The sequence below is a fragment of the Paenibacillus amylolyticus genome, assembly GCF_003719335.1.
Lineage (GTDB): Bacteria > Bacillota > Bacilli > Paenibacillales > Paenibacillaceae > Paenibacillus > Paenibacillus amylolyticus_D.
Genome location: NZ_RIAS01000002.1, coordinates 115,344 through 173,014 on the forward strand (window position 1 = coordinate 115,344; position 57,671 = coordinate 173,014).

Annotated in this window: 54 protein-coding genes and 1 pseudogene (1 of these 55 only partly in view); 45 read left to right on the plus strand and 10 right to left on the minus strand. The window is 42.8% G+C overall.

Features of this window, described 5'->3' with window-relative positions; translation table 11 throughout:
* From EC604_RS04315 to EC604_RS04340, 5 genes are all read left to right on the plus strand, one after another.
* A protein-coding gene (locus tag EC604_RS04315) for an IucA/IucC family protein (RefSeq protein WP_240036654.1) crosses the window boundary here: on the plus strand, nt 1-1,432 show its 3' portion. 599 nt of this gene lie to the left of the window's left edge; only the last 1,432 of its 2,031 coding nucleotides appear in the window; its start codon lies off the left edge, out of view; the stop codon is at nt 1,430-1,432.
* Nucleotides 1,429-2,202: an HpcH/HpaI aldolase family protein gene (locus EC604_RS04320; protein WP_123062969.1), complete on the plus strand. Its 774-nt coding sequence runs from the start codon at nt 1,429-1,431 to the stop codon at nt 2,200-2,202. The genes EC604_RS04315 and EC604_RS04320 overlap by 4 nt, the downstream gene beginning before the upstream one ends.
* Nucleotides 2,202-3,563 carry a type III PLP-dependent enzyme gene (locus EC604_RS04325; RefSeq protein ID WP_123062970.1) on the plus strand — a complete coding sequence of 454 codons (1,362 nt, stop codon included), beginning with the start codon at nt 2,202-2,204 and terminating at the stop codon, nt 3,561-3,563. The genes EC604_RS04320 and EC604_RS04325 overlap by 1 nt, the downstream gene beginning before the upstream one ends.
* Nucleotides 3,523-5,589: an IucA/IucC family protein gene (locus tag EC604_RS04330; RefSeq protein WP_240036655.1), complete on the plus strand. Its 2,067-nt coding sequence runs from the start codon at nt 3,523-3,525 to the stop codon at nt 5,587-5,589. Before EC604_RS04325 ends, EC604_RS04330 begins: the two co-directional genes overlap by 41 nt.
* A 645-nt stretch (nt 5,590-6,234) precedes the next feature.
* Nucleotides 6,235-10,017: a glycoside hydrolase family 2 TIM barrel-domain containing protein gene (locus tag EC604_RS04340; RefSeq protein WP_240036656.1), complete on the plus strand. Its 3,783-nt coding sequence runs from the start codon at nt 6,235-6,237 to the stop codon at nt 10,015-10,017.
* Between the two features lie 244 nt (nt 10,018-10,261).
* Here EC604_RS04340 and EC604_RS04345 read toward each other — a convergent pair whose 3' ends face one another.
* On the minus strand, nt 10,262-11,881 hold the full coding sequence (locus EC604_RS04345; RefSeq protein WP_123062971.1) for a stalk domain-containing protein: 1,620 nt from the start codon (nt 11,879-11,881) through the stop codon (nt 10,262-10,264).
* A gap of 207 nt (nt 11,882-12,088) precedes the next feature.
* On the opposite strand from EC604_RS04345, the gene EC604_RS04350 reads away from it, so the two are divergent.
* The 8 genes from EC604_RS04350 to EC604_RS04390 all read left to right on the plus strand — a co-directional run bounded on the left by EC604_RS04350 (nt 12,089) and on the right by EC604_RS04390 (nt 19,478).
* Nucleotides 12,089-12,565, plus strand: coding sequence for a DUF4362 domain-containing protein (locus EC604_RS04350; RefSeq protein ID WP_123062972.1), 477 nt, complete (start codon nt 12,089-12,091; stop codon nt 12,563-12,565).
* Between the two features lie 186 nt (nt 12,566-12,751).
* A complete protein-coding gene (locus EC604_RS04355; RefSeq protein ID WP_123062973.1) occupies nt 12,752-14,230 on the plus strand; it encodes a DUF2207 family protein in 1,479 nt (492 codons plus the stop codon).
* Between the two features lie 238 nt (nt 14,231-14,468).
* The gene (locus tag EC604_RS04360) at nt 14,469-15,656 is read left to right on the plus strand and encodes a WXG100 family type VII secretion target (protein WP_161556853.1); all 1,188 of its coding nucleotides are present in this window, start codon (nt 14,469-14,471) and stop codon (nt 15,654-15,656) included.
* Nucleotides 15,657-15,671: 15 nt separating this feature from the next.
* Nucleotides 15,672-16,157: a hypothetical protein gene (locus EC604_RS04365; protein WP_123062975.1), complete on the plus strand. Its 486-nt coding sequence runs from the start codon at nt 15,672-15,674 to the stop codon at nt 16,155-16,157.
* A gap of 575 nt (nt 16,158-16,732) precedes the next feature.
* Complete coding sequence (locus EC604_RS04375) at nt 16,733-17,203, plus strand: hypothetical protein (RefSeq protein ID WP_123062977.1); 471 nt, start codon at nt 16,733-16,735, stop codon at nt 17,201-17,203.
* Between the two features lie 98 nt (nt 17,204-17,301).
* A complete protein-coding gene (locus tag EC604_RS04380; RefSeq protein ID WP_123062978.1) occupies nt 17,302-17,961 on the plus strand; it encodes a hypothetical protein in 660 nt (219 codons plus the stop codon).
* A 325-nt stretch (nt 17,962-18,286) separates the two neighbouring features.
* Nucleotides 18,287-19,111: a DUF4183 domain-containing protein gene (locus EC604_RS04385; protein ID WP_240036657.1), complete on the plus strand. Its 825-nt coding sequence runs from the start codon at nt 18,287-18,289 to the stop codon at nt 19,109-19,111.
* Nucleotides 19,112-19,193: 82 nt separating this feature from the next.
* The gene (locus EC604_RS04390; RefSeq protein WP_090917548.1) at nt 19,194-19,478 is read left to right on the plus strand and encodes a DUF4183 domain-containing protein; all 285 of its coding nucleotides are present in this window, start codon (nt 19,194-19,196) and stop codon (nt 19,476-19,478) included.
* A 196-nt stretch (nt 19,479-19,674) separates the two neighbouring features.
* Here EC604_RS04390 and EC604_RS04395 read toward each other — a convergent pair whose 3' ends face one another.
* Together EC604_RS04395 and EC604_RS04400 are read right to left on the minus strand one after the other, a co-directional pair.
* On the minus strand, nt 19,675-20,139 hold the full coding sequence (locus EC604_RS04395; RefSeq protein WP_123062980.1) for a DUF4179 domain-containing protein: 465 nt from the start codon (nt 20,137-20,139) through the stop codon (nt 19,675-19,677).
* Between the two features lie 78 nt (nt 20,140-20,217).
* Nucleotides 20,218-21,210, minus strand: coding sequence for a hypothetical protein (locus EC604_RS04400; RefSeq protein ID WP_123062981.1), 993 nt, complete (start codon nt 21,208-21,210; stop codon nt 20,218-20,220).
* A gap of 311 nt (nt 21,211-21,521) precedes the next feature.
* Between EC604_RS04400 and EC604_RS04405 the strand changes: the two are divergent.
* The 5 genes and pseudogenes from EC604_RS04405 to EC604_RS04425 form a co-directional block, all read left to right on the plus strand.
* Nucleotides 21,522-22,514: pseudogene (locus EC604_RS04405) on the plus strand (phospholipase D-like domain-containing protein); the annotation flags it as partial.
* A gap of 164 nt (nt 22,515-22,678) precedes the next feature.
* Complete coding sequence (locus EC604_RS04410; protein WP_161556854.1) at nt 22,679-23,626, plus strand: restriction endonuclease PLD domain-containing protein; 948 nt, start codon at nt 22,679-22,681, stop codon at nt 23,624-23,626.
* Between the two features lie 2 nt (nt 23,627-23,628).
* Nucleotides 23,629-25,593 (plus strand): Z1 domain-containing protein, encoded by a 1,965-nt coding sequence (locus EC604_RS04415; protein ID WP_123062983.1) that lies wholly within the window; start codon nt 23,629-23,631, stop codon nt 25,591-25,593.
* A 45-nt stretch (nt 25,594-25,638) separates the two neighbouring features.
* Nucleotides 25,639-26,367, plus strand: coding sequence for a hypothetical protein (locus EC604_RS04420; protein ID WP_123062984.1), 729 nt, complete (start codon nt 25,639-25,641; stop codon nt 26,365-26,367).
* Between the two features lie 141 nt (nt 26,368-26,508).
* A complete protein-coding gene (locus EC604_RS04425; RefSeq protein ID WP_123062985.1) occupies nt 26,509-27,606 on the plus strand; it encodes a DNA cytosine methyltransferase in 1,098 nt (365 codons plus the stop codon).
* 82 nt (nt 27,607-27,688) lie between these two features.
* Here EC604_RS04425 and EC604_RS04430 read toward each other — a convergent pair whose 3' ends face one another.
* Nucleotides 27,689-28,060, minus strand: coding sequence for a very short patch repair endonuclease (locus EC604_RS04430; RefSeq protein ID WP_123062986.1), 372 nt, complete (start codon nt 28,058-28,060; stop codon nt 27,689-27,691).
* Between the two features lie 546 nt (nt 28,061-28,606).
* Nucleotides 28,607-28,966 carry a helix-turn-helix domain-containing protein gene (locus EC604_RS04435; RefSeq protein WP_123062987.1) on the minus strand — a complete coding sequence of 120 codons (360 nt, stop codon included), beginning with the start codon at nt 28,964-28,966 and terminating at the stop codon, nt 28,607-28,609.
* Between the two features lie 449 nt (nt 28,967-29,415).
* Here EC604_RS04435 and EC604_RS29690 point away from each other — a divergent pair, with 449 nt between their 5' ends.
* The 10 genes from EC604_RS29690 to EC604_RS04485 all read left to right on the plus strand — a co-directional run bounded on the left by EC604_RS29690 (nt 29,416) and on the right by EC604_RS04485 (nt 35,054).
* The gene (locus EC604_RS29690) at nt 29,416-29,628 is read left to right on the plus strand and encodes a hypothetical protein (RefSeq protein WP_151458043.1); all 213 of its coding nucleotides are present in this window, start codon (nt 29,416-29,418) and stop codon (nt 29,626-29,628) included.
* A gap of 174 nt (nt 29,629-29,802) precedes the next feature.
* A complete protein-coding gene (locus tag EC604_RS04445; RefSeq protein ID WP_123062989.1) occupies nt 29,803-30,840 on the plus strand; it encodes a WXG100 family type VII secretion target in 1,038 nt (345 codons plus the stop codon).
* Between the two features lie 14 nt (nt 30,841-30,854).
* Nucleotides 30,855-31,355 carry a hypothetical protein gene (locus EC604_RS04450; protein ID WP_192895058.1) on the plus strand — a complete coding sequence of 167 codons (501 nt, stop codon included), beginning with the start codon at nt 30,855-30,857 and terminating at the stop codon, nt 31,353-31,355.
* Between the two features lie 488 nt (nt 31,356-31,843).
* Nucleotides 31,844-32,020: a hypothetical protein gene (locus EC604_RS04455; RefSeq protein WP_161556856.1), complete on the plus strand. Its 177-nt coding sequence runs from the start codon at nt 31,844-31,846 to the stop codon at nt 32,018-32,020.
* Nucleotides 32,021-32,037: 17 nt separating this feature from the next.
* Nucleotides 32,038-32,673: a hypothetical protein gene (locus EC604_RS04460; RefSeq protein WP_123062992.1), complete on the plus strand. Its 636-nt coding sequence runs from the start codon at nt 32,038-32,040 to the stop codon at nt 32,671-32,673.
* 161 nt (nt 32,674-32,834) lie between these two features.
* Complete coding sequence (locus EC604_RS04465; protein ID WP_151458045.1) at nt 32,835-33,197, plus strand: hypothetical protein; 363 nt, start codon at nt 32,835-32,837, stop codon at nt 33,195-33,197.
* 19 nt (nt 33,198-33,216) lie between these two features.
* Nucleotides 33,217-33,546 (plus strand): hypothetical protein, encoded by a 330-nt coding sequence (locus tag EC604_RS04470; protein ID WP_123062994.1) that lies wholly within the window; start codon nt 33,217-33,219, stop codon nt 33,544-33,546.
* A gap of 103 nt (nt 33,547-33,649) precedes the next feature.
* Nucleotides 33,650-34,027 carry a hypothetical protein gene (locus EC604_RS04475; RefSeq protein WP_123062995.1) on the plus strand — a complete coding sequence of 126 codons (378 nt, stop codon included), beginning with the start codon at nt 33,650-33,652 and terminating at the stop codon, nt 34,025-34,027.
* A 73-nt stretch (nt 34,028-34,100) separates the two neighbouring features.
* On the plus strand, nt 34,101-34,586 hold the full coding sequence (locus tag EC604_RS04480; RefSeq protein ID WP_123062996.1) for a hypothetical protein: 486 nt from the start codon (nt 34,101-34,103) through the stop codon (nt 34,584-34,586).
* 108 nt (nt 34,587-34,694) lie between these two features.
* Nucleotides 34,695-35,054, plus strand: a complete 360-nt coding sequence (locus tag EC604_RS04485; RefSeq protein WP_123062997.1) for a hypothetical protein — start codon at nt 34,695-34,697, stop codon at nt 35,052-35,054.
* Between the two features lie 271 nt (nt 35,055-35,325).
* Here EC604_RS04485 and EC604_RS04490 read toward each other — a convergent pair whose 3' ends face one another.
* The 4 genes from EC604_RS04490 to EC604_RS04505 form a co-directional block, all read right to left on the minus strand.
* Complete coding sequence (locus tag EC604_RS04490) at nt 35,326-36,300, minus strand: DUF4367 domain-containing protein (protein WP_123062998.1); 975 nt, start codon at nt 36,298-36,300, stop codon at nt 35,326-35,328.
* Nucleotides 36,248-36,847 carry an RNA polymerase sigma factor gene (locus EC604_RS04495; protein ID WP_240036659.1) on the minus strand — a complete coding sequence of 200 codons (600 nt, stop codon included), beginning with the start codon at nt 36,845-36,847 and terminating at the stop codon, nt 36,248-36,250. The genes EC604_RS04490 and EC604_RS04495 overlap by 53 nt, the downstream gene beginning before the upstream one ends.
* A 224-nt stretch (nt 36,848-37,071) precedes the next feature.
* Complete coding sequence (locus tag EC604_RS04500; RefSeq protein ID WP_151458046.1) at nt 37,072-37,878, minus strand: hypothetical protein; 807 nt, start codon at nt 37,876-37,878, stop codon at nt 37,072-37,074.
* Nucleotides 37,879-38,009: 131 nt separating this feature from the next.
* Nucleotides 38,010-39,404 (minus strand): cell wall hydrolase, encoded by a 1,395-nt coding sequence (locus tag EC604_RS04505; protein WP_123063001.1) that lies wholly within the window; start codon nt 39,402-39,404, stop codon nt 38,010-38,012.
* 364 nt (nt 39,405-39,768) lie between these two features.
* Here EC604_RS04505 and EC604_RS04510 point away from each other — a divergent pair, with 364 nt between their 5' ends.
* Together EC604_RS04510 and EC604_RS04515 are read left to right on the plus strand one after the other, a co-directional pair.
* The gene (locus tag EC604_RS04510; protein WP_123063002.1) at nt 39,769-40,257 is read left to right on the plus strand and encodes a copper amine oxidase N-terminal domain-containing protein; all 489 of its coding nucleotides are present in this window, start codon (nt 39,769-39,771) and stop codon (nt 40,255-40,257) included.
* 501 nt (nt 40,258-40,758) lie between these two features.
* Entirely contained in the window at nt 40,759-42,048 is a 1,290-nt protein-coding gene (locus EC604_RS04515) for a galactokinase (protein WP_123063003.1), read from the plus strand.
* A 190-nt stretch (nt 42,049-42,238) separates the two neighbouring features.
* On the opposite strand, the gene EC604_RS04520 is transcribed toward EC604_RS04515, so the two are convergent.
* Entirely contained in the window at nt 42,239-43,528 is a 1,290-nt protein-coding gene (locus EC604_RS04520) for an MFS transporter (RefSeq protein ID WP_123063004.1), read from the minus strand.
* Nucleotides 43,529-43,919: 391 nt separating this feature from the next.
* Here EC604_RS04520 and EC604_RS04525 point away from each other — a divergent pair, with 391 nt between their 5' ends.
* The 15 genes from EC604_RS04525 (at nt 43,920) to EC604_RS04595 (ending at nt 57,526) form a co-directional block, all read left to right on the plus strand.
* Nucleotides 43,920-44,366 carry a tellurite resistance TerB family protein gene (locus EC604_RS04525; protein ID WP_123063005.1) on the plus strand — a complete coding sequence of 149 codons (447 nt, stop codon included), beginning with the start codon at nt 43,920-43,922 and terminating at the stop codon, nt 44,364-44,366.
* Nucleotides 44,367-44,405: 39 nt separating this feature from the next.
* Complete coding sequence (locus tag EC604_RS04530) at nt 44,406-44,999, plus strand: TerD family protein (RefSeq protein ID WP_123063006.1); 594 nt, start codon at nt 44,406-44,408, stop codon at nt 44,997-44,999.
* Nucleotides 45,000-45,064: 65 nt separating this feature from the next.
* Nucleotides 45,065-45,640: a TerD family protein gene (locus tag EC604_RS04535; protein WP_123063007.1), complete on the plus strand. Its 576-nt coding sequence runs from the start codon at nt 45,065-45,067 to the stop codon at nt 45,638-45,640.
* A 110-nt stretch (nt 45,641-45,750) separates the two neighbouring features.
* Nucleotides 45,751-46,332: a TerD family protein gene (locus tag EC604_RS04540; protein WP_123063008.1), complete on the plus strand. Its 582-nt coding sequence runs from the start codon at nt 45,751-45,753 to the stop codon at nt 46,330-46,332.
* A 22-nt stretch (nt 46,333-46,354) separates the two neighbouring features.
* Entirely contained in the window at nt 46,355-47,599 is a 1,245-nt protein-coding gene (locus tag EC604_RS04545) for a TerD family protein (protein ID WP_123063009.1), read from the plus strand.
* A gap of 29 nt (nt 47,600-47,628) precedes the next feature.
* The gene (locus tag EC604_RS04550; RefSeq protein ID WP_123063010.1) at nt 47,629-48,363 is read left to right on the plus strand and encodes a TerC family protein; all 735 of its coding nucleotides are present in this window, start codon (nt 47,629-47,631) and stop codon (nt 48,361-48,363) included.
* A 145-nt stretch (nt 48,364-48,508) separates the two neighbouring features.
* Complete coding sequence (locus EC604_RS04555; protein WP_123063011.1) at nt 48,509-49,705, plus strand: HpcH/HpaI aldolase/citrate lyase family protein; 1,197 nt, start codon at nt 48,509-48,511, stop codon at nt 49,703-49,705.
* Nucleotides 49,641-51,041, plus strand: a complete 1,401-nt coding sequence (locus EC604_RS04560; protein ID WP_123063012.1) for a phosphoribosyltransferase family protein — start codon at nt 49,641-49,643, stop codon at nt 51,039-51,041. The genes EC604_RS04555 and EC604_RS04560 overlap by 65 nt, the downstream gene beginning before the upstream one ends.
* 11 nt (nt 51,042-51,052) lie before the next feature.
* Nucleotides 51,053-52,204, plus strand: a complete 1,152-nt coding sequence (locus EC604_RS04565; protein ID WP_123063013.1) for a cysteine protease StiP family protein — start codon at nt 51,053-51,055, stop codon at nt 52,202-52,204.
* Nucleotides 52,201-53,028, plus strand: a complete 828-nt coding sequence (locus EC604_RS04570) for an HAD family hydrolase (RefSeq protein WP_123063014.1) — start codon at nt 52,201-52,203, stop codon at nt 53,026-53,028. Before EC604_RS04565 ends, EC604_RS04570 begins: the two co-directional genes overlap by 4 nt.
* Complete coding sequence (locus EC604_RS04575; RefSeq protein WP_123063015.1) at nt 53,025-54,065, plus strand: ATP-grasp domain-containing protein; 1,041 nt, start codon at nt 53,025-53,027, stop codon at nt 54,063-54,065. The genes EC604_RS04570 and EC604_RS04575 overlap by 4 nt, the downstream gene beginning before the upstream one ends.
* Before the next feature lie 154 nt (nt 54,066-54,219).
* Nucleotides 54,220-54,948, plus strand: a complete 729-nt coding sequence (locus tag EC604_RS04580) for a hypothetical protein (RefSeq protein ID WP_123063016.1) — start codon at nt 54,220-54,222, stop codon at nt 54,946-54,948.
* Nucleotides 54,949-54,962: 14 nt separating this feature from the next.
* The gene (locus EC604_RS04585) at nt 54,963-56,066 is read left to right on the plus strand and encodes a toxic anion resistance protein (protein ID WP_123063017.1); all 1,104 of its coding nucleotides are present in this window, start codon (nt 54,963-54,965) and stop codon (nt 56,064-56,066) included.
* Nucleotides 56,067-56,466: 400 nt separating this feature from the next.
* Nucleotides 56,467-57,033, plus strand: coding sequence for a hypothetical protein (locus EC604_RS04590; RefSeq protein ID WP_123063018.1), 567 nt, complete (start codon nt 56,467-56,469; stop codon nt 57,031-57,033).
* A gap of 205 nt (nt 57,034-57,238) precedes the next feature.
* The gene (locus EC604_RS04595; protein WP_123063019.1) at nt 57,239-57,526 is read left to right on the plus strand and encodes a hypothetical protein; all 288 of its coding nucleotides are present in this window, start codon (nt 57,239-57,241) and stop codon (nt 57,524-57,526) included.
* Nucleotides 57,527-57,671: the final 145 nt, after the last annotated feature.

The following is a 57,671-nucleotide window of genomic DNA, read 5'->3' on the forward strand; positions in this document are numbered from 1 at the left end:
TCACTACGATGCGCTGGAAAGTCATATGACTGACGGTCATCTGTATCATCCGAGCTACAAGTCCAGGTTAGGATTCTCGCTGAAAGACAATCTCGCCTACGGCCCTGAGTTTAATGCCGCTGTTCCGCTCATTTGGGTTGCGGTGAGAAAAGAATTGGCTCAAACGGCTACATCCGATGGATATGATCAGGCAGCACTGCTGGAACAGCATCTAACCAAGGAAGATTTGCAGCTATTCCGTCAGGTGATTTTAGACAAAACGGCTTCGTTACATAGGGATGCCTACGTATTCATTCCGATTCATCCGTGGCAGTGGGAGCACGCGGTGGAATCTATATTTGCCAAACAACTCATGGATGGAGACATCATTTATCTGGGGGCTTCGGCCTCGGCCTATCGTGCGCAGCAATCCATTCGTTCCCTCTCGAATCGTGAAAATCCAGAAGCACCTTATATCAAGCTGGCTTTGAGTATAACGAATACATCTAGCACACGTATTCTCGCAGAGCATACGACGCAAAACGCACCCCTGATTAGTGACTGGCTGAATCGACTGGTGCGCGAGGATGAGGTGTTACAACGGGAGCAGTTTGCCATTTTAAAAGAAATCATGGGTCTGTCGTTCCGTTACGAACAATTACCTGTTACGCAGTACGGCCGCGCTTACGGCACCCTGGGTGCGATCTGGCGGGAAAATGTATCTGTTCACCTAAATGCGGGCGAGACGGCTTGGCCACTGAATGCTCTTATGCTGGTGCAACGAAACGGCGTTCCTTTTATCCAGGAGGCGATCGAGCGACATGGGGTTCAACCATGGGCAGAGGCCTTGGTGCGTACACTCACATTGCCTGTCATTCATCTTTTGTATGCGCACGGAATTGCGTTTGAATGCCATGCACAGAATATCATTTTGGTGCTGGAAAATGAGTTGCCGAAACGCATCATCCTGAAAGATTTACATGATGGCGTTCGTTATGTCCCGGATCAGCTGCTGCACCCGGAACGTGCACCGAAACTGCATCCTGAACCGGAAACTCATCGCAAATTCAATCGATATTCGTTCATCTATGCCGGAGATGTGTCGGAGGTACGCGACTATACGTACGATGCGTTCTTTTTTATCTGCATGACGGATATTGCGCTGTCGCTGGAGCCGTATGGTTTGTCCGAAGAAGCCTTTTGGCAGCTGTGTACTGGTGTAATTCTGGATTATCAGCGGCAACATCCCGAGTATGCCGAGCGGTTTGACATGTTTGACCTTTTGGCAGAGGATGCCCTGATTGAAGAGATGACGAAGCGGCGTTTGTATGGGGATGGAGAGTTGTATTTCCGCAAAACAAACAATCCTCTCCGGCTAGCAAAGGATATGCTTGAACAGAAGGAAGAACTCACACAGAAGGATGAAGACGAACAGAAGGCAGCAAACCGATGAGGAAGAATATACTTCAGGAAAAGATTGCTCGCAAGCAGCAGGTATTTGGTCTATTTGTATCTATTCCACATCCGATCATCATCGAGATGATTGGCCATGCCAATTATGATTTTGTCATCATTGATCTGGAGCATACGTCAACGTCGATGGAGTCGGTCGAAGAGTTGATTCGTGCAGCCGAATTGGTTGGTATTACACCGCTTGTACGTATTGCTAAGGTCGAGCGCACAGAGATTCTGAAGGTACTGGACTGCGGGGCACAGGGGATCGTGATTCCCCATGTGGAGACGCTCTCGCAAGTGAAGGATGCCGCACATCATGCATATTACCATCCATTGGGTATGCGCAGTCTTAACAGTGGACGTCCAGGTGTGTTCGGTAAATTCCCGCTAACGGAATACATTACGGAAGCCAACTCGCAGGTGATGATCGTGCCGATGATTGAAAGTGTGAAAGGGGTGCGTCAAAGCGCGGAGATTTTATCTCATCCGCAGGTGAGCTTTGTGCTGGAAGGTGCAGCGGACTTATCACAATCGCTTGGTGTGCCTTGGCAGACCGATCACCCGGATGTAAGAGAAGCAATAGGCGTATTGCACGAGAACGCGCAACAATTCGGCGTACCTTATGCAACAGTCACAAGAGGCATCGAAGATATGGCGGTATGGCGTGAGCGTGGTGTGCACATCTATGTGCTTGGAGATGATCGGAACACGGCATTTCGGGCCTACGCCCAAAAGCGGAATGACTACGGAAGCGCAGGTGGACAGTGATGAAAACCAGTGTACAGCAAGCGTTATATGCGATTCAACGCGAAATGCATGAGCCGATCTGCGCGTACATTTACGATCTGGCAGGTATGCAGGAGCAGGTACGCAGCATGTTGCAAACGATGCCATGGAATACGAAGTTATTTTATGCTATCAAAGCCAATCCCGATCCACGTATTATTGAAGCGTTACTTCCAGTGGTGAAGGGTTTTGAGGTGGCGTCCATTGGCGAGCTGCTCAAGGTTCGGGCGGTGAGCCGTGAAGTTCCGATTCTGTTTGGCGGCCCGGGCAAGAAGGAAAGTGAGTTGAAGCTGGCGATCGAGCATAACGTGAGTTATATCCATGTAGAGAGCCTGCTGGAGCTGCGCCGCATTATTGCGATTGCCAAAGAGAGAGAGCAAGGAAAAGTGCAAGGAAAAGAAATCAGGCAAGGTGGAGAGGAACAGGAGCAAGCGCAAGCGAAATCGCAAGCGAAACAGGGGCAAGAGCAGTCAAGAGAAGCAAAGCCCGAGGTGCGTGTGCTGCTCCGTATCAACTTGCGAAGTAACACTTTGCCACAAACCAAAATTGTGATGGGCGGTGGCCCCAGTCCGTTTGGTATCGATGAAGAGGCAGTGGAGGAAGCGATTGAGCTGATTCGTGTGGAAGGTACGGGTGCGGTTCGGTTATGCGGATTCCATTTCCATTCCCTGTCCAACAATATGGACGCAAGGCTGCATGCCGAGATGATTGAGCTATATTTGCAAAAGGTGGAGCACTGGCAACAGCAATATAACTTGCAGGTGGACGTGGTCAATGCAGGCGGAGGCTTTGGTGTGACGTATGACGGGAGTCCGGGCTTTGACTGGTCTTTGTTTACCACGCTTTTGCAGCAGAGTGAAGCTAGAAATCGTCTGGCTATCCGAGGGGGAGAATTGTTTTTTGAATCAGGTCGCTTGTTAGTGGCGGATCACGGTTATTATGCAACCGAGGTGACGGATATTAAACGTTCGCACGGACAGATGTTTGTCATTTTAAGGGGAGGGACACATCATCATCGGCTGCCTGCGTCCTGGGGACATAATCATCCTTTTCACATTGTATATACTGATCGATGGAAGCACGAGTTTACAAGACCCGAGGTGCGAGGAGAGCGAGCCCATATTGTAGGTGAATTATGTACGCCGAAGGATCGTATGCACTCCGATGCAGAGATTGACCGTTTAAGAGTCGGCGATGTGATTGTGTTTGAGAAATCCGGTGCGTACGCCTGGACAATCTCGCATCATGATTTCCTGGGGCATCCGCACCCGGCATTCCACTATTTGATGGAGGGTGATGAACATGTCAACGTTAATGCAACGTTCCAGTCGGCAAACTGCTGAACAGCAGGTGATGTCCGATCTGATGAATAGTCTGCTCGCTGAGCAGTTACTTCCGCTACAAGGTCATCGCTTTGTTGATTTTGCTACTGCACCTGCACAGTTTCGACAGTTATATCAGGGGATTGAAGCGGATTGGGAAAAGAACCATGAGAAAAAACGTACAACTCATCAAGTATCTGATATGCAGAACTATATTGACTATAACTTAAGTGAGTTCAACTCCAGTGAGCATAACTCTATGGAGAATCACTCCAATGAGAATAACTTCATTGCGAGCAATTACAGTGGCAATAACTTCAACAACAATAACTCAAATAATAACAACTTCAATAAGGTTGACTCTGCTCGGGATACATCCGCAGTTACGCTGCCTTACAGTCTGGGTTTGCATACCGAAGGCGTACTTTGTCTGGTTGCAAATGGTGTAAGGCAAGGCATTCAGTGGGTTCAGGGATCACCGATCTATCAGCAAAATTCAGACGGTAGCTGGACGATGCTTGATACTCCGGCGGCCGTTGGGCGTGCGGTGTTGCAACGGGCATTATCCAAAGATGCATACGGGCAACCAGGTGTGGCAGACTTTCTGGCAAGTTTGGACCTGGCTGTAGAGCAGTATGAACTTGGCTGGGATCAGGTAGAGACGTTGTCTGCTTACCATCCGAAGTCTGCGTATGAATGGTTTGTGAAAAGTGAGCGCATTGCTGCGCTCCGGGATCGCCCGTTCCATCCGACTTCCAAAGCGAAGGTTGGATTCAGCGCCGAAGATGTTAAGGCATACGCAGCCGAGTTCGGTAAGGCGATTCGATTGCGCTGGGTGGCAATCAAACGGGATGCTGTGCAGCAAGGATGTGAGGACGGCTTGTCCATTCTCGATATGCTGTATGATGCCCAGCGGGAGGAAGTTCAGGAGGAATGCTCCCGCAGAGGCTTATCGATGGACGAGTACTTGCCTATGCCCGTGCATCCTTGGCAGCTGGAACACGTCATTTTGCCGCGTTTTACGAAAGAAATCGTAGAAGGAAGCATTGTGGTGTTGGATGTGCAGATTGGAGATGTATTCGCTACGTCATCTCTACGGTCGATGGCTCAAACTGCTGAGTCTGCACTCATGCTCAAGTTGCCGGTTAGTGTGCTGTCACTCGGTGCCGCGCGATATCTCCCGGTTGTTAAGTTGCTGAACGGACTTGTGGGAGAAAAGATGTTAAGGCAGGCAGTGGCTTGTGACGAGACATTGAAAGAGAAAGTGTACATGTGCGAGGAGCAGAACTGGTGGGGCTTCATGCCGGAGTCCATGGGATTGTTCGACGATCACCCGCGGCATCTGGCGGCACAGATTCGTGTCTATCCCGCAGAGTTACTGGACGATGCTTACAAAATTGTTCCGATGGCTGCACTTGGCGTAAATCTGGATGGGCATCATCTGCTCACCGAGATAATGGGCAGGAATCTGAGTGCAGGGGATGTCTTGGAGTTCTACAATCAGATTGCGGCTACATTCTATGATATCGTGATGCGTTTGTTCCAAGTGGGTGTTGTACCGGAGATTCATGGTCAGAACTGCTGTCTGGTGTTAGAGCATAATGAGGTGAAGGGACTATTATTCCGGGATCATGACTCTGTGCGTTTGCATCAACCATATTTGGACAAGCATGGGATTGCCGATCCGGGATATCATATTCGTCCGGGGTATTCGAACAGTCTCTATAATGAGACGATCCAGAAGCTGATTTTTTATGTGCAATCCCTTGGAACGCAGGTGAATCTAGCTGCGATCATGGAGGCGATGAGCGAAGTGTACGACATCCCGGAAACGAAGTTCTGGGAAATCACGGAGCAGGCCTGGCGGGAAGCGCTGCACCAGGTGCAGCTTCCCGAGACGGATCGGGCCACGCTGGAGCGCGTGATCTTCGAGAGCGAGGCGTGGCCTGTGAAGTTAGTTGTCCGTCCGCTGCTGGAGGCGGACGGTGTGCCAGGCGCGATGCCATCGGGCAAAGGCCAAGGGTGGAACCCTTTTTACAAGGCATAGGATTGGGTGGGGAGTGTTCTTCCGATACCTTAAAAACGCTAACGATCTCAGATGAGCTTATTTGAGTGATATAGGGTTCTCTGGAACTCTAACGTTCACCAGGAAGCTTATTTCGCAAAAAACACAGGAATATCACCTATTTTTGCTTCGTTCTTCCAAATTAAGCTTGCCTGTGATCGTTAGAAAATAAAACGGTGTGATTTCGCCCAAATAGCGTCTCTGGTGATCGTTAGAAAAAGTGACAGGTGGATAGGGGAGGGGCTGAAGTTAGTGAGGCTTAATTAGAGAGGTAAATACGTTGAGCTTAAAGACAGAATTTTAACTGGTATCAGCCATTAAGAGGTGGCCCGTGCGCGGGTTGCCTTCTTTTTTTGCCTTTTTTTGATGTTGGTTTCGTCGTAGATCGTGAGATCAGATTTAGGCAGCATGCGATAAAAGATGAATGTTATGCATGAAAACGTTCACTTTTTTGTTTGGATCTTTAGATTAAATTACGTTACAAATATGAGACAAATGATATAATTATTGTATTGTTAACTAGCGAGAAGTATCTTACTTTTAATTTTCGAAAAGGTTTTCGATTAAAAGTAAAATAGGGCTGTTTTAACGTAATAACTATTCAACCAGAAGAGAGTGAGAAATGACATGAATGTGAAGAGACTTTTTAATGATGGATGGCAATTTGCCAAAAGTGACTTGAGCGTTACAAAGCTGACGGAGCCTAATACAGGTACTGTTCTTACTGAAGATGCGGATGTTACTGAGCAAACGAATCTCACTGAGCGAACGAGTCGTATTGACCCTATTAATGCTAGCGATTCTAATGAAGCTATTGATGCTACTGATGCTACTGATGCCGCTGATGCTACTGAACTTACTAACTTTACCGATCTTCCCAATCCTACTGACCTTACTGCTGCTACTGTTGTTACGAATGCTACTGAACTTACCAAACTTATTGATTTTAATAAGCTTTCCTTCGAGGCGGTTGAGCTCCCTCACGATTGGCTGATCTACAATACGCTGGATTTATATGAGAACAGTATGGGGTGGTATCGCAAGACGTTCGAATATACGAAGGATGAGCAGCAGGTGATTCTGTGTTTCGACGGGGTGTATATGGATTCATCCGTTTATGTGAATGGGCAGTTTGTTGGTGAGTGGAAATATGGTTACTCTGCGTTTGAGCACGAAATTACGAATGCATTGTTGGACGGGGTTAACGAAATTTTGGTCAAAGTTGTGCATCAGAGCCCAAACAGCAGATGGTATTCCGGGGCTGGGATTTATCGTAATGTGTGGCTGAAAACGAGGAATCGCAACCACATCGTAACGGATGGCATCTATGTCTCCATGCGGCAGCAACCGGAGGGTTGGCAGGTGGAGGTCGATACAGAGCTGTGTCTGAAACAAAATCAGCGTGCCCAGTTGATGCATACGATTTTGTACAACGGTGAGGTCATTGCATCCTCTCAGGCGGAGATTGTGGAGAGCGCTACAGATGGACGCACTGAAGCACATGAATATCCAATACAGTTTACAAACGGCCAGCAACTTAATGTCCTCAATCCAATGCTATGGAGCCCGGATGTTCCCCATTTATATGATCTCGTAACAGAGTTGCGTCTGATCTCGGAGGATCAACCTGAGGAGGTTATCGAGTCTGTCCCACAGCGAATCGGGTTCAAACAGGTCAGACTGGATGCCAGCGAAGGCTTCTATCTCAACGGTGTCAAAATGAAATTGAACGGTGTCTGCGAACACCATGATCTCGGGGCATTAGGATCTGCGTTTAATGTGACAGCGCTGAGAAGAAGGTTTGTTTTACTGAAAAAGATGGGAGTTAACGCGATTCGAACCGCGCATAACATGCCGGCGAAAGAGTTCATGGAACTTGCCGATGAGATGGGCATGCTGGTGGTGTCCGAAGCCTTTGATATGTGGGAACGGGCGAAGACGCCGTATGACTATGCCAGGTTTTTCACCGAGTGGGCGTATGCCGACGTACGAAGTTGGGTGAGACGTGATCGGAATCACGTCAGTCTGATCATGTGGAGTATCGGGAACGAAATCTATGATACCCATGCGGATGAGCGCGGCCAGGAAGTGACACGCATGCTGATGGAGTATGTACAGGAATTTGATCCGAAAGGTAACGCACGTGTGACGATTGGTTCGAACTACATGCCTTGGGAGAATGCTCAGAAATGTGCGGATATCGTGAAGCTGGCAGGCTACAACTACGCTGAAAAATATTATGACCAGCATCATGCCGAACACCCGGACTGGATTATCTATGGCAGTGAGACCTCTTCGGTCGTGCAAAGCCGGGGCATTTATCACTTCCCGTATGAACAACCCGTTCTGGACGATGATGACGAGCAGTGCTCGGCACTCGGAAACAGCACGACCAGTTGGGGAGCGAAATCGCCGGAATATTGCATCATCGCTGAGCGCGATCATCCGTTTTCGTTGGGGCAATTCCTTTGGACTGGATTTGACTATATCGGCGAACCGACTCCGTATCATACGAAGAATTCATATTTTGGGCAGCTGGACACGGCTACGTTCCCGAAAGACTCCTATTACATCTATCAAGCCGCCTGGACGGATTATAAAAAAAGTCCAATGGTGCATATATTCCCTTACTGGGATTTTAGCCCGGGTCAGATCATTGATGTTCGTGTGTGCAGCAACGCGCCCAAAATTGAATTGCAGCTCAATGGCGAAACCATCGGCACGTATGATATCGACCATGCCCATGGAACCCAGTTGTCCGGTTGGTGGAAAGTACCGTTTGAAGAAGGTGAGCTGAAAGCCATTGCTTATGATGAGCATGGTGCGGTAATTGCTACCGATATACAGCGCTCTTTTACCGATGCGAAGAAGGTTCTTTTGCATGCTGATCGGCAGGAGCTGAAGGCGAGCGGGAAAGACCTTATTTTTGTGGAAATTACGACTGAAGATGAATCAGGTCATCCAGTACACAATGCCAATAACCGTGTGCAGGTGAAGGTGTCCGGTGCGGGGCGGTTGCTCGGTCTGGATAACGGGGATAGCACGGACTATGACCCGTATAAAGGGCTAAGCAGAAGATTGTTCAGTGGCAAATTGATGGCGATTATTGGATCGACGAATGAGGCAGGAACGATCCAGATCGAGGTGTCTTCGGAAGGATTAGAAGGAGCAACAGCAACATTCGAATCTACAGTAGCGGATGAGGGGCGAGAATTCATAACATTGGATGCGAAACCTGTCTTCATGAAAAATGAAGAACTTCCGGTACTGACGGGCAACGCTCAGGAGATTCCTTTGCGGAAAATTGAAATCATCAGTGAATCAGGACAGATTCTTGATGCCTCTAACCCGGAAGTGATGGTTACAGCCAAACTGTACCCGGAGAGTACTTCCTATCGGGATTTGGAATGGTCTGTTGTAAATGATGCCGGCATCGTGTCCAATATTGCCAAGGTGGAAGTGATCACTTCTGGAATGGGTGACGAGCCAGGTTCACAGAGTGTAGACGTAGACGAGAAAAGCCAAGTGGTCAGAGTATCAGCTATGGGCGACGGGGCGTTCCGCCTGCGTGCAACCAGCAAAAATGGTACAGACAAACCCAAACTCATCTCCCAACTGGAGTTCAAAGCAGAAGGTTTGGGTACAGCCTATAAAGATCCGTATGGATTTATCTCAGGTGGTCTGTATGACTATACCCAAGGTGATGTGGGCAACGGTAATGAACGTGGCGTAGCTACCAGCAGAGACAGCGAAACTCATGTGGGCTTCCGCAATATCGACTTCGGCCCATACGGCTCGGATACGATCACGATTCCCATTTTTGCGCTGTCGAGTGAACATTACTTTATTCAGATCTGGGAAGGCATGCCAGGTGAAGAGGGCAGTACGATGATTGCCGATGTCGTATACGACAAGGAATCGATATGGAATGTATACCAGGAGGAGACGTACCGTCTATCCAAACGACTCAGCGGCATTACATCGATCTGCTTTGTGCTGAAACAGAAGATTCATATTAAAGGTTTTTCGTTTGAACGCCAAAGCAGGGCTTTTGAAACCAATGCAGCTGCATCTTGCGATCATCTGTACGGTGATACGTTCACGATTGAGGACGGCCGTGTGGCAGGCATCGGAAATAACGTTTCGCTGGAGTTTGAACAGATGAATTTCACAAGTGAAGGCACGTCAAAACTAGTGATCTATGGCGCTTCAGCGATAGACAAAAACACGATTCATATTCGCTTCTCGGGTGCGGACGGGCAGAGCAACCAACTGGTGGAGTTTACTCAATCCGAAGGGTACGAGGAGCGGACATTTCAATTAGAGCCGGTATACGGGGAGCAAAAAGTAACCTTTATTTTTCTGCCCGGAAGTCAGTTTGACTTTGGCTGGTTCCGGTTCGAGAAGTAATAAGGAAGAGCACATATACACAAGTACACATGCACAAGTATACGTACGAAATATACGAGCATATAAATAATAAAAAACACCTCTAGCGACAATAAATAAATAAATAAATCCTCCTGAGATCTTAGATGCTGGTTCTTAACAGCCAATGATTTCAGGAGGATTTTTTCAGTTCGTGTGTATGCTTAGCTCTCTAAGCCTTCTACAAGTGTTAATTAATTTGTCCATGTGCGGGTATTATCTTCCGCTATTTGACTTCATCAATCGTTACTTTGGCGGTGTTGCTGTCCCAGGTTACGTTCAGCCCAAGCCCCTGTAACATGTCATACGGTGCTGTGGTAGCCCCTGAATAGATGCCAATGGGTTCACGTAGTGATATGACTTGTTCTTCTTGCGGGTCAAGCTTATTCAAGCTAGATGCTGTGTATTGGAGTTCATTCGGTTTAATCGTAATGATCCGATCGTTATATTTTAAGGTATAGTGACTTATTAATCCTTCTGCGGTGTGCACCTCAAATGTTGCTCCAAGTGCTAACGCAATCGTTTTGATCGGAAGTTGGAGCGTTTCGCTCGTTTCTACCGCAGGATATATGGATTGCAGCAGTCTGCCGTTCACATAGATATCTGTGCCTAGCTTAGCTTGAACAGGGGTGTACACCATGCCTCCCGAAGATGTGGCCGGCGCACCTGCCTCCTGATATTTGTCACCACCCCATCCCCAGACGTTTCCATCGGAGGAAAGTGCAAGACTATGGTAGTAACCAGCAGACACATTGGTGATATCCGACAACTGCTTTATTTTCCCTTGTTTGCCCGTTACGGTGTTCCCGAAGCTGTATACCTCGCCTTTTGTAGTCACCAGAAGTACATAATTGGAGCTTGCATCCAACGTTTTCACTTTAAGTTCGTGGTGATATGGAATCCGTTTTCCGTGCACATCCATTCTCCAGACTCTACCTTTCGAATCGAGCGCCATCAGTTGCCCGCCTTTACTCGTGATGAACGTGATATTGGTCAGGCCTTTGACTGGCTTTGCTTTGGACGGGGGACTGTCCGCGTTATCCGCTTCTTTCCATGTCCAGACAGAACCGTCTTTTTTCAACGCATATCCATCGTAACCAGAAAGCGTGGTTTGCACGACATTTTTCAAACCGCTGATTCGGTGCAGGGTGGGCTTGTTCCCAGCATCCTTATTCATCGTGTTAGGAAGCTTCTGAGGCGGGGTCTGCCAGGATTGAATGGTCCCATCCCGAAGGAGGGCTACACTCATGAAAGATCCTGCAGTAACATGTCTAGCATCGGTAATGCCAGGAACTTGACTGGGGGTTCTGCCATCTCCCCACTGCCACACGGTTCCGTCTGCTTGAACAGCTAAACTGTATCCCCCACCGGAGTTAGAGATTGCTGTGACAGTGGATAACTGCGGAATACGGACAGGGCTGAATGTATGGCGATACCTCACCGTGTCGCTGATTCCAAGCTCTCCTAACAGGTTTCGTCCCCATGTCCAGACAGAACCGTCACTTCTTAACGCCACCGTGTAATAGTACCCCCCTGCTACTTGAGTGTAGTGGAGCTCCTGAGCTGTATTGGAAGTTTGAGAGGATTTAGGGGAGAAGCCCGAAGAGAAAGCCGAGACTGCTCGATCCGGAACGCTCCCTGCAAAAGCTTGCTTGTCATTGGCTGCATACGTAGTAGACACCGAAGAGAGCGTAGCTATGAGCAGACTAGATACAACACCAGCTGAAAACATGATTTTACTGAAGCGGCGAAGGGATGTACTTTGTTGCTTGCACGCCGGTTTGACCAGTGAGGAAGAGGGTGCTTTTTCTGTTGTTACATGACTAACTTGATTATCGGAACACATAAGATCGCCTCTTTTGGAAGGATAATGGTAAAAATGGCTGTACTGTTAAATAAACGTAGGAACTAGGATGAAGGTTACACCACATAGAGAGATTTTTTTACTTGTTTGACTTGGAAAGTTTCAGGGCTAAGTTGTACATACAGACATCCATTTTCAAAAATGTAACCTATCCAGTCTTGGTCACGTTGTACATATGAGGTGATTGCAATGGGAAAATATTTTATTATGTTGTGTTTGGCAGCTGTACTCGCAACAGGCTGTAGTCCGAATGATCCACAGCAGACTGCCGATCCGGTAGAGAAAAGAAGCCCTTTTCCTGCCATAGTTGAGCCGCATAAAGCGGAGCAAGCAGAAGAAAGTGGAGATGTCGTCTTTATTTTGGGGGAGATGCGAAACCGAGATAAGTGGGAGTCTTTTATGCAAAAAGTGAAAAAGAATCAACCGGATCACGTCCGGGTCACCATGTATACGATTGAAGGCGATCCCATCATCCATGAGCTAATCTATGACGGTACTCTGTTTCAATCCACCTATGATGCCACAAGAGATAAGTATGGCTCCAGAGAAGAGATTACGACGAATACTTGCAAGGGATTGGAACTGACCAAAGTCGAGCGAGGAGAATCAGTGTACGTTTTAACCGATTGTGAAAAGCAAAATGGTTTCTACATTCCGAACATGTAGAAGGAAGAAAAGACTTACGAATGATGAATCATGGATGTGGATGGATGGACTCTGAGAGGATGAAAATTGAAAGGCGCATCGATGAAAAAGAGGCGCTTGGTTGGATTCTTTTGGGATATGAACAGGTTTATATAGAGTAGGGTAGATCACTGGAATTTTATTTTCACCTATGAAAGGGGTCATCACATGAGATATGTACTAACAGATGGACATGCTTCATCTCAGTTCTATCATTCGGTTCTTGTCCAGAGACAGCTGGCCCCGATCTTGCAGGAGGCATGGTTGAAGCAGCTTATGGAACTGATCATTTGGGTGCTTCTGGGCATCATTGTTGTTCAATTGCTGTTATGGGTGAGGGGTCGCTTGAACAAGGGGCCGTTCAGAGACGAAGAGGTGGAGCAAGCAGATCCATTGTTTCTCGCCTATTTGCGGAGCAAGGGCAGGCTGAAGTTGAAGGACACTCAGGCGACCATGTTCCAGTTAATTCGTAAAGGCATATTGTCCATGACAATTGTGAAAATCAAGGGGCGATACCGGAATGATCCGGGGGAAAGCAATCCTCAACTTAGACCCAAAACAACACTGGAGTACAGTGTACAATCCTCTGCTGTTAACGGTACGCCGGATGAACAGGGTCTGCTAGATTGGTTGTTCTCTACCTATGGTTTCGGTAAACAAAGGCTGAGGCTCGATGCTTTGGCTGGACCAAGTAACGGGGAAAGTAAGCGGAGAGAGGCCATGAAATACTACCAGCTTAAAGAAAAGGCGCTGAGCAAAGGCGTTCAGTCGTGGAAGGAACAAGTCGTAGAGACGAGAGACTGGGGACAGCTGATTCGAACGCCGATGCTTTTGCGATTGCTTGTCTATGTTATGTTTCCTATTCTGATGCTTCTGACAGGTATCGTATGCTTTGCAGAACGTGTGTCTGTGCCAGGTGTGATGGGTCTGGCAGTTACAGTGGTGATCTGGTTCTTGGTTATTCGGAAAATTCATGTGCGTTTGCTCTATCAGGCGGCTTGTGTAGGATTAATGATCAGCCTCACCGTGGCGATCGACGGCAATTCAACGTTTACTTCATCGCTGTACGGTATTATTTTTCTGTCCATTTTTGTTCGTCTGTTCTTGCCTGCAAGAGAAGTGGCTCCGTCTGCGAGAGATTGGGAGGCATCGATGCGTCACTGGCGTAAACGATACAAAAAGGGCATTCCAGTCGAGCGCCTGAGGGAGTCGGCAGAAGTGCTGGAACAGATTATTCAGACTGCTCTGGTGCTGGGTATTGGATCACGATGTGTGCGCAAAACGGATTGGTCCGTACTACAGCAACACCACGATCCAGAGCTCAGACGCCTTGCAGATCGTAAACCTGCATCAGATAACAGTGTACCTGGATCAACAATATTAAAACATGCACCTCTACTGGTGCTAGCTTTGCATCTGCGAGGCATGTTCAAGCCGATGTCAGCGGCGGAGTTTCCATTTGATCGCACGAATTATGTCTTCGCCACGATATTCCCTGAATCGGGTGGAAGCGGAGGTCATGCGCCGGTATATACGGATAGCTATAGCGGGGGCAGTCGCGAGCATTCACATGATCATCATGATAGTTCTTCTGGCGGTCATCATCACGGATCAGACAGCGGGGATTCCGGCAGAGGCGGGGACTAATGTATCATGGGTTGGAATGATCCCTCCGCGGGATGCCTGATCTTTGTTTGGAAGAGAGAGAATAAAACAACAATTCAATATGATGTGCGTACATGTGCAAGCTTCGCTGACTAGAGTAGTTACCTAATTACCGAATCGTTGAAGGAGAAAATGATCCTTCTGTTCAATTCCTATGATTATTTTCGTTTGTTAAAATTTAGGTATAACGACTATGATCAGGTTTGGTGGTGAAGATGGCATGTTGCGTATTCAGGTGCACCCGGATGAATTGGATGCCAAAGCACGCTTGGTTCAGCAATGTAAATTGGATTTGGACCGAATGGTTCGTGAACTGGATAAATCTCTTAATATGCTGCAATCCGAATGGTCTGGGGTTACACAAGAAAAGTTCTTCTGGGATTTTATGGAGGTCAAGCATGTTTTCCCGACAACACTCGGGATGCTCGATGATATCCAGAAGGAGTTTACCTTCATTGCAAAGAATTTCAGGACGATCGACGGCACAGGCGAGGTAGCCTTGTACATACCCAATGAGTTGAAGCCCGGTTTTTTCACTGGAGCAGTGGACAAAGCCATTGGTGACACAGTTACAGGTCTGGGCGAGACAGCCGAAGCACTCATCTATAATCCGCTAAGCACATTAGGCAGTTTGGCTTACGCGATGACTATAGGTAAGGTAGTTGACGCTGGACGTGGACTCTCATTTGCTTGGGATGCGGCCTGGGGCACAGGAACGGCAAGGTCTGATATCGAGCAATTTGTCGATGAAAAGAAGAAACAACTCGATGAAGACGAGTCAGGTTATGTTAAAGGTGCGATGGTCGGCCAGGCTCTCTCTTATTTTATCTTTGGCAAAGCCTTACACTCGAAGGATCAGCATGGGTCGGGTGGAGGAGGGGGAGGTAAGAAGGAAAATGGTGAGGGTAGAGGGGAGTCAGAGCGAGCGAATAAAACCCATGTTTTAGGGGCTGTAAATAAGTTTGAAGATCAAATTCGAAAAAAACCAGTTGAACACGGCCAATTTTTTGATATGGATGGGAAGTCTGTAGGAGAGACAGTTGTGGGAACTGAGAAATCAATAAATATAATGAATCAGAAAGATACGGCGAAAGATACAATATTTACACATAATCATCCAACAAATGGACCTTTTAGTCTTGAAGATATAGCTACTGCAGTGGACTTTGATATGGCTGAAATAAGGGCTGTATCACCAAATGGTACAAATTTGAGTATGAAACGAGGAGTAGAAGGCTGGAAAGAAAGCTCGGATAATATAGGTAATATCTTTGCTAATGTTCAAAAAGAATTAAGGAGTGATCCAAAAGCGCAGGAATTCTTTAAAGCGGGAAACAAAGATGCAGTCTGGGATATGCTATTTACTAGAGTTGCTGAAAAAATAGGTGGAGAATACACAAAAAATTAAAAGGCAGGTAATAAAATGAATAGAGAGTTTCTTTATACGAGACCATATACTCCAGGTAAAATAGACGACACTCCAGTTGATCTGGATTCTTGGTTTCTGGACGATTCTAGAGAGAAGCTAGAGGACGAATTAAGAAAAAGTTCGTTAAGTAGCCTCATTACCGAATTAATTGAGATATTCCAAGATGATGAACCCAATTATCAGGTTCTTTTGGGGTTATTGGGAGATAAAATTATTAAAGAAGTTCGAGAAGATAAGATCCTATATTGTTTAGAAGAAATTCTGCGTACTGACAAGGACATCAATAAAATTGAAATTGAAGTTGATGATCAGACATTACACATAAAAACAATGAATATTTTTGTAACAGAATCCTCATATTTGAATGTCAAGAATGAGATTAGTAACCCAGATGGTAAACTTTTTATTGAAGGTGACAACGATAGCATGTCTATCTTGATCAGAGATAAATATATTGTTTTATACGTGGTAAATGGATAGATCCAGGCTGGATAAGGGGAAGATCACCTAACGATACTAAGTTTTCTAATTAGAGGAGGTTTAAAGGCAATTAGCTCAGTTATAATTCTAAAAAAAATATCAAATTATTCTCCAGAGCAGATTCTTGAGAACTTCAAGAAGGTAGCGCAAAGAGCGAATATGTACTGTTTTCACATTACAGTTGAACTTGATACAGATCAGAACTTTCAATCGGCAGAAGGCACACTATCCAAAGTAGACGAAGAGACTCTGTTAAGTTCTGAAGATGAAGATACAATTAGGTACTTTACGTTTAACGTAAACAAAGTTGTTGAAAGTTCATATGATAGTTTCACGTGGCTCACCCAATCAAAGGATTATTTTTGGGCGTTGGATATTGTGAATATCAATCATGAGTATGAATTTATTTATAAGTTTGTAGTGGAGTATTTTAAAGATCATCCGGAAGATTACTTATGGTTTGATGATGCCGAGTGGTATTACACGGCTGATGATATCTTGAGACTAAGTCAAAGGCCGTATAATCCAAAGTGGTGTAGCGAAAAAGTGATATAAGTTAAGAGGATGGAGAATGAATGAGTATCTCATCTTTTATTTTATTTGAATGTAAAAAGAGCCCTTTGGCATATAATCTGTTGAATATGATTAAAACCTTTTGTACAGAAGAAGATTTGTTTTTCGACAGTGACGACGAAAAATATGACATTGAAGGAGCACTAAAATATACTCGAATATACATTAGTGACAAGCCATTTAATGAAGATTCAAGAACGATTAGCTTTAGTTTGTACGATGAACCATATGATTTTCAAATCGTGACTTTTGACTGGGATAATATGAAGAATGAGTATTTTAAAGCAATAGTTTCTGACGATTTCGATGAGAATGAGGATTTGTTATTTCAAGTCTTACTTGCCTTTCTAAGTGAATTTCCTGATGCAAAAGTATGGATTGAGGAAGAATGGTTCTACACTTTGGGTGATCTTAAAAGGATAAAAAATTCATACAATAGTAGCTGGTGTTACATGGACCCGAGAAACATCTAGATGAAATTTCACAACTAAAATTTTGAAAGACAGAAGGCACTTCTACCAAGAAACGTAGAGGTGCTTCTTACTATAAAATCCAAGGAGAACACCTCGCCATGATCCTTAATAAAAAACGACTTTTGATGATCGGTTGCTGCCTTGCGTTTGTGATCTTGCTTGTTCTAACCTACAGTTTCTACAAAGAAAAAAGAATGTATGAACAATACCTAACCTCGAATATCCGTCAAGATTTGGTTGATATGAAAAGTGCGATCATCACGAATGATCGTATTTTTAACCGCATTTTGGAGAATGGCAAAATCATCAACGAGATGGTTGAGGACGGAGAGCAGGCAAGGCAGCTTCATGTTAACCTCAGAGCTATGTCACAGATTATTGATAAGTATAACTTGATGAATCTTAGTTTTAGTCAGGAAAGCAGTTGGCTCGTAAAACCCGCACCACTATTCATAAACGATTTGGGAGTAGAGGACATATGGCCACGTACACTTCACCGAATGCATATGACGTTTGATCCGTTGGATCAAACCAATCGTATGGTATCCCCAAAACTAAAAGCCAGAATACAGGAGTACCAGCAGTTAAATCATCGGTGGTTGAATATCATTGGTGACTTTGAATCGACAATGATCGAAGAGAAGGACTGGCCTCAAATCCTATATGATCTGGAGCAAGAGACAAGAACTTATTTTAAGGAGAAAAATGTTGATTTTGTAGAGAATGACGTCTGGAGAGAGGCGTTGAGTCCCAGGTGAAATTGAAGAAAATAAGGGTAAAGCAGATAAGAGGAAGGACTATAGCAGAAGCTGTAGTTCTTTTTTATTGGGCTGCGGTCATAGTTATTCGCACACTCTCCGCATGTGCTGAAGACATAGTATAGGGCATATACTGTGGTTTACTGGCACTGGCCTAAGGAGTGTGGCGACTTTGAAGCATACGAACAAGGTGAAAACGACTCTTCACTCATTAAGAAAGAGACATTCTTCAACGAAACGCTGTAACGATATTCCGAAAAAACGTAAAAAACGTTATGCCATACGTAAAGCTTTGGGAAGAAAAAGATGTGCTTACAAGCAGCGCGTGAGACAAAAGAAAGTATCCCGCAGACACAGAAATATTGCATTACCTCTTCCTGAAACGCAGGGACTGATCGCACAACAAGGTTCCCAAGGCTTGACAGGTCCTCGGGGTGAGCGGGGTGAAGCAGGCAGTTTAGGAGTACAAGGTGTCGCTGGTCCTCGCGGTGAACGCGGTGAACCAGGAAGCACGGGAGCCCAAGGCCTGATTGGGCCACAAGGTGTAGCTGGTGAGCAGGGGCCTCCCGGAGTGCAGGGACCTGCTGGTCCTCGCGGCGAAAGCGGTGAACCGGGAAGTCCGGGAGCCCAAGGTCCGGTTGGCCCACAGGGTGTAGCTGGGGAACAGGGGCCACCCGGAGTGCAGGGACCTGCTGGTTCTCGCGGCGAAAGCGGTGAACCGGGAAGTCCGGGAGCCCAAGGTCCGGTTGGCCCACAGGGTATAGCTGGTGAGCAGGGGCCACCCGGAGTGCAGGGACCAACAGGCCCTCCTGGTGAGCAAGGCCCGCCGGGCAGTATCCCCGGAATTCAGATCATTCCTACATCGGACCGCTACTTTTATTTCCCTGACACTGATTTGGATTTGTCGAATTCGGTTACAGTTTCTGCTAGTGAATTTGTTAATGATGAGGGAGGAAGTATATCTCAATTTGTGGGGATAGGCATGACGAGTTATTACAATCTTTATATTAATGGGATCGTACAACCTGGCAATTCGTATGTGTTAACTGCAGATGGATTATTTATTCCATCTCAAAGCGGTGTCCTGTTTGCTGAAACACCAGTCATTATTGAGATCGTTCAATTAACAGCGGTAATCCTAAACAAATGAAAATGGTTATATCATCTCATCCCTCTGCCTTCACTACTCTCAAATCTACTACATATACTATGTCAGGTAGGAGGTGAGAAACATGCCGCTTGTTACACCATTTCAGAACAGTTTAAGATTCGCCGCGACTATAGGGGATGGAACAGGAACCGGAGCAACGTTTGCAATCGCTGCGACGGCTTTTACGAACGATGCAGGTACAGCCGCAACAGCTTTTCCAGGCACGTTCAATTACTACAATCTCTACGTTAATGGCCTTATGCAAACAGCAGATACATCCTCAGTTACCACCACTACACTTACAATCCCCGGTGGAGATGCATTAAATGATGGCACCCCAATTGTCGTACAATTTGTAGTGTCATAAGGATTGCTTGAAGTGATTTAAACAAGTATTGTACGGCTTCTATCTGTGATAGGAGCCGTTTTTCTTATTTTATCTATCAGAATAAAGAGGTGTAAGAATCCCGTAGATGCGTGAGAAGTTGAGGGATGAATCCGGATCATAAAGAAATATCCCCCGAATAGGACATTCTGAAGAGTTAACTCATGGAGATCATGAATTAACTCGTTTCTTTCTCTAGCACAAGTTCGAATGGGATAGAAATGTTATGTTGTTCGGCCGAGTTCGGACGTGCTTTAATCTCAAATGTAAGATTCAATGTTTCTGGTAGATCGCGGACTTGATCCGTTCTTGTTGTAATGTAATAATGTTTGTCTCCGAGCTTTAGAAGGTCGCCACTTACAGTTTCAGCGAAAGGTTCACCTTGATTATAGAAGGTATATCCCAAATCGTTCTCGGACTGTCCGCCTCCCTTTATCTCATATCCAATCTGCAACTCGCTATTGTTATACGTTGCATTGAGTAACGTGATCGTGATGCCATTTACTGTTTTGGTTTGAGTGGGAATATTAGGTTCAGGCAGCGCTGATTCTTCCGATGAGCCAGTAAAAAAGTAAAATACAGCGGGAAGAACCAATATAAGGATACCAAAGATTAGGGCAATGACTATGCTCTTTTTATTCATAAAAATTTCGTGCTCCTTTCATGAAATAAAGAGTGTACAGTCTGTACACTCTTTATTACCCTAACTATATTAACATAATTACAACTTCAGACTAAAATACGGAGTAGGAGACTCAGTAACATACGAACTTTCAGAGGATATACTCAAGCCAACTGACAAAGGGTAACTTACAGATGGCGAGACAGTAAGCTTGCTAACTTTGTGTTTATAGTAACCTTCAACAGATGTTGTAAGCTCCGTGGAGTTACTCACAGAAGTGTGGTAACTAAGATACCCTCTATATGCAGCAAGGGAGTATGCTAAGGAACTTTGATCAAGCCGAAAAGTTACAAAGCTTCCGCCACTATCTGTCTTTTTGCTAATGGGAGTAATATTAGCCTCTTTTATAGGTTGCCCCGCCGTCACATAATTATATTTACCAGTAAAGACTAGGTCATCCTGAGTACCTGTTTGGACTAACCCAGGTCCATGCCCCAATGCAAAGACATCTATGCCTCTGTTAACTGGCATTTTCAACCATTCAAATCTCAAATTCAATTGATAATCTTTACTTCCCGTTTTAAATGCTTGCATAGTGTATTTCATATACCCGTCAGGTATTACATAATCCACTTCAGCATTTGCTGCCCGGAGAGAAGTAGGAGAGTTCTGTTTCTTACCTAGTTTAAGTATAGCTTGTGGGTTCCCCTCAGCTTTTTCGTATTCTTTCATTTCTTGATAGAATTCTTCTTCGGATAGAAGAACTCTTTCTTCAGAGCCTTCTACTGGAGTAAGTGTTGGCTCTGGTGTTGATTGTAGGGTAGACATTGCTTTACTGCTTTGATCTACTTTTACTTTAATGGTTTGCTTAACAAAATGAGTAGTTGTATCTGAAATTTCACCAGAAGCATATTTTTGAATCTCATCTTCTGATAAAAGGTCATTAATCTCTTTTTGTGACCATCCTGAATTCAATAATACCTCATTACCTTGGACTTGAGTCGATGCTGCACTAGAGACAGGCGTAAATAAGGATACTGACAAAACAATGGAAAGGGAACATTGAGCCAAATTTTTTAATATTTTATTCAATTACTTTCTCCTCACATATAGAATTTGTATAACAGTTGTTCATTGTATATACAAATTATGCACATGTAAAATGTGGAATATAGGTGTATTTTTACATATCATCCTGTTCATCTTAATGGTAGTGCTGTATCCACACCCTATCTTAAACTTGCTTCCATATGCTCCCTTATAATGATAGATATTATTTAAATCATAAACTATAATGAAAAGTCCTCTTCATTTGTCGATAATAGTATAGAAGACTCTAAAGATATTACATATGGAGCTCAACTACATATCCACAACCATTCTAACCCTCGCGAGGTACATTCATGAAACAAGGCATATATGAACAGCTTATCAACACAATCATCAGGCAGGAGATTTCGGCGCTGGACCCGGATGTGTATCACATTGGGACCGAGAAACTGGATGCGGAGGAAGCGCGTAAACTGCTGTCCACATATTTGGCGGCGGTGACTCGGCGAGCGCTCAAGATTGTACGGGAACAGACGGAAGACAAGATGGCCGTATTAGAGCAGATTCGAACCTGCAATGAGATTATTACAACCCTGAAAGGCACGTTGGGGGAAGAGGAGTATAACGACTTGCAACTGGATGAGCAGGGTGAGGTGCTGACCCATGTGTATTCCAAGCTGAACAGCATTCGTGCCATTCGGGATACCAAAATCATTCGTCCCGATACGCCAATTGCCCAAAGCTCGTTATTCACAGGTGCCAAATCTGAACCAAGTATGCTGTTGGAGTTGCAAAAAGAGATCGTGACCGCCGACCGGATCGATTGGCTGGTGTCTTTTATCAAATTCAGTGGGCTTCGCCTGCTGCTGGAACAGCTTCAGCAATTCACATCGGGTGGGGGCAAACTGCGGATCATTACAACCACCTATATGGAGGCAACCGACCTCAAAGCGATTACCGAACTTAGCAAATTACCGAACACCGAAATCCAGATTTCGTATGATACCAAAGTCACCCGGCTGCACGCCAAAACATATATCTTCCACCGCGATACGGGATTCACCACCGCTTATGTCGGCTCTTCGAACCTGTCCAACCCGGCCCTGACCAGTGGCATGGAGTGGAATCTCAAGGTGACGGAGAAGGATTCCCTGGATGTCCTGCGCAAGATCGAAGCAACCTTCGAGAGTTACTGGAATGACCGCGAATTTACGAGATACATTCCTGAGGATCAGGAGCATGAGGCACAGCTGAGAGCAGCTCTGAACCGCAAAAAAGACCCATCCGGACACTTCCACCTCGACATTCAGCCTTACGATTATCAAAAGGAAGTGCTGGAACAGCTATCGTCTAGTTAGAAAAGAGAAATAATCTTTACTTTTTGTATAATATTATTTTGATTATGAAGGAAAGATCTAGGAATAAAGTTCTATTTAGCAAAATGTCTATCTGTTATACTTAAAGAATGATACTAGTTCAAGTATAAATGCCGCTACAAGGAGGAAATTTTATGCCACAATGGCCTCATATTTATTCTGAAGTTTTAAAAACTCCTTATGAAGAGGGAAGATCAAGTCTTTGTGTGATTACTGGATATAGCTCCTCTGCTTTTGTCCATCACCTTTTACATGCATATGACAGAGTGCAAATTGACTTGATTTTGGGTATGGTGAAGCAACAACCTATAACTATTTGGGATCATAATGAGTATATTAGACTTGTACAAGATACTGGTAGATTACGTGTTCGTTATTATAAAGGAACCCCTCCGATCCATATGAAGGCAGTTTTATGGAAAGCAGAACATGGTAAACCCGAAATAGCATATGCCGGCTCTTCTAACCTGACTTGGCATGGATTTAGAGATTATCAAGAGCTAATGATCTCAGTAGATCCAAGGGAAATATTGAATGCTTTTCCTGATGATCATATGTTGAAGGATTGTGTTGACCCTGATATATTTGAACATTTTAATATGCTTTATCAGAGAGAACCTGAGATATCCGAGATTGATACATCAGCCATTGGTGCGATAGCTAAAAATTGTCCTAGTGTAATATTAAGATTAACCCAAAAAAGAGATAATCAAGTGCATGATAGAAGTGGATTGAACTGGGGGCAGAGAGAAAGAAGAGAACCTAATCAAGCTTACATTCCTATCTCCAGTGAAATACATAAAGAAGATCCTGAATTTTTCCCTGATTTGGCTGTGGAATTTACTGTTATAACGGATGATGGAGAAAGTTTTGTTTGTACAGTCGCTCAACAAGGAAGAAAAGCAATTCATACTAATCATGATAACAGTATACTAGGAAGGTATTTTAGAAGAAGACTGGGAGTAGCTTCGGGAGCAAAAGTCGAAAGATTGCATCTTGAACGTTACGGAAGAGACTCAGTGACCATTTATAAAATGAATGACGATACTTATTATATGGATTTTAGTCAGAGAAGGGGATAGAAATGATATTAGGATCAAAGGTTACAAGACTATCAAGAATTTTAGAGCAGGATGGTTTAGATCAATATGAGGTCGTAAAGATTAAAAATAATGCTATAGAGTTACTTGGAAAAGTCGGAACACTTAATTCCCCAACTTGTCAAGGTCTGCTTTTTGGCCAAATTCAAAGTGGGAAAACAAATAATATGCTAATGTCCACAGCACTTGCGGCAGACAATGGCTTCAGGTTATTCATAATTCTCACATCAGACAACATTTGGTTATATGATCAAACATTAGATAGAATTAATCAATCATTGCCAGGTATGCAAGCTTTAGGTAAGGATCAATGGATGATGGCTCACCCTGAACGAGTTCAAACAGCACTACAAACAGGTGGCTTAATACTAATGGCGACTAAGAATACCCACATTCTTCAATCGCTTATAGATTTTTTAGAAATGCATTGTTCAGAGGGAATGAGGCCTATTATCTTTGATGATGAAGCGGATCAAGCTAGTCTTAATACCCTGCTAAATAACGATACTGATGATTTAAGCGGTGTTAATGAGGCTATCGTTAGTATACGAAGTTACTTTGAAAATCATGTTTACGTTCAAGTTACAGCCACTCCACAATCCCTCTTTCTTCAACATTCGGAGAGTGATTTTGCACCAGAATTTACTGTAACTTTTGAGCCTGGAAATGGATACGTAGGAGGAGAGGAATTTTTTGAAACAGAGCAAAATCTTTCACCTATGCGACTTTTCCCGGATAACGAAGTTGATAATATAATTACTTCCGATTTACTAGATGTTGAGGAAAGCTGGGAGGCTGTACCCACCGGACTTAGAAAGGCACTATGTTCATTTTTTGTAGCTGCATCATCTAAACTTATAGCAGGGGATGGAAACTCTTTTTCATGCGTTTGTCATGTTAGTCAACGTCAAGACCCTCATAAAAGAATAGGTCAGATTGTTAATAGTTTTGTAACTAGGGTTACTCGATCCATGTCTGATCCTGATTCTCATGATAGCAATCTTATAATCGAGTATTTAAGAGAAGCATATGATGATATGATTCTAACTAATGATAACCCGCCGTCTTTTCAAGATGTGATTAAAGAAATTAATGAATGTATAAATAGTACAAGCGTTCAACTGCTTATTTCAGGTTCTAGATCAGCTACTTATAGTTCACCGTTCAATATTTTAATTGGAGGAAATCGAATTGGTCGTGGTGTGACTATTAAGAGATTGTTGGTGACTTACTACGGACGAACAAGTAAATCTCCACAGGTTGATACTATACTTCAGCATTCTAGAATGTATGGTTACCGGAAGAACGATATGGATGTTATGAGGTTTTATATTTCGAGCTCTTTATTAGAAATTTTCAGAGGTGTACATGAGTCACATAAGCAACTATGGTCAATGGCCCGTCAAATTGAGCCAACAGATATGCAAGCGATTGTATTATCTAGAACCACTCACTCCCTATTGAGGGCAACTCGTACAAGTGTTGTCTATATTGATTCCTTAGCCTTCTATATGCCTGGAAAGAGATATTTTCCTTATACTCCTCTGATAAAAAATGTAGCAGTTTTAGATAGTATGTTGTTACCTTATATGGGTTCTAGTCAATTAATGCAGGTTCCAATAGATATGCTTATCGATATCTTAAACCTTACAGCATCCGATGAGACTGGGGTGGGTTCATGGGATGATGAAGCCATAAAAACATGTTTGAAAAATATGAAATTAATGTTCAATAACAGGGGATTTATTGAAGTGAGAAGAACGGATATCAGTAGGGGTTACCGAGCGTTGCTTTCTGGCGGATCAGACCGATTTGACCCATCAGGGCCAACTTTAACAATGTACAGATTTAATGGAAAAGTTGAGCATGGCTGGGGAGGACAACCATTCTGGGTTCCAAATTTAAGATTCCCCGATGGTAAAAGATATTTCATGTTTACAGTACTCTAATAGAAGAACCTTAGGAGCTAGCAGACGTTAATTGAGGTGTGGTTTGTGAATTTAAATCCTGACAATCCATTGATAATTAAAATTGAAAAGCATATAGAACAAGCAATCCGCAGATATAAAAAAAACTTCAAGTCGTTTTCAACTAAAGAGGAACATGGCTCTGGTGCAGTTGCTGAATGGTTTGGATTATTCAATGATCTATATTTGCTCGGTCCAATTGAAGATGAGAATACTAGAATTGATTTTGAATTTAATCATAGACTACTGAGTCCACGGACTGAAGAATCAACAATTGGTGCTGACTTAATAGTGACTTTGACAATAAACCTTCCAGATTTGAAGGTAGAAAAAGGCCTCTTAATACAGCACAAGCTTGATTCAAATAATTACTCCAAAAATAAGAGCGATGTTAAAGTTGATACAAAATTATTAAAGAAACAAGTAAAAGACATGCTTAGTTTCTCACCCTGTTCTTACGTAATGATATCATCAATTCACGGATTTGATATGATTCCAGCTATAGAATTAAATGGTGCTGAGAAAATAAAGAAAGATGTATTGGAGAACTATTCCAATACCACATTCAGCTATTTTATTACTAGATTATTTGTGCCATGCTTTACCGGAGACCAAAAAATTACGAGTGAAGTTGCAGAGGCTAACAATCTATCAGAGTTATTGATTAAAATTGGTACTAGAAGAAATATTCAAGATAGTTTAGGTTTAAATAAACCTAAAAGTCCTAACACCCCTAAGAAAAAACCAAATAAGTAAACAGAAAAGGCTGGGTTTCCCAGCCTTTTCTGTTTACTTTAGGGCTGCTTTATCTCTATGCTTGATGTATAATAGAACCTAAGTTCGTGTGATAATAATATTTACTAACACAAAATTATGATATATGGAGATGTTTAATGAATGATATTTAATAAAGGGGAGCTTTTCTGTGGGCCTGGAGGGCTATCTCTTGGTGCAAAAATGGCTGAAATTATCAGTCCTGATGGGGAGATATTCAAGGTACAACACAGATGGGCTAATGATTACGACTCAGAAGCATGTCGGACGTTTAGACACAATATTTGTCCTGATGATCCAGATTCTGTTATAGAAGGTGACGTAAGAGAAATTGATATTGATTCTTTGCCTAGCATTGATGCTTTCTCTTTTGGTTTCCCATGTAATGATTATAGTAATGTTGGGGAGAAAAAAGGGATTAACGGTGATTTCGGCCCTTTATACACTTATGGAGTGAAGGTACTGAATGCTCATAAACCACTTTGGTTCATAGCAGAAAACGTTGGAGGACTTGAAAGTGCTAATGAAGGAGAAACTTTTATAAAAATTCTATCTGATTTAGAGAAAACAGGATATAATCTTACGCCTCATTTGTATAAGTTTCATGAATATGGAGTACCACAAGCTAGACAGCGAATTATTATTGTTGGTATACGTAAAGACTTAGGCTTAGAATATAAAGTTCCAGCACCAACTCATGGACCAGAAAATTATGTCACTTCTAGGCAAGCACTAGAAGATGTACCAATTCCACTAGATGCACCTAATCAGGAATATACAAAACATCAAGCTAAGGTAATAGAGATGCTAACTCATATACCACCTGGAGAAAATGCTTGGTACCAAGGATTACCAGAACATTTAAGGTTGAATGTAAAAGGAACTAAAATTAGCCAAATATATAAAAGGCTTCATCCAGATAGACCTGCCTACACGGTTACAGGAAGCGGTGGTGGGGGAACACATATGTATCATTACGATAGCCCAAGAGCACTAACTAACAGGGAAAGAGCTAGGATTCAAACATTTCCTGACACATATGAGTTCTTAGGAGGAAAAGAGGCTGTAAGAAAACAAATTGGTATGGCCGTGCCTCCTCTAGGAGCTAAAATTATAGTAGAGGCAATTCTTAAAACATTTGCAGGGATTCCGTATAATTTTGTTGATGCGCACTGGACATTCGATGATTCAATAGCTAATCCTCTATTAAAACTAAAATAAGATATTAAAGGTCGAGTTATTTCTCTCGATCTTATTTTATTTTTATACTTTCTATAAATGAAGATATATTATTAATAGTATCTTAAAATTCGTCTTTTTTTAATTTATGCTCCCAGATTCTTAATAAACTCCAACCAATACTTTCATAGTAGCTATTAACTTGGGTATCTCGTTGTTTGTTACGTACTAGCTTTTTTACCCAATATTCTTGATTGCTTTTCGGGATGTTTCCATGAATTTTACATCCATGCCAAAAACAAGAGTCAATAAATATAACTATTTTGTATTTCTTAATGGAGATATCCGGCTTACCATAGAGACTCGTGCTGTTTCTGCGAAAACGAAAGCCTTTTCTCCATAGTTCTCTTGAAACTTTATCTTCTAGTTTTGTTCCAGTAGAACGTATTGCAGACATATTCTTTTTTCTGTTTTCGGGGGATAAATTATCGACCATTTTAACAAAACTCCTTTAAAAAGATCTCTTTATAATATATCAATCCTAATAAGGAGGAATGAGCTTTTTATGTCAATTAAACTCAGTGAATTACATAGGAACATTCTGATAGCTAAAGATCAGAAGAGCTATTTTTGGTAGCCGGTGAAGAGACTTATTTAATGTGAAATTAAACCTGCTCATCTGATTTGGGGGCTCTTGGGAATTAAAGAACTAATAGTAAGAGGAGTCCGTTGGAGGTGTATGTTCAAATTCCATTATCAGATTCGCGAATTTTTCAGGTACCTTTTTTAATGGGAGAACTTTCAACACGTAAGTTAGGGCGTCGGGTAATGCCGGAGATAACTTAATTTATGTAGAAAAATTCCAAGAAAGGCGGTAATCTAAAGCTAATTGGTTTATGGTTCCAATGTAATAATAATCCTAAAAAATGATAAAATAATTCAGGTTGAGTTTACTTCTCCTAGTGATGTATTGTTCGCTCGAATCTAAATTTTGAAATAATTTCTGAGCAAAATAACGCAGCTGTTATTTTGCTTATTAATTTTAAGATGAAGTTCCATGTGACATTTTTAAAATCTCTCTTATTATATTGCGGGATAGCAATATATTACTTGGGGTAGTTTTTCTGAGCATGTCCGCAACTTCTTGTATAATCATCTCTGACTCAGTCTGTTTCATTTCCTCATTTACGAAACCAAATAACTGCGTTAAATTTACCTCCAGTGCTTCTGCAATTTTAGCGAGGTTAACCAAAGACACATTCTTTTCTCCGCGTTCAATTTGTCCAATGTATGTAAAATGGAATCCACCTTTTTCTCCAAGTGCCTCCTGTGATAGTCCCTCCTCTTTTCTTAGAGCCTTGATTCGAGCACCCACTAATTTCAAAATTTCTCTATCTTCCACTATATACACCCCCTATATTAAAAGTGTAGACAAGATTTCAGGGGCTAAACATAACTATTTGAATCTTATAATTCGTATGAATTATATCTTAAAGTATTTATTTTGTTCTATAATATTGGTATTAACTCATTGGAGGGATGACAATGGCAAGAAAATGCTTAATTACCGAAGCACATTGTAATCACCAAGTAGATTTTACTCCACATCTTCAAGAACATTATAACTCTCAACAACTCTTTTCTAGTTATGATCAAGATGACTATAGACTACGTAATAGAATACAGGACTATCACCGACATTCGACATACCACATCAAACTTGCCAATATCATGCATAGTCACAATCAGTTCGAAGCTTGCATCATACTCTGCGATTGGGGACTGGCTTCCATGGTCAAGGCATTATATATCCAAGAGCATCATGTAGTACATCCACCGAAGGAGCTTACCATGAATGAGATTTTGCATATAGTGCATACGGATACTGAGCCCGGACTGGATATTGCTATGTTCATCGGTACGATTCAACATATGTCTTGCATAGAAGAGTTTAACCAGGATCGGACTCTTAAACCAAACAACATCGAAAAGCTGCTTCAACGAACAGAAGAAATACTAGAGGAGCTAGAGAACCGATTGAAGAATGATATAGAATTGAAATAATATTGATTTAATGTGTTATGCAAAGAGGCCGCTTTTTTTGAAAATAGGCCTTCAAGAGTACAGGTACTTAAAGGAAACTTTTTATAATAAGGGAAAAACAGGATATTGGACGGATGTATGTATCTTATACTTCTGCTAACATAGTTAAATCTTATTTATTTCGGAGAGAACCCTATGAGTACAATTAAAGTAACACCAGAGCAACTACTACATGTATCTAAACAGATTGAGCAGGGAAGACAACAGCTGGAATCAATACGAAGTGACCTGACCGCACGTATTGGTTTCATCGAGTCACAATGGGCGGGAACGACACAGGAACGGTTTTTCTATGATTTTCAGCAATCTCGTCCTGTACTGGATCGTGCACTGGAGAGTATGGTTAAATCTTCACAGGATCTCAAGGTCATTGCCGAGAGATTCCAACAAGTGGATCAGGAACAGGTGGGCTTGGGGGCGGTTGCAGGGCAGATTGGTGTCGGTACGATGACGAATCGTGATGCTGGCAATCTCGAAAAGGAACGAAGACTGGTATATAATTCGTTGTTTGGTGTTTATATGCCTGCCAGTGAAGCTGAGGATGGGATGCCAGGGCAAAAAGAGTTTGTTAAGTATTGGGAAAACGGTGGCACCTATGAAGAAATGAGAGCTGGATCGAAGCAACCGAAGTCTAATGGTGGGGATATATATGATGAACAAATTAAGAAATTTGAAGAAGGTCGTCATCCCTTTACCGGGGAAACTGTACCTGCATGGCAAGCAGGAGTTTCTATCGCTAGTTTACATCTTGGTAAGATAGCACTGGCTTTTACAGGGAAGTATAATAAAAGTTATAAGGTTCCGAAAGAGGGATTCAAACTTTTCCCAAAATCTAAAATGGAAAATCTTAATGTAAAGCATTCAGTATATGTGAACAAACATGATGTGTTAAGTTCTGCGACTGTTCCCAAGAAAGGTGGGGAGACTGTCGTAGGACATGCCCTGCAGAAACATGCAGGACGAAATCCTGATATATGGGGTAGAGTTCAGGGTGGATCGGATCAAATAAACAAAATAGCTAAGAAACATTTACAAGATATACTGGATTCCCCAGGAGGATTTGATAAAGTTACAAATGATAGAGGTATAATATTTCTCGAAAAAAAATTACCTGATGGACGTGGGGTAAGACTTAATCGGGATAGATCATTTAAGGGTTTTATTGACCAATAACGGAGGCTGTAACTGTGGAAAGTTTAGAAATCATCCTATTAGATTTCAAAAAAAGCAATCTGGATCAATTCATTAAAAAAGATTTGAGTATTCAAACAAATCAAATTAGAAGTTCCCACTTTTATGATAATAGTAGGGGAAAGGATACTGAATTTCAGGAAATAAAAAGCTTCGAAAAGATACTCACTCCTAAGGGAACGGGAAACCTATTTCTGTCTGACCTTAACTTAGGGCACAATTTTATTGATGTGATGATTGTGTTTTCGTTTGACGAGCAATACGGAGATATTACAATGAATTTTCCTGAAGAAGAGTTGTATAGTGGAGAGAAATCCGAGACAGCGTTAAAAGCTGAAGGATTAGTACGATATATCTTTGATATGATGGATAAGTACGAAATTAAAAAGGTTAGAGTCGGATATGAACCAGCTACGGATGATGACACATGCTTGGTAGAGATCAATAACGGAATGAAGAACAATTTCAATGATATTGTTACAAAGTTATTGGGATAGATTCATATCATTCAAAAGCCCATTTCAACTCTCAAATGAGTAGTTATGGGCTATTTCAATTTTCGTCAATCCGCTCCCGCCACTTTACAAAATCAATCGTTCACCATCCATGGCAAATGGTATAATGGCAAAAAAGGAATATTCTGGAGTGGCCTGTATCGGTTGCATGCGTATTTTGAACGAGGGAATCTCAATTGAATATATTGATAAGATATAAGTGGCAGTGAAGCGGGGAAAGAATGGGCTTCGTTGCTGCTTATGTTTTTATGATGAGACGTGACTAAAACTCATCTGAGTTATTATCAGAACAATTGCTCCGATAACTCTAGGCAACCATTAAGGAGAGTGCAACATGGTGGATTTCCTTAGAAAAGTAAATTCGTTAGTACAGAAGAGGGGGAACTTACATCCTGATGATCCGGCAATTCAGTTAATTATGGCATGAGTTGGTGGATTTGCTAAAGAGCAATGAGGAAAGGGCGATAACATTGTTAGAGCAAAGTAAGGAAACGGAATTGTATTGGTTATGTGAGATATTTGAGGATTTATCTGCCGAATTTCAGAGTCAAGCATTCATACATTGTCTGTTAGAGCTGCAAAAGAAATATCCCGACCTGGATATGAAGCAAGATATCGAGTACGCGATTCAATCCATAGAAGAATAACGGATTGGAGTGAGATGATGAGAGTGCAGCTTAAAGATACAGTAACATTACAAACCAATTTATCATTGGATCAAAGCTATATCGTATATGAAATAGAATCTACGGCTTCAGGAAATACGTACTATAGAATTGAAAATGATGCGAAGCAGGTTGTTCCGTATGATGCTGCTTTATTTGATGTAGTTTCAGATAAACTATATGGTGAATGGACGATCTTAAACAAGTCTAATCAATCATCTGCCAGAGTTCCCGGAGAGTTCGCTTATACCTCATTTTGGGAAGAGTTTTATAATGATGATCCAAGGGCTCTACGCGCTTTTAGACAAGTTAAGGCCAGATTTTATCTCGCAGAATTAGAAGCGTTCGAAATTAAAGATATTCTGGAGAGTAACAACGAAGATGAGATTTACTTTGTTTTAAATATGCTAATACGCGCGAAGTGTGACACGTTCATATACGAAGTAATTCAATTCGCCAAAACAAGGCTGGTAGAGCATACCTATTCAGAGAATGATTTGTTGATAACTGCATTCGAGTATTTGAGTTTATTCAAAGAAGAACATATCCATGCATTTTTAATAGGCTACTTGACCAATATTGAGCTTGGAAATGATAAACTAACAAAAATTGTGAGTAATTACTTTGCTTCATAACATAAATGGCAAGTGAATATAGGGAAGTGTGAATCTGCTAGAGGTTGGTGGGAAGTGTGGCAAAAAGTATCTATCTAAAAAACAAAGATGAGTTATTACCAGAGGAACTTATGGCTTATACATTGGCCAAATTAGGATCTTACGCATGGAGTAGGACAGAGATGTACAAACCGAATCGGATGTATGAGCGTCCTGCTGGTTTTTATTTCAGATTTCACAATGCCGATCAGGTTTATGAACAATTAAAGCTATGTATTGAGGAGTTCAAAGGTAACTTGAAATGGATAATTCATGTAAGTCCTGTAACTAGACATCAAAATTATGTTGTTGAACCTGCTGATGTATACTATGCGAAACAAGCCGAGACATATCGGGTAAATATGGAGCTGCGGGACGTGCTTCAAGCATCGTATAAGGACATCTGTGAACTGGCGATTCAAGATATTCCTCTATTATGCAAACATATTGAGCAATGGTTTGAGCTGGAGCATAAACAACTCTATCCACCTACCATACCCAATTAGTGAGTAGGGAGAGATTCTTTTGTCACAAAGTGCAATTCGTTATAATCAGCGAACACGTTATATACAAGATGCTCAATTAGGTGCAGTCATTCAGTGTGTTTTTCAAATTGTAGATCAAAATGCCACGAAATTTCCTGACGAAATCGAGTGGTTATTGCATGCAATAGAGGAGTGGTGGAGTGATTTTGAAGAGTTGCCACCAGGGTTAAAGGATATTGAATTAGATAAGTGGCTGACAAAGGGAAGCCGTAAAGAAATCTTTGAAAACTTGTTAGAAGATGCTCTTAAACAATGTGATGAATCCTTAAAAGATGAAATATTCAAATGGATGGAGATATTGAGAGATTGATCTAACAACACGGAATTTCAGTCCATGCACCGTAAACTTAACTAGAGTCATTCTGGACGCAATGATTTTTAATGCATTTTTACTGGCCAAAGGAGTTTTGGACATGGGAAAGTATGTATCAGTTAGAGGTTGGCTGGAGTGTGATGAGAATACAGTTAACGAAGTGAAAAAGATAAGGGATGACTTCACAGCGAGTTCTAATCAAGGTTTACTAGATGAAGATAAATTGGCACTGTACCAGTCGGGCTGGACATTCCCGGATAGGCAAATGAATTGGACAGCCTATGTTTTTTATGGGGCAGATATCAGAGAGTATCACCTTGATTTTATGAAAAAGCAGCTTTCTGAGATGGCTAACATTCAGGACATAACAGGATATTTTTTGATAGATGATCATGATGGAGACTATCATTTGTGCTGGCAGATATATGAGAATAAAGTTTTTGAAAGTGAACAGGAGAATATCGTGTTTAACAAATAAATATTATTATAAGAAGCCCATTTCACTTTTAATAGAGGAGTAATGGGCTGTTTTGTTTGGAGGTACTGAAATAATGGCATCGGCTTTTGTATTGGTAGAAGAGAACAGCAATATACCCATAGATCGTTTGGTGGAAGATATACGACAAGTCTGTCTGGAATCAAACCTGCACTTAATTGATGGAATTCAAGATGTAGATTCAGAACAGAACATGAAACATTGTGCCTTAGGCATTTCACTTTCAAACCAAGAAGAGTCAGACCATGGCAAGGTAAATAATACGATCAGAGTCGACGTGTACGATGAACCTGCTCTACATCAATACAGAGAGTTGGAATGGAGAGAGGATGGGCAGGTATACTTTAACACACTTATTATTGATGAGGTTTATCAAAATGAAGAGGTCACGCTGACCTTTCTGTATCATTTTCTTACCAGATACCCACAGATGATAGTTTGGATAGAGGAAGATTGGGTGTATACATTGTCTGATCTCGATAAAGCTTTGAAAACTTCTAATCTGTCTGATTGGTGTTATGTAAACCCGAACTCCTTTTAGGTAAAAGGAATTTGGAGGTGCTTCCTCCAATTTTTCGACTATCCTTCTGGCATAATGATAATTTTCAGGATTATGAGATAACATTATTTTGTAGTGGGAGGATTTTTTATGAGAAGGACTTTTGTATTGATTCTGACTTCTATGCTGTTACTTGTGGCATGCTCAAATTCAGGGCATAATGAACTTCAAAGTTGGGCATTTGATGTCGTAACTTGGAAGAATGGGGTTTACAAGGTGACAACTGACACTGTTCCTACAACTGATGTGGAAATCGAGATTGGAACAATTAAAAAACACTCTACAAATGAGAGCGATAAATTACCAAATCTGTTCTCTAACAAGTATAAAAAAGGGACAAAATTATTTAAAGTAAAAAATGTAGAGACAAACGATTATATTGCAGTAGAAGATAATGAGACTTACTATAGAGCAGTAAAGATGGATGGAATGAATACAGAAGCCGATTAAGGCGCTGTATTCATTCCATCATTTTAAGATGTAGATTCCTCTACAAGTTATAATTCAGAGATGATCTTAAGATTTTGTGAATTTATAAGCTACTCATTAGTTCCCACTTTAATAATACTCACGTCCTCATTGATTGGAATATACTCATTGTCGCACATACGTATTTGGAAAGAGGATAGGCACTACATTACTTTAAACAAAGAAGGTTTATCTTACTTCATTCTGTTGAAGTGGATAAGCCCTTATTTTTTCCTATTGGGATTCGGAAAATTTATTGGTCAGATGCTGGAATCTGAGTCTCGGCAATGTGGATTAACTCTTCCAGTGGAACCACACCTTCTCGCACACCAAGCGTATAGTGGTATGCATACTTGGTTTCAGGATCCTGATAGACCCACATTAATTCTGTGAAGTCACCGCCGTATGTTCGCGCAATCACATCTTGCCCGTGAATTTTTATTTTACGACTGGTGGTGTTGAGATCCTCATCATATGAAGCGATCAGTGGTTCGTTATCCTTGTTATTCATAATACTTAGCGAGATTTCATTCTGTCCGCTAACGTAGGTCAAGGAAGTAAGCCAGAATTGATCGGTTACAGGCACAGGCATTAGCGCATGATCCTGGCCAGAAGTTTGAGCTTGAAGGCGCAGCTCTTGAACCAGGGCTTCTCTTTTTTCATCGGAAAGCTCATACAAATCCTGTTTGTACTCCATACGCACACTAGCCTTCTGGAAAGCATATGTACGTGAAGCACCCGTAAGCTCTTGGGATAGCGGCATGCCTGGGACATGAAGCATCTGGTTTAATTTCTCAAAATTCTCAACGATAAGCGGATTCGCTCGGATATCCACGATGTGCTCAGGATTATTCGGTACCACGTAGATCATTGCGGCTTCACCGGGTTTGATCTCATTCATCCAGATTTCGTTCATACGTTCCATGCGTTTCTGCTCTTGTTCCGATGGATGGGGTACAGGATCAGCAGATAGTGGTTTTTCTTCCAAAAGCACATCCCCATTGTCGGTGAATAACGACTGATAGTTCATCGCCGCAAATCCGGTGGAAGCTGTGAGCAACAGGCCGACAACGAGCAGGATGCCAATGCGATGTTTCACGATGAAACGTTCTTTCGGTACGGATTCTTTATTAATTTGGCTCATGATCCGATCTTGCAAGGTGGTACCGGAAGGTTCAACTTTTTGAAATAGTGTTTTTAGATCGTGATCGGGATCGTTGTGACTCAATTGGCATTTCCTCCTCGTATCTGACATAGTTTTTTCTAAACTTTTCAGCCGCTCTCTGAAATTTTTTCCGTAAATAGGCGGCATTCTGATTCAAAATAAGACTGATATCCTGGTAACTCTTATCCTCGACACAGCGCAGGATCAGCAAGCTGCGTTCCTCTGCGGATAGCACTGCGAGAGCGTGTAAGACATCGGGATTGTAATATTTGTGATCGATCGCTTGGTCGACATGATTGTTATCTCGGTCATTTTTGTACAGGAAAGGCAGTAGCCTCGTAACCTTGCGCTTGCGAAGCACATCAATGGAGTGGTTGTAGGCAATCCGATACAGCCATGCTTCGAAAGGACGGTCGGGTTGATACGTGTGCAGTCCGCGATAGGCCTTCAGGAATACTTCCTGACTACAGTCCTCTGCTTCGCCGTAATCCCCCAGCATGTGGTAACAATAATTGAAAATAAATTTCTCACAGCGGATGACGATCTGGGCGTACTTCTCTTTATTCCCTTGCAACACATCTGTGATAATCTGTTGAATTGGTTCTTCCAAGTAATTCCCCCCTAACATATAGTATGACGGAATGAGAGATACAAAATGTGACAGGTAGGATAAAAAAGAACATATAGAGAATAACTTTAGGCGCCCACTCGTTTGAATAAAAGAAAAAACACCCCGGAAAGGAGGTGTTACAGTTCACAACATCTAAGATTAGTTTGTTTCAGAAATTACGATGAGTAACTCGTGATGAATGTAAAATGTTTATTGATTAAAAACTAAGATGGGGGTGTCTCCCATTTATTAGACAAATTCGCTTTTATTTTGACCGCATCATGAATCTGGCGTTCGAACATCACTCGATCCGGATCATCTGGGGCCTTGTCCATCATCTTCTTTACACTATACCCTGTGATCCCATCCACAGTTATCGTTCCACTGTTCTCAATAAACAAAAATGGTACGTAAACGGCTTCGCCATTACTTTTAATAAACCAGGCATTCGCTGTATCGTCATATTCATGGAAATTCACCAAATATCCTTGCACATGATCCCAATCCTTTGCTTGTTCACCACTTTTCATATCAATTAAAAATTTCTCCAAATAGTTGATGGCAGCAGCGACCATCTTATCTTTATATGGTGAATCGCCATAATTAGGTTGATGCGGCTCTTGGATATCCATTTGAGTGTAATCTACAACCTCATATTTCTCTTGTGGCCAGGCAGAATCCTTCGGAAATAAAAGTGAATCACAGTAAACTATCCCGTTTTTGAGTTTGAAATAAGCAAGCCATTCTTCGTCTTTTTTTTCTTTAGGGTTGATTGCATAGATTTTACCGTTGTAGTTTCGTATTTCTAACTGGATGTTCTGCCCAATATTTTTCTCGAAAGCTGTAATATTCTGCCCTGAGTTTTCATGATTTGATCCTGAATTGTACCACAATTGATCATTGATATAATTTTGCAGTGCTGCTTTGATCGCATCAAGTGTGTACCCTGCGGGCAAAATACTCTCAGATTTAGTTTGAGTCTCCTGTTTCTCAGAGGCTTGATTTGTAGTTGTACAGGAAACGAGTAACATTCCAAGAGCAAAGAATAGAAAAAGGCAGATTCGCTTCAATTTGTTCACCTTCTAAATAAGAATTTTAATTTAATATAGTGCAACAGCAGGGCATATCTCTACTGTTGCACTATATAGTGAAAATAGATCAATTATTTCGTATTAAAGAATATATTATGGGAGTTTCTTTTCGCTGCTGTATTTAGTCTGGAATTCGATGTAATTGCAGATCTGGAAGTAGGGTTCTGGAAAACATCTGTAGTATCAAAAACCACGACAATATCCTTAATATCTACAAAAGTACTTCCACCATTGAAACTATATTTGATGCCTGAGCCTGTAGGTGACTTATCTTGGCTAACGCCTGTTAAAAAGTATGAAAGTCCTACAAAATAGAGTTGATTGGAAATTCCTGTAGGTTTTGTTATGAATTCATTATAGTCAGCTGTGCTAGAAGTAGTCAACAAGGTGCAGGCAATCCATACCGCATTGCTCCAGCGTGGAGAACTGGTATTCGGAACACGTGCATTTGTTGTACCACTGCTTCCACCCGTGAGGGGTTCAAAAGCGCCAGATTTAGTGGCTACTCCCCGATAGGTGCTGCCACCAAAGACAGAAGAATTTTGATTTTTTCGGTTAATCAAGACCCAAGCTACTGCATTTTGGTCTGCAGTCAAAACGGTGTTTTCACCATATATTAATCGAGATAGTAGTTCTACATCAGATAAATTATCATACCATTTCGATGAGTAGGAGATTGATTTTCCAAAATCTGAGCTATTCATCAGACTTGTTCTCCAATTGTGTATTCTGATAGCCGTATTATCTGAAGCCATAGCAGAGACAGAGTCATCTGTCATTGATCTCAGATGGTCCGTACCGACTATATATTTGTTATTTACAGAATCATAGTATTGACGACCATTATAGTACCAACCGGTCTCGGCATCATAGTATAAAGAATGCAAACGGATTGGATTAATTACGCCAATGAATTCAGTATCTTCACTACGGTCTATCCATTTTCCGTTGCTATCTTGTCCTAATATATAAAGTGTCTTTCCATCCGTGTCATATTGATATTTTGCAACTTCATTTCCTTCACTGTCATTAATCGCTATAACATTAAGGTCATCATCTTTAATGTAATGATAGACGTTCTCATCTACAATCAGTCCATCGATAAGAGCGGTAGATTCATCGTAAATAAATTGAATATTTTGATTGCTGTTGGACTCAGATATCAGTTGCGAGTCTTGATTATAGGTATAGTTGACGATATCATCGGGAATCTTTTTTGAAACTCTATTGTTATTAGAGTTATAGGAGTATACTATTTCCTGATCGTTTAAAAGAACCTTTTCTAGTGTTTGTCCAGTTTCATTTGTATTCCAGATGAGTTCCGTTCCCTGGAGCTTAATTGTCTCCTCATCTGAAGAACTAGCATAAGTGGGCATTGCTACTTGCCCAAAGAGAACTGAGGAAGCTACAGCTACCGAAAGAAAAAACTTGAATTGAACATTCATTTTTTTGAATTTTAAACGCATTCTATTGCACTCCCTACATAGATATTGGTTTGAACTGTTAGGTGTACTAAGAATTTAACAATGGCAAGTGGAAATAAAAGGTTTGATGATAGTAAGCTGGCCAGCTATACCTGAATAGGAATTATTGTAATATATACAAAATGTTCCTATTCTTATATGTTTACTATATCAATTCATAAATGGAATGTATATACAAATGAGAGAATAAAATTATTTTTTATTTCTATGATAAATGTAGTTGAAAGGTGTATGTATGCCTATCATTTAAAAACATAAAAATCTAAATCATATGAAACTAAACCCGTTGTGATCACGTCTACCACAATAGAGAGGTTACCATTTGAAGATGAAGGGATGACATAGTATGAAAAAATGGATACTGTTCGCTACCGCAATATGCGTTGTCACCGTGGCAGGACTTGCGTATGCATCAGCTGCCAAAGTAAGTGCAGCGGCGTCCACACCCGCCTACACCTTAACCGTGAACGGCAAAGAGATACAGACGAGTAAAACGGGACTGATGCCTTTCGAGAATAAAGGAACCGTCTTGGTGCCTTTGCGTGCGACGGCAGAATCTCTGGGGTATGAGGTGAGCTGGATCGCAGCGGATAAAGCCATTCGTGTGGAAGACCGCATCCAATCCGTTATCGTGAAAGAGGGAAGCAAACAAGCCAAGTTTACGGGCAAGTTGAAAGTCATCAATCTGACTCAGGATGTAGAGTTGCCTGTACCCGTTCAATCCAGAAAAGGCGTAACCTATGTGCCTGCTTCATTCTTTGAACCTTTCTTCAACGAGGTGGTTGTAAAAGAGGGGAACGTGTCCATCTCGGCGCAAATGTCGAGCATTCAATAAGGTTAAGCGAATGACAATCGATGTGTTTAGCTACAGTATGGGTTGACGTATGCGACATGTTCATTGAAACCCGATCCATCCAAATCCAAACCTTTGAAGACTTCCTTCCCTTATGGAATAAGAGTCTTGAAGGTTTTTTTCTTTTTATCAGGCAGATTCCACCGCACCTTATAACACAACCAAACAGACTAAAGCATCTTAGCCCGTATATTACTAACGTAAAATACTGTAATCAGCATGTATATTACCTCAGCTTTTCAACGAAAATATGGAAGAAAATACACCATTAAGATTCATATTCCATAATCTCATTCAAGCTAGGGATTACGCATTTTCCCAAATGGACACATGTTTCAAAAAACGCTTCCAAAATTTCAATTCTGCCCTACCTTTTCGGCTCAGAAGCTGAGATAATGGGGATGGCTAATCCGATGAAGGATTTTAGACGACATAAGGGATAGCGGTTACATGCCGCTTGCATATGAAATGGGAGGAATAGAGATGACCACACAGGTAACAGAACTCATTCAATCAAAACAGGGACAGGCTTTGCTTGCGCAAATGTACGGACCACAGCATGTAGAGGAGCAGGGTGCCCGTTACGAGAAGCTGGACGCTTCGTTCCGGGAGCACTTTGGCGAGCAGGAGCATATGCACTTGTTCAGTTCCCCGGGCCGCAGTGAGATCGGCGGTAATCATACGGATCATAACCATGGTAAAGTGCTCGCGGGAAGTATTACGCTGGATACGATTGCCGTGGCTGTGCCGACAGGCGACAACGTGATTACGTTCTACTCTGAGGGATATGACAAAAAGTATGTCATCAACCTTGCAGACTTGAAGCCTAACGCAGAAGATGACGGTACAACCGGATTGATTCGTGGTATGGCTGCGGGCTTTGTGGAGCTTGGTTTCAACATCGGCGGATTCAAAGCGGATATCTCCAGTAACGTATTTGCGGCTTCAGGTGTAAGTTCTTCTGCATCCTTCGAAATGTTGATCTGCACGATCCTGAACCATTTCTATAACGATGGCAAGCTGGATGTCGTGACGCTGGCTAAAATCGGACAATATGCCGAAAATCATTACTGGAACAAACCGTCCGGCCTGCTGGATCAGATGGCCTGTGCATATGGCGGTCTGATCTCCATCGATTTTGCGAATCCGGCTGAACCTGTGATTGAGCCTGTGGAGTGGAATTTCCAAGAAAACGGATATTCCTTGGTCATCGTGAATACAGGCGGCAACCATGCCGACCTGACAGAAGATTATGCTTCTGTGCCTAACGAGATGAAAGCTGTTGCGAAAGCACTTGGCGCCGAGTATGTTCGTGAGATTTCAGAAGAAGATATTTATGCAAAATTGCCTGCGATTCGTGAAGCAGCCGGAGACCGTGCGGTATTGCGTGCATTGCACTTCCTGGCTGAGAATAAACGCGTCGATGGACAGGTTTCCGCTTTGCGCGAAGGGCGTTTTGCTGATTTCTTGTCACTGATCACCGCATCGGGTAACTCCTCATGGAAATGGCTGCAGAACGTGTATCAAGGCGGGGCTTCCCGTGAACAAGAAATCTCCGTTGCGCTTGCCTTGACCGAGAACTATCTGAGCAACCTTGGCGATGGCGCATGTCGTGTACATGGCGGTGGATTTGCAGGTGTTATTCTGGCGATTGTGCCAAATGAGAAGGCAGAAGAGTATATGAACTGGATGCGCGGTATGCTGGATACGCCAGTTATTGTCGTTAATGTTCGTCAGCACGGTTCCATCTGCTTGAATGCAGAACTGAATTAATCAGGCTTGACTATAGCTATAAAAAGACAGAATAAATTCAAAAGCGGACTCGGGTAGGATATTCCTTCCTGAGTCCGCTTTTTGTTTTAAGATCGAGATCCACGAATAGTCTCATGCAACAACGTTGAGATTGTCATTGTTTTGGAAGGATTCGGATCAACGATATGTTTATACTGACGATTGCTGCTGTTTACTGCTCAGCTACATTGCGCATTTTGGAAGCAAACAGGAAGCAAGCAAGGATGTAAACCACACTAAGTAACAGATAAGGCAATTGCAGCGAGAACAAACGGTCGAAAAAGGTTTCGCTCACACGAACGAGTAATCCGCCCAGCAAGGTGCCGATTGCACTGATACCAAAGGACAGGAAACGGAATACACTGCCTACACGTCCGAGCAGTTCGTTTGGAACGGAGCGCTGCAGGATCGACGAACGCACCACGTTATAGACAACAATGAAAAAGGCTGCGCAAAAGTACAGGCCGCCGACCACATACGAATTGGACGTCAGGCCAACAGCCCCATAGAGCAGACCCATCGACAGGATGGAAAGCAGAATGAGCTGCTTGGAACTCCACCGTTTCCGCATATAAGCCACAGCCTGACTGCCCAGAATACTGCCGATGGTCGCAATGGAAATCAGAATACCGAAGGCATACGCTTCCAACCGTAATACTTCACGTACAAAGAAAATTTGAGTCACCAGAATCATCGAGAACATTAACGTAATCGTTACCGACAAGATGGCCAGGCCGCGAAGAAAACGGTCTTGAAACACATACCGAATGCCGGACCACATCTCGCGTTTCCAATTTTTCAACGGGCGAGTTTCCTCTTCCGATTCATCCTGAGTCGTTTGTTTGGTAGTTTCGGCTGATGATTCCTGAACCTCGGATGCGTTTGATTCCGCGGGATGGAAGCTGCCGCGTAAACCCATGATAAGTAATAGCGAGAGTACAGCGGTTACCGTGTCGATAGCAAATGGGTAAACGATATGCATCGTAATAATAAAACCGCCCAGCGCCACGCCGAGAATATCACTGGTGATCAGTTGCCCGGCAGTAAATTGGCCGTTGGCTTTTTCCAGCTTTTTCTCCTCCACAACCTGAGGAATAATCGTCTGCACGGTGCTGTCAAAGACAACGCGGCTTAGACCAATCCCAAACATAAACAAGGCAAGCAGGGGGATGCTGATCCAGCCTCCCCAGATACATATCGTTAGGAACAATAGAAATATCATCCGGGTAAAGCTGGCTCCAACCAGCATATGTTTGCGTGAATATCGGTCGATGAGTACGCCAACCGGCAGGCTGAAAATCAGCCATGGCAACCGCAGGGCAGTCATCGTAATGGATGCATATAATGTATCCGTTGTTAGGGTGGAGACAAGCCAGGGTACGGCAGTGAGAGTTAATCCATCTCCTAGAAAAGCAAGGGAAAAGGCACCGAACAGCTTGGAGTAGTTTGATTTTGATTTCATATATTCCTCCGTTCGTGATTAATTTAAAGATTTTCTATAGTACAAATTTATGTCATTTATTAGAAATTTTCAAATTTTGGAGATCATATGATTCTTGTTTTCTTCAAGAAGTGTCGTTCATATATGCATTTATTGTCGAATTACAGTGTCGAATATTGTAATAAAATGTAGATAAAATGAAAAAAGTACGAATTATATTAGAAAAAAGTATGAAGTGGTATAAAAGATTGGTTTTTGTTTTTTATTGTAGAAAATTGGCACGGAAAAGAGTATAGTTGAGGAAGAATTTAACTGTTCATTTCTGACATTTAGGTTGTAAACAATATACTGGAATTTTACAGTATATTGACCGAAATAAATACATTAATTATGAATTTAATGGAGGGTACATATGAGTTCTTTTAAGAATTGGTTGAATTCAACGAAACAGGGGTTAGAAGATCAAGTTAAGCGATTCAAAAACAAAGATTTCATGGATGCTGTAGTAGCTGGCTGTGCACTGGTTGCATTTGCAGATGGCTCCGTTGATGCCTCAGAGAAGAACAAGATGGCAGGGTACATTAACCTGAGCCAGGAATTGAAGGTTTTTGATATGACAACGGTAATTGAAAGATTCAATCATTATGTGAATAATTTCGAATTTTCCCCTGAGATCGGGAAGCAGGAAGCTTTGAAGGCGATTGCCAAGTTCAAGTCCAAACCTGAAGTGGGGCGTGTCATTGTAGGAGTATGCAGTGCTATTGGTGCTGCTGATGGTAACTTTGATGATCAAGAGCGTAGAGTAGTGACGGAAATTTGTACCGTTCTGGGCCTGAACCCGGGTGAGTTTAGTCTGTAATGTCCGTGTGATAGATAAGCTGAAAGGAGGTGAATATTAGTGGCCGGTATTAACTTGGTAAAGGGACAGAAAATCGATTTAACCAAAGGTAAAGCTGGATTAACCCAGGTGATCACCGGTTTGGGTTGGGACCCTGTAGCCTCGAAGGGGTTTTTCGGAAGAAAAAAACAGGCCAATATCGACTGTGACGCTTCAGCTTTGCTATTAGATGAAAATGGAAAGTTAACAAAAGAAACGAATCTGGTTTGTTTTCATAACAAACAGAGTTTATGTAGATCCGTCGTTCATTCCGGAGATAATTTGACGGGCGAAGGTGAAGGGGACGATGAGCAAATCAAAATTAACCTCTCCATCGTACCTGCTGATGTTCATAAAATTCTGATCGTCGTGAACATATATGATTGTGTTAATCGTAAACAGGATTTTGGAATGATTGAACGTGCTTATATTCGTATCCTGGATGGCGGCAGTTCGCAAGAATTGGTGCGTTTTAACCTCTCCGATAGCTATGCGGGTATGACGGCTCTCATCTGTGGAGAACTGTACCGACATGGTGGCGAATGGAAATTCTCAGCTATTGGTGAAGGCGCTCATGCTGTACATATCGATGAGCTTGCTCGTCGTTATACGTAAATATAAGGATTATCTGAAATGAATTTAGCTTCTAAAATATTATAGTGAGCGGAGATGAATCTTGAATGGCTATTAATTTGTCTAAAGGTCAAAAGATTGATTTAACAAAAACGAACCCGGGACTGGCTAAAATTACTGTAGGTTTGGGCTGGGATACAAACAAATATGACGGCGGCAAAGATTTTGACCTCGATGTCTCCGTATTCTGCGCTAACGCTGACGGTAAAGTGGACGGGGAGAAAAACTTTATTTTCTTCAATAATCCGCAAAATGAGAACGGTTCTGTCGTGCATACAGGTGACAACCGCACTGGGGAAGGCGACGGCGATGATGAGCAAATTAAAATCGACCTGCCTAACGTTCCGGCTAACGTTGAGAAAATCGCGTTTACCATTACGATCTATGAAGCTCAAGAACGCAGCCAGAACTTTGGACAAGTATCACGCGCTTACGTGCGTATTGTAAACGAAGCAAATTCCGAAGAATTGATCCGTTTTGACTTGGGCGAAGATTTCTCTATTGAGACAGGTGTTGTCGTTGGAGAGTTGTACCGTCATAGCGGTGAGTGGAAATTCAGCGCAATCGGCAGTGGTTACCAAGACGGTCTGGTTGGACTGACTCGGGATTATGGCTTGCAATAGAATTGTTAATCAAGCTGTGAATGTATAGTAAGACAGGAAAGCCGTCGATCTGACGGTTTTCCTTTTCATTACATGAAAATCTTATTTTGAAAAGAAGGGTGGAAGAACAGATGACGATTAGCTTGGCTAAAGGACAGCGAATTGATCTTACGAAAACAAACCCTGGTTTGACTAAAGTTGTCGTGGGCCTGGGATGGGATACCAACAAATACAGTGGCGGAGTCGATTTCGACTTGGATGCGTCAGCTTTCCTGCTTCATGAGGACGGCAAAGCCAAAGGAACAGACGATTTTGTCTTTTATAACAATCCAACAGGCGGCGCAGGATCTTTGACTCACACTGGAGATAACCGTACGGGTGAGGGAGAGGGTGATGATGAGCAGATTATCGTAGATTTCAGCAAGATCCCTGCAAACATCACCAGAATTGGTATTACAGTAACGATCTATGATTATGAAGCGCGTGCACAAAATTTTGGTCAGGTATCCAACGCTTTTGTTCGTGTTGTGGATGCCTCCAGTGATCGCGAGGTTTTACGTTACGACCTGGGCGAAGACTTCTCCACCGAGACGGCTGTTGTTTTCTGTGAATTTTATCGTTCGGGTGCAGACTGGAAGTTCCAAGCGATCGGCAGTGGTTTTGCTGGCGGACTCGCCGCGTTATGCCAGAATTATGGACTAGACGCGAAATAAGATAAGGATAGGAGAATCTGTTATGGCTGTAACCGTCGTCAAAGGGCAAAAAACGGACCTCACTAAAACGAATCCCGGGCTTACCCGGCTTACGGTGGGCATTGGCTGGAATTCTTCTCCTGCGCTTGAGCTAGACACATCTGCATTTTTACTCGGTGCTAGCGGAAAGGTATCGGGCGATGAAGATTTTATCTTTTATAACCAGCCAACAGGCGGATTTATTACCTACAAAGATACACCGCAACAAACGGATAAAAAGCAGTTTGAACTTGATCTGAGCCAAATTCCTGCGCGTATTGAAAAAATTGCATTCAGTCTGACGATCTATGAAGGTGAGTCTAAAAACCAGAGTTTCAGCCAGGTTCAGAACACCTATATTCGTTTTGGTCATGCGAATAGCGGACAGGAAGCGTTACGGTATGATTTAGCCAGTGGTTTTACTGTGGAAACGGCGATTGTTATCGGCGAGTTATACCGACATAACGGAGAATGGAAATTCAACGCTGTAGGTGCTGGTTTTTCTGGTGGACTGGGTGCACTATGCAGTAACTTTGGCGTGAGTGTGGAGAACGACGCTTCCTCTTCACAGCCCGTCCCTCCAGTGCCTCAGCCACCTGCACCGAAACCTCCAGCCCCACCTGCTCCACCACCTCAACCCAAGATTGAGTTGAACCTGAGCAAGATTGAGCTGAAGAAGAAGGGCGATACCATCAACCTGAAGAAAAATGCAGGTGGACTTGGTGAGATTCTAATTAATCTGAACTGGAATCAACAGACGAGCAAGGGATTGTTCGGGCGAAACAAAAGCGTGGATCTGGATTTAGGCTGCCTTTTCGAAATGAAGGATGGCAGTAAAGGAGTGATCCAGGCGTTAGGTGAATCGTTTGGTTCTTTGAATCGGTATCCTTACATTGCTCTGGATGGGGATGACCGGACAGGTTCAGTGAAAACGGGAGAGAATCTGCGTATAAATGGTGCACGTATTTCCGAAATTAAACGACTTCTTGTATTCACCTACATTTATGAAGGGGTTACGAATTGGTCGCAAGCGGACGGCGTTGTCACCATTAATCAGAAGGACGGCCCGGATATTATCGTGCGTATGAATGAACATGGAAGTTCCTTAGGTATGTGCGGAATCGCTATGTTCAGCAACGTGAACGATGAAACATTCAGTATTGAGAGGATTGTTCAGTTCTATAATGGACACCGCGCTCTGGATGAAGCCCATGGATGGGGTATGCGCTGGACTGCCGGCAGTAAATAACAATTTGAGTTAGCGGAGGCTCTCTGTTCATGTTTAGTGATTTCTTTAGAAGTATTAGTGAGAATTATGGTCATTTTTTCTCTTGGACCGAGATCGTAGCCACACTCTCTGACCCTGTAAGTTGGGGAATCATCGGCAGTTTGATCTTGCTTGAAGGGCTTTTGTCCGCAGATAATGCGCTGGTACTTGCTGTTATGGTTAAGCACCTGCCGAAGGAGCAACAGAAGCGCGCTTTGTTCTATGGTATTTTAGGTGCGTATATTTTCAGGTTTATTGCCATAGGGCTTGGAACATTCCTTGTCAAGATTACCTTGGTCAAGGTACTCGGAGCGTTGTACCTTCTCTATATTGCTTACAAAGGACTATTCAAGCCTCAGGAAGAGGAGAATCAGGAAGGAAAGCAATACTCGTTCTGGAAAACCGTACTTATGGTCGAACTGATGGACATTGCCTTCAGTATCGATAGTGTTATTGCTGCGTTTGGTATCAGTGAGCAGATTTGGGTGTTGTTCCTCGGAGGAATTATCGGGGTACTCATGATGCGGGGAGTTGCCCAAGTGTTCCTCAAACTCATTGACAAGTTTCCTGAATTGGAAAAAGCGGCATTTATCCTTATTGCCATCATTTCCGTAAAAATGATGTTGAGTGCTTTTGGCTTCCATATCCCTAACGTACTCTTCTTCTCGTTACTGATTGTTGTATTTGTTGGAGCGATGTTGATGAGTTCCGCTAGAAAGAAAAAGGAAAATCAAGGCCAGGCCTAGTTTTAAAAATCACCACACCTATTATCAATCCCTCCGCATCTTGGAGGGATTGGTTTTTATACCCCGACAGCATTCATTTTATTGATGCAGACTGACTTCTAGTCAGAAGTGCAAGGAGGAGAATAACCTGAAATATTTTAGTTTTTTGAATGCAGAGGAAGAAGAAGCTTTATTTTTCTCTTCGCCCGTATCGTTTAGTCATCGAACCTCCAAAGAAATACTGGCATACGCTGTTGGGGCTGCTTTATACATGCCGGCCACACGTCCGCATATAGCAGACGATATTTTACAACGTAAACATGAAGGGCTTACAACCATCGTTATCGATCTGGAAGATGCGGTAGGCGACGAGCAAGTCGAATTTGCGGAACAGTGTCTGTCTCAGCAACTTGGACTTATTGCAGAGTATATGGACACAGGGATTTTGTGCTCCAATCACATGCCTTTATTATTTGTCCGGATGAGATCACCCGAACAGCTGGAACGCTTGATAGAAATGCTGGGAGAAAAAATCTCTTTATTAACTGGTGTTGTATTGCCGAAGTTTAGCTGTGAGAATGGACGTGCTTATTTGCAGCTTGTTCACCAATATAATCAGCAGAAAGAACGCTCACATCCACTCTTATATGCAATGCCCATTTTGGAAACGGCAGAAGTGATCTACCGCGAGACACGTTGGCAGACATTAATGGATCTGAAACAGATTGTGGATGAGTATGCACCGTATATATTGAACATCCGAATCGGAGCTACAGATTTCTCAAGCCTGTTCGGTCTAAGGAGAAGCCCGGAACTTACAATATACGACATTGCAACGATACGTGACTGCATAGCGGACATTGTTAATTTATTCGGTCGTGCAGAACAGGGATATGTAATATCCGGGCCGGTCTGGGAGTATTTTAGCCAGCGTGAACGTGTATTTAAACCCCAATTAAGGCAGACGCCATTTGAGGAATCTCTTGGCAAGACAGGCCGAAATCTCAGAATGAAATATATTACGAATTCCATGGACGGACTCATGCGTGAAGTGATGATGGATAAGGAGAACGGTATTGTAGGTAAAACGATCATTCATCCGACGCAGATCAAGCCTGTTCAGGCGATGTATGTGGTTACGCATGAGGAATTCATGGACGCACAGGGGATTGTCGCTCGAAATGATGGAAGCCTGGGGGTTTTTAAAAGCACGTATACCAATAAAATGAACGAAATTAAACCGCATTTAAGTTGGGCTAAACGAATCTTGATCCGATCACAAATATATGGGGTGTTACATGAACAGCAGCATTTTGTCGGGCTCCTGCCCAAACACGAACAGACTTACGTTTCCTATTCTTGATCAGTTCGAGGTCATGATCGAGTCTACACATAATCCGCTCGCAATTCCATTGGAAAATCTGTTCTCCATGGCGGCACGCCTGAATAAAAAGAGATCATTTCTCTTTGTCAGTAAGCTGCTCGGCAAGCATATTGCCGTTAATCCGTATACTTCACTTTTAAGTGGTGCTGCTCTGGCCGTTCTATTGTATGAGCATGTAACGCATGGACAAGACAAGCGTACTATAGAGTGGAAGCAGCAAATGGTCCGTGGACTGATTGATCCAGAGCGGGCCCGTGAAGCCTATGAATATCTGTTGGGTGTGCAGATGAGTTTGCCTGAAGATATTCGCTTCGTTGGTTTTGCCGAAACAGCTACAGCGCTGGGACACAGCATGTACGAGCTATTTGCGGACCGTGCAACGTACATTCATTCTACGAGAGAATACCTTCCCGAGATTGAACCGGATATTCAGTTTGAGGAAGAGCATTCCCATGCGATGTCTCATCGCTGTTATGCACTGGATTCCAGCTCGCTTGCAGAGGGTGGGCCACTTGTTCTTGTGGATGATGAGATTACAACAGGCAACACCACGTTGAACATTATTCGGGATATTCAGCGTAATTTTCCGCGTGGGCAATATTATATTGCTTCTTTACTGGATTGGCGTACGGATGCTGATGAACAACGGTTTGCTTCATTAGAAAATGAACTCGGGATAACCATCACCCCTCTCTCTTTGTTGAAAGGGAAAATTCAAGTGACGGGTGAGCCGGCGATCGAGGTCTCGGGAAAGAAGCAGGTTTCTGAATCCTCATCTGTGATAAGTACTATCTCTGTAGCAGGCGAAATGGAGTCTTGGGATGCAGTATCCGCAGATTCGGAAGGGAATCGCTGTCCACTTCCTTACCTGAAGTACACAGGTCGATTCGGCATTTCATCGGCATTTAATTCAACATTGGGTGCGGGTATCTCAAGGATTGCATCCATTTTACGTGAGAAGAGGAAGGGAAAACGAACCCTTGTCATGGGAACGGGTGAGTTTATGTATATCCCGATGCGAATTGCAGCTGAGATGGGGGATGGTGTTCTCTATCAGTCTACGACTCGAAGTCCAATCTATACCGTCAATCGCCCCGGATATGCTGTTGTTTCAGGTGAAGGATATGCCTCTCCAGAAGATCCGGCTGTTCGAAATTATATTTACAATATATTGCCTGGGCAATATGATGAGATTTTTATTTTGATGGAAAGACATATGCCAGAAGAACGTATGCGGCCTATGCTTGATGTGTTGTTACAACTCGGATGTAAGCAAATACATGTGGTGTACTGCGGTGCTGCACAGGAAGGCTGAGAAGACAAGCGATGAACTTACCTGCAATTGAAAGCATATTAAAGAACCAAATTAAACCTCCTGAGCCAATGGGGAGTTATGACCCGTCCGATGTTATATTTCTGTTAAAGGATTTAAGTAATATTTCGTTAGAAAAAGAGACCGGGGAGCGTGAACGTGCTATTCAGTCGGGCGTGCATTATTCAGAGATGCTGCCTGTGGAGTATCACCCTTCGGATGAATATATTGAGTTGTTTCACGAGACATTAGCACAATCTGCTCAAAAAGTAGCCAGAGCTGCCGCAACGGTAGCGGAGATTATTGTGCGCAAGCGGGGATTGAACACCGTTCTTGTCTCGCTGGCTCGTGCAGGAACACCGATTGGCATTTTGGTCAAACGTTATATTTCCATGAAATATAACGTGGATATGCCTCATTACAGCATTTCCATTATCCGTGGAAAAGGAATAGATGAGAATGCCATTCTATATATCTGGCAACAGCATGGGCTGGATATGCCGATCCAATTCATCGATGGCTGGACAGGCAAAGGGGCCATTCGCAAGGTGCTGGTCGATGCCTGTGACAGCCTGGATCAACGTTATGGTATTCGATTGGATGACAATCTAGCCGTACTCGCTGACCCTGGTCATTGCTCAGATACCTACGGCACCCGAGAAGATTATTTGATTCCAAGTGCTTGTCTGAACTCGACTGTATCGGGGCTGATGAGTCGAACGGTGCTGCGGGATGACCTTATTGGACCGAATGACTTCCATGGAGCCAAATGGTACAAGGAATGGGCTTCTTCTGATCTGTCGACGATGTATGTAGACAAGATTTCAGAATATTTTACCAAAGTTGAAACGGAGGCCTCGCTTCAAGCAGAGGATGCACTAGCCCATCCTCCAGAAGTCACGTGGCAGGGGATGAAGGATATTCAATCCATTCAGCAGACGTTTGATATCCAAGATGTAAATCTGATCAAGCCAGGGATTGGAGAGACGACACGGGTACTGCTGCGCCGTGTGCCTTGGAAAATTCTGATCGACCGTCCGAACAATCCTAACCTGAAACATATCATGCTGCTTGCTCATGACCGTGGAGTTCCCGTAGAGGTGTTCCCTGGGCTAAGTTATTCATGCTGCGGCATTATCCGATCTGTAAAGGGGGGCGGCGAATGATCTATGCAAGTGATTTGGATCAGACACTGGTCTATTCTCGCCGTTCTATGGGTGTTGCCGAGGATGCGCCCGGATTGGTTCCTGCAGAATGGATTCGTGGTGAGTTATCTGCCTTTATGTCAGCTGAGACGTTGAATCAACTGATGACACTTCCCAAGGATATCCTGTTCGTTCCTGTAACGACACGGACAGTGGTACAGTATCAGCGGATACAGATCTTTCAGCAAGAGGTTATTCCGTCCTATGCGATTACTAGCAATGGTGGCAACATTCTGATGAATGGCAAGGTCGATCCCGCTTGGAACGAGCATGTTCGTTCCAAGCTTCAAAAGCATTCAGCAACGGCTGCCGAGGTGCGCCAGATATTTGACGATGTACTGAACAAGGATTGGGTTGTAGGAGAGCGGCTATGTGATGAGTTGTTTTTCGCTTTTGTCATCCATCGTGATCGCATGCCGGCAGAAGAAGTTACAGAGAAGATCAAACGTGTGGAATCCCTGGGCTGGGAGGCTTCCATTCAAGGCCGCAAGTTATATCTGGTTCCTTCGGCGGTGAATAAACGAGCTGCGGTAGAACATATTCGCCATCAGATTGGCGATGTACCCGTTGTTGCGTCCGGTGATTCTTTACTGGATCGTTGTCTGCTCGATTTTGCAGATTATGCTATTGCGCCTCGGCATGGCGAGTTATACCGCGAGAAACAGCGGAATCCTGAAACAGTTCACTACCAATTCACCGAACATTCCGGTATTTTTGCCGCTGACGAGATATTAAACTATGTTCGCTCTATACACCACGCTGCGATAGGAGATGTTGTCTCATGACCAAGACTCGTATTTATTTTAATCGCTGGTTTTCGGTGGCGTATCACTATATGAATATGATTCGAAACAACGAAGATGGGATGCAGTTCGAAATCTATGGCACACATTCTGATCCGAACAACATGGCGCTTCAGGCATGTGATCATGCAGAGCTGGAGCCGAAGGTGACAGGAAAAGAGTATATTGATTTCTGTGTTGATTTTTGCCGCAGACATCAGATTGATCTATTCATCCCGCGTCTCCACATGCTGGATATCAGCCGGAATACACACCTCTTTGAGGAGGTTGGGACCAAGGTCTTGGTTTGCAGAGATATAGAATTAATGGAAAAGTTGATGGAGAAGGATCACTTCTATGAATCTGTTCGTGAACTCGGAATTATGAGCATTCCCGATTACTTTACGGTCAGCAATGCATCTCAATTCAAACATGCTTATGAAGCACTCACTAACGCAGGACATGAAGTTTGTTTCAAGCCTTGTAACGGTGAGGGCGGTATGGGATTCAGGGTGATTGACAATAGTCGTAATCCCTTGGAAGAACTGTCTGGACATACGCAGAATCGCATATCATTTGAAGATGCATTTCGAGCCTTTTCCTCTGTAGAATCTTTTCCGAATCTTATGGTCATGGAGAGACTTCAGGGATATGAGTACAGTATCGATTGTCTGGCTGACAGTGAAGGGAATCTGCTGGCAGCTGTGCCTCGCCGCAAAGCAGGCGGGCGTTTAAGAAAACTTGAACAAAATGCAGACCTGTTGAACATCGCGAGTGAGGTGGCCAGCGCTTATCGCATTCCATATAACTTCAACATTCAGATGAAATATCAGAATGAAACTCCCAAACTGCTAGAGATTAACCCAAGGATGTCTGGAGGACTACATGTGTCTTGTCTTTCAGGAATCAACTTCCCTTATCTGGCTGTAAAGCTGGCTTTAGGTTATGAGGTAGGGCCTCTAAATCCGCAGTATGGCATACTGGGAAGTCATGTAGAGCAGCCGCTCATTATGGATGAGCAGAAGGTTAGGAGTCATTAAAGAACCGTTGCCAAACATTGACACCTTCTGACTGATTTTTTTACAATACGATTATATAGATGATCTTGACAGGTACACCGCAGCGAAGTGATCAAGTGTAGTCTTCATTTGTTCATTGTATACGATAGTGTTGTTACAGGCAGGAGGAAAACAGATGTTACGCAAAACAAAAATCGGATTAGGTGCACTGATCGGGTATGGACTTGCCGCTGTAAGCAGCTTTTTTGTCCCTGATTTTGTAACCTGGGCCATCCCGGCTTTGGCTACAATGGTTGGTGCCTTGATTCCATCCAGGCCACATGAGCCCGTAGTGAAGACATTGGATTCAAATCGATACCCTGAACCTTCAGCGTTGAATAGCGCATCCAGTGAGCAGGGGACAGTTGACCGTTCGGCTAATCAGCGAATCCATCCAACAACTGGACAAGTAGAGATGACTAGCGCTTCCGAAGACAGTTCAAAGCATAAACAGACGGATATGGACCCTGTTTTTGGGCCGGTCATTGAGTATCTTGAAGTGCTGGAGGATATGGTGATCTCCGAAGGGCAAAAAAATGAACTGGACAATGAAATTGTGGAAAAGTCATTAGCTTTGTTTGCCAGATTGCAACGAGTCATTCCAGCGCTGAAAGAGTTAAACAATGGTGATATTAACCATACGATGCGAAGATTGATTTTGAAAGATCTCAATGGATTTATTAATCCCTTCCTGCGTTTGAGTGGAGAAGCGAAGCGCAACAATCGCCGGATGTTGTTAAATGGCTTGAAGGATGTGGATTCCAAGGTTTCAGAGATTGTATCTACGATTGAGCATAAGGATTTAATGGAGCTTCAGAATAAAGCAGAGCTTATTCATCAAAGGTATAGTAGCTCCGAATTATAGGAGGAGGTTTAGGGATGGCAACGGAATATATTCAACTGAAGCAGGATGATCAGCAGCGAATTAACCAGGAAGCAAGCCAATTAATCCAGAAAGTATCGCAGACGGATGTTGTTCAACTGGATATGCTAATGGATGATATCGGCAAACTGGGTGTCAAGACGCAAGAAAAAGCCGGCCAAACGCTAAAAATGCTGGACCGGCCTGTGAATGATCTGATGTCTGGCAATCGGGCAGAAGTGTCGACGATGATCTTGAAGCTACGCGATGAGTGTGAAAGCTTACAGCAGAGCAAAAATGTTAGTTTTGTAGGACGATTACTGCGCAAAAGCCCACTGAAAAACTATGTCTATCGCTACCAGTCTGTCAGAACCAACATTGATAGTATCATTAATGGTTTGAGAGATGGTAAGGACAATCTGGAAGAGAGCATTGTAAGCATGCGTCAATTAAAACGCTCTTCTATTCAGGAAATCTATAACTTGCAAACCAAAATTGTTTTTGGTAATCAGTTGAAGGAACTATTCGAGGCGGAGATTGCCAAGCCGGAAAATGAGAACCGCAAGGCTCACTTGGAACGTGGCTTGCGCAAGGTCGTTACGCGTACACAATCCATGACCGAGATGATTATGCTCTATAATCAGGCCATTGCGGCTACCGATATTATTAATGATAACAATGATAAGTTGATTGATTCCGTGAACAACGCGATTGATAAAACGGCTAATCTGATCACGGTATCGGCTATGATTGCAATGGCTTTGAATGATCAGGAGAAGGTCATTTCGGCTGTGGAAGCCACGAATAAAACGATTGAAGAGCAGTTCAAGGAGAATGCAAGATTGCTGCGAACCACGACCGAAAAGACAAATGATCTGTTAGCCAAACCGGCGATGTCGATGGAATCGGTTAATCAGGCTATTGGAGATTTGATGTCAGCTCTGGATCTTTCGGAGCAGTCGAATCGCCGTATTATTGAAAGTTGCAATGATTATACAGCGAAGATGACTGCGCTCAATGCAGGCATGAGTGAACGGTTAGGTCTGGAGGCTCCCAAAGCGGGCAGTATTCAGGCTAAAAATCAACCGGATGCGAACGCGTTAAGCTCTTATTTGGATTAGTTCGATGCTTGGCTGCTAGTAAGTTAGCTTATGTATTTATCATAGTTTGTAAAAAGAGAGGCGCCGTGGCGTCTCTTTTTGCTGTTCTGTAGTTGCATCGATGAGAAGAAACTCTCAAGTCCGTAATTGGCATAGGTTTATTCCAATCTCATACGGACGATACTGGGCATACATTGAAGTTTATTGCATACACTGTGAACATGTACATCTTCATCGTGAAGGGGGCAGGACATGTTATCTCTTATTATTGCCGGTATCTTGGGTGTTCTGATCGTCGTAGCAAGCAGTGAAAAGGCAGAGTCCATCGCGGAATTAAATGAACGTTAATATGCTGTATTTTCCGGGAAGTCTTTGATAAGATGAAGGTAAACTTTGGAAGTCGAAGAAGGAGCCGCCCAACATGCTGGAGTTTACTTTCGAAATCATTGATGAGGCCAAAATTAACATTCAATACAAGTATGGCAGTGAGTTTTTTAACTTTAATTTGTTCTGTTCCAATGGAGAATGGAAGTTGCATCCGTTTGATGGCATTCTGATTGAGAACCGGGAGATGTGTCGTCTGATCGTTTCGGATCTGTTACAAAACAAGGATTTTCATGTGATGCTTGCCAAAGAAAAAATCGTATTATCGCGGCTGCGGACCACGGTTAATCTTCAATCAGATGATTCGGAAGAGTTCGAGAGGGATCATCGGTGGGATGATCGGTCATCACAGCACGATGAGTTAATGGATTACATAGAGAATCATAGTTTTGAAGAGGTGCTTGAAATCGAGAAGCAACAGTTAGGGGCAAGAGTGGACTTTTTTCAACAGATTATTCAGAGAATGTTTATGGAAGGAATCGGGCCTGAAGATCCTGACTTTCGCAAGGTTCAGTCCCTTATTAAGATCTATAAAGATACCATAGAAAGTCTGGGTGATATTAACGGTCATCATTTTGGAGATCATCCGCGTAAGAGATGGTAGAACCACATGTGAATTAACTTGGATTGGATAAAATTTTAATAGGCCTGAGAACAATATAACAAGCCCAGGAACACTTGGGCTTTTTTCTATTTTTTAATGTTGAACTTATTGCTCGTCGACTTATACTTTTATGAAATGGACCAAACTTTAGGGTGGATTCGTTTGTTGAGTAGGTATAGGAATCATGATTTGGGGAGGTTAGAAGATGAGTAATCCACATATAGAACAAACAAGTCAGGAAGAGGCACGTTTATATGAAGAACTTCGTTGTGCATTGGAAGACGTGCCGCAGGGGAAAGAACGGGAGCAAGTGATGCAGCGAATGATTCATCAGTTAAAGTCCCCGAACTGGCGCAATGGACGTTTGAATGGGATTAAGGAGTATTGGAGCAACGCTAGACCGGCTAAGCTATGGATATGGATTACCGCTGGAGCACTGGCTCCCGTTGTATTTTTCTGCTTATTTATTTGGGCATCCCTTTGGGTGGAGTGAAGCCCAGTGCGTCGTTGAAGAAGCAGGATTGACATAGCACGTGTAAAGATGAAATTGATATTAATATTCTGGTAACAACGTCCTATGAATAAATCAAAAAAATTAGGTTTAGATTAGGAGGTTCACAATGACCTTTTACTCATTT

Bases quoted from the DNA above. Each gene is read 5' to 3' on its own strand.
- EC604_RS04360 (WP_161556853.1), top strand. From the start codon at position 14,469: ATGTTGCGTATTCAGGTGCACCCGGATGAATTGGATGCCAAAGCACGC.
- EC604_RS04410 (WP_161556854.1), top strand. From the start codon at position 22,679: ATGCCACAATGGCCTCATATTTATTCTGAAGTTTTAAAAACTCCTTAT.
- EC604_RS04375 (WP_123062977.1), top strand. From the start codon at position 16,733: ATGAGTATCTCATCTTTTATTTTATTTGAATGTAAAAAGAGCCCTTTG.
- EC604_RS04465 (WP_151458045.1), top strand. From the start codon at position 32,835: ATGTACAAACCGAATCGGATGTATGAGCGTCCTGCTGGTTTTTATTTC.
- EC604_RS04425 (WP_123062985.1), top strand. From the start codon at position 26,509: ATGATATTTAATAAAGGGGAGCTTTTCTGTGGGCCTGGAGGGCTATCT.
- EC604_RS04515 (WP_123063003.1), top strand. From the start codon at position 40,759: ATGACCACACAGGTAACAGAACTCATTCAATCAAAACAGGGACAGGCT.
- EC604_RS04585 (WP_123063017.1), top strand. From the start codon at position 54,963: ATGGCAACGGAATATATTCAACTGAAGCAGGATGATCAGCAGCGAATT.
- EC604_RS04505 (WP_123063001.1), bottom strand. From the start codon at position 39,404: ATGCGTTTAAAATTCAAAAAAATGAATGTTCAATTCAAGTTTTTTCTT.
- EC604_RS04380 (WP_123062978.1), top strand. From the start codon at position 17,302: ATGATCCTTAATAAAAAACGACTTTTGATGATCGGTTGCTGCCTTGCG.
- EC604_RS04320 (WP_123062969.1), top strand. From the start codon at position 1,429: ATGAGGAAGAATATACTTCAGGAAAAGATTGCTCGCAAGCAGCAGGTA.
- EC604_RS04565 (WP_123063013.1), top strand. From the start codon at position 51,053: ATGAACTTACCTGCAATTGAAAGCATATTAAAGAACCAAATTAAACCT.
- EC604_RS04540 (WP_123063008.1), top strand. From the start codon at position 45,751: ATGACGATTAGCTTGGCTAAAGGACAGCGAATTGATCTTACGAAAACA.
- EC604_RS04590 (WP_123063018.1), top strand. From the start codon at position 56,467: ATGCTGGAGTTTACTTTCGAAATCATTGATGAGGCCAAAATTAACATT.
- EC604_RS04345 (WP_123062971.1), bottom strand. From the start codon at position 11,881: ATGTGTTCCGATAATCAAGTTAGTCATGTAACAACAGAAAAAGCACCC.
- EC604_RS04570 (WP_123063014.1), top strand. From the start codon at position 52,201: ATGATCTATGCAAGTGATTTGGATCAGACACTGGTCTATTCTCGCCGT.
- EC604_RS04350 (WP_123062972.1), top strand. From the start codon at position 12,089: ATGGGAAAATATTTTATTATGTTGTGTTTGGCAGCTGTACTCGCAACA.
- EC604_RS04575 (WP_123063015.1), top strand. From the start codon at position 53,025: ATGACCAAGACTCGTATTTATTTTAATCGCTGGTTTTCGGTGGCGTAT.
- EC604_RS04545 (WP_123063009.1), top strand. From the start codon at position 46,355: ATGGCTGTAACCGTCGTCAAAGGGCAAAAAACGGACCTCACTAAAACG.
- EC604_RS04355 (WP_123062973.1), top strand. From the start codon at position 12,752: ATGAGATATGTACTAACAGATGGACATGCTTCATCTCAGTTCTATCAT.
- EC604_RS04445 (WP_123062989.1), top strand. From the start codon at position 29,803: ATGAGTACAATTAAAGTAACACCAGAGCAACTACTACATGTATCTAAA.
- EC604_RS04550 (WP_123063010.1), top strand. From the start codon at position 47,629: ATGTTTAGTGATTTCTTTAGAAGTATTAGTGAGAATTATGGTCATTTT.
- EC604_RS04480 (WP_123062996.1), top strand. From the start codon at position 34,101: ATGGCATCGGCTTTTGTATTGGTAGAAGAGAACAGCAATATACCCATA.
- EC604_RS04500 (WP_151458046.1), bottom strand. From the start codon at position 37,878: ATGTTACTCGTTTCCTGTACAACTACAAATCAAGCCTCTGAGAAACAG.
- EC604_RS04580 (WP_123063016.1), top strand. From the start codon at position 54,220: ATGTTACGCAAAACAAAAATCGGATTAGGTGCACTGATCGGGTATGGA.
- EC604_RS29690 (WP_151458043.1), top strand. From the start codon at position 29,416: ATGAATGAGATTTTGCATATAGTGCATACGGATACTGAGCCCGGACTG.
- EC604_RS04390 (WP_090917548.1), top strand. From the start codon at position 19,194: ATGCCGCTTGTTACACCATTTCAGAACAGTTTAAGATTCGCCGCGACT.
- EC604_RS04525 (WP_123063005.1), top strand. From the start codon at position 43,920: ATGAGTTCTTTTAAGAATTGGTTGAATTCAACGAAACAGGGGTTAGAA.
- EC604_RS04415 (WP_123062983.1), top strand. From the start codon at position 23,629: ATGATATTAGGATCAAAGGTTACAAGACTATCAAGAATTTTAGAGCAG.
- EC604_RS04485 (WP_123062997.1), top strand. From the start codon at position 34,695: ATGAGAAGGACTTTTGTATTGATTCTGACTTCTATGCTGTTACTTGTG.
- EC604_RS04325 (WP_123062970.1), top strand. From the start codon at position 2,202: ATGAAAACCAGTGTACAGCAAGCGTTATATGCGATTCAACGCGAAATG.
- EC604_RS04460 (WP_123062992.1), top strand. From the start codon at position 32,038: ATGAGAGTGCAGCTTAAAGATACAGTAACATTACAAACCAATTTATCA.
- EC604_RS04560 (WP_123063012.1), top strand. From the start codon at position 49,641: ATGAACAGCAGCATTTTGTCGGGCTCCTGCCCAAACACGAACAGACTT.
- EC604_RS04520 (WP_123063004.1), bottom strand. From the start codon at position 43,528: ATGAAATCAAAATCAAACTACTCCAAGCTGTTCGGTGCCTTTTCCCTT.
- EC604_RS04330 (WP_240036655.1), top strand. From the start codon at position 3,523: ATGTCAACGTTAATGCAACGTTCCAGTCGGCAAACTGCTGAACAGCAG.
- EC604_RS04365 (WP_123062975.1), top strand. From the start codon at position 15,672: ATGAATAGAGAGTTTCTTTATACGAGACCATATACTCCAGGTAAAATA.
- EC604_RS04395 (WP_123062980.1), bottom strand. From the start codon at position 20,139: ATGAATAAAAAGAGCATAGTCATTGCCCTAATCTTTGGTATCCTTATA.
- EC604_RS04340 (WP_240036656.1), top strand. From the start codon at position 6,235: ATGAATGTGAAGAGACTTTTTAATGATGGATGGCAATTTGCCAAAAGT.
- EC604_RS04595 (WP_123063019.1), top strand. From the start codon at position 57,239: ATGAGTAATCCACATATAGAACAAACAAGTCAGGAAGAGGCACGTTTA.
- EC604_RS04475 (WP_123062995.1), top strand. From the start codon at position 33,650: ATGGGAAAGTATGTATCAGTTAGAGGTTGGCTGGAGTGTGATGAGAAT.
- EC604_RS04510 (WP_123063002.1), top strand. From the start codon at position 39,769: ATGAAAAAATGGATACTGTTCGCTACCGCAATATGCGTTGTCACCGTG.
- EC604_RS04430 (WP_123062986.1), bottom strand. From the start codon at position 28,060: ATGGTCGATAATTTATCCCCCGAAAACAGAAAAAAGAATATGTCTGCA.
- EC604_RS04535 (WP_123063007.1), top strand. From the start codon at position 45,065: ATGGCTATTAATTTGTCTAAAGGTCAAAAGATTGATTTAACAAAAACG.